Raw genomic sequence first — 45,278 nt, forward strand, 5'->3', positions numbered from 1 at the left:
CCCTAGGCCCTGCTCTGTTTCCTAGAACCTGCTCTGTACCTAAGCCCTGCTCTTCCCCAACTCCTACCTTGTCTGGTGCAACGGCCCCTGGTTAACCGCCGTAAACATCGTGGCGTAGAGGCGTTGTGCATAGCCGTCCGTCATTGCTGAGATGTAGTCAGAAATCACACGTCGACCCGTTTTTCCCTCGGCAACATCTTGTCGCCATTGCGCTCGGGTCGCTTCTGGCAGCAAACGATTCGGGTCAGCATCAAATGCTTCAAACAACTCCATCACCAATTGCTGACCTTTGTATTCAATGACTTGTAGCTCGGGCTTTTGTACCACATATTCACTCACAAACGCTTTGAGTACGCCCAACACATCGTGCATCACGTCGGTCAGTTTGGCATTCCACTGCAACAGTGGATCCTCAAAACGATTCACCCCATCTTGCACAGCAGGCTCAATGGCGATGGACGTCAACAGCGTATTCACCAGTGCTCCAATGGCGTCTTTTCGCTCATGATGCTGACCAAACATTTGCTCACTCAAGTGACCAATATTGGTTTCAAGCCAAGGATCGCCGCATTCGGCGAGTTTACTGGCAACCGCCTCTTGCCATTGGTCACGCTGAACAATGCCCATGACAATGGCATCTTCCAAATCATGAACGCCATAAGCAATATCGTCTGCAAGTTCCATAATGGAACAATCAAGTGACTTATATTCACTGCGACCATGGTGGTTATCCGTCGGCTCACGTCTCAGCGAAGTAAACAGTTCCGCGTCATTGTCTGATAACGCGCCAAGCACCCAGTCAAAGCGCTCAGCATCATCTTGATAGATGCCTTTTGCAGGATGCCACTGCGCCGCCCTTAGATGGCGAAACGCATTTACATCTTCAGGTAATTGATGACGTCGGGTGTGCTTAAGCAAAGTAGGGTATTTCAATAAGCCCAGCAGCGTTCGACGCGCCAAGTTCATCCCATCATGCTCGGTATAAGGCTCTAGCAAAGAGACAATTCGAAACGTTTGTGCATTTCCCTCGAAACCATCGTCATTGCGCATCATGTAATTAAGCGCGATTTCCCCACCATGACCATAAGGCGGATGACCAATGTCATGTGCCAAACACAAACTTTCCATCAAACTGGTCGACGGAAGCAAAGGTCTAAAGTCTGGTTGCTTCTCTTTCAGTTGAGCAACAATCCCAGTACCGATTTGAGACACTTCAAGGGAGTGCGTTAACCGCGTACGATAAAAATCGCTGTGTTCCGCGCCCAGAACCTGTGTTTTGGCTTGAAGTCGTCTAAACGCGGCAGAATGCAGAATACGCGCACGGTCGCGCTGAAACACCGTACGTTTGTCATTTCGGCGTTGTTTGTTCTCTTGAGCTAATCGCGCTTCCCACGCTGGAGAAACATCAAATTTATTCATCACTGATCTCATCAAGCGTTAAGCCGAAACTCACGGCAAACGTCGACATAAAATACGCCGTGGCTTCACTGCCCCTTTCTTCCATGGTCGTTTCGAGACGACGTTTCGCCTGTTCAAACTCATGATTTCCTGCTGACAGTTCTTCCAAGCATTTCAAATACGCGCAAATAGCGTCGGCCTGTTTGACGATTTTGTAGTCGTCGGCATCAATTGCTTCACTATCAATCAAAGGGCGGTAATCGTCACGAAACTCCTCCGGCAGTAAAGAGATCAACTTGTCTTCGGCGATACGCTCAATCTTTTTATATTCATCCGCGATGGCTGGATTGAAATATTTGATGGGGGTCGGTAAATCGCCCGTAAAGACTTCACTGCAATCGTGAAACATCGCAAGCAGCGCAACGCGTTCTGGGGAATGATTCCCCCCAAATTTCTTGTTGTCTATCAACGCAAGTGCGTGAGCAACGAACGCGACTTGAAGGCTGTGCTCGGAGATATTTTCATTGAACACATTTCGCATTAACGGCCAGCGATAGATAAGTTTCATTCTGGCGAGATGGGCAAAGAAGTGGCTATGTTTCTGGCTCATGGCATCCTTGGCTTAGCTTAGTTGATTGAGTTGGCCTAATTGAAACGTAAAGTCTCTATCCATTCTGTTGTGCTACTGCGCTTTTCTCAAGCTTTTCGCACAAAAAACCTGCCGATGGCAATAACCGGACAACGCAAACCAAGAAGAACAGCAAAGACAAGTAAGAAGAAAGAAGAAAGAAGAAAGAAGAAAGCGAAGAATAAAATAGATAGGGAGAGCGTGCTCCCCAACACACAGCCTTGTCGTAAGTTAAAGCGTGATGCGATCGCGATTCTTTTCTACGATAGCATTACCAATACCTTTGACTCCTGACAGTGAATCAATGGTATCAAACGCGCCATTTTCATTGCGAAAATCAACGATAGCCTGAGCTTTCGCTTTACCAATACCTTCCAGATACTTATCAAGCTCTTCGACTTCTGCCGTATTGATGTTCACTTCGACAGGAGTTCCTTGCGCACCATCTTGCGCCGACACTGCAGGGCTAGCCAGTAACGTTACGGCCAGCACCAGCGTTGATAATAGTGTTTTTAACATGTCCGATTCCTCAATGTGAATAGATAAATGATCAAGATGATTTGAACAAAATCCACTCCAGCATAAGGGTCACTCACATTAGCTCCATTTCCATGCACAAAAAAACGACGGGGAGCTAAAAGCTCCCCGTCGACGTAACTTGTCAATTACAGTGCAACTGCAATCACTTCAAAATATCCGTGATTATTGCTCTGCTGTATTTAATGAATAAGTTACTTCCGTGTTTGCTTTCAGCTCAGAGATCAGCGCAGTAAGATCCGCGTTAGCGGTTGAACGCGCTACGCGATCTGCCATTTGGCTCTCAAGGCTAATGCTCTCAGTCTCTGGGTCTTTGACACCATCCAAAGCCACGATCAACACATCGCCATTCACTGAACGCGTTAAACCATACTCGCTAGTCTCTGCAGCAGGTGCTGGCAGAGTAAAGACTAACTCAACCACTTCACGCTCAGGGGACATACGAGCAAGCTCTGACACGTCGCTGAATGCATAACCAGACGCATTCACACCGGCATCGTTGCCATCATTCAATTCTGACAACAAAGTGTCCGCCAATGCACTAGCCGCTTTCTCGCCTTCTTGGCGTTTCAGCAGCGCAGTCACTTGCGTTTCCACTTCTTCGAATGGCAACACAGTTTCAGGACGAACATCATCAACACGCACTACGATGACGTGCTCAGGTGCAATCTCAATAATGTCTGAGTTCAAACCGTCTTCACGCACTTCAGGGCTTTGCAATGCTTGTACAACGCTAGGGTTGGCTAGCGAACCCGAAAGCTCGTTCAATGCGACAAAATCTGTTTTCGTTACTTCAGCGTTTGATGATGCGGCCGCTTCATCAAGGTTGTCAGGCATTTCGAACGCTTTCTCAGCCAGCTCGTTTGACAGCGCATAGAATTTCTCTGCTGCATGCTGCTGCTTCAATCGCGCAATGATCTCATCACGAACCTCAGCAAAAGGCTTAGCGTCAGACGGCTTCACTTCATCCAGTTTAATGATGTGGAAACCAAAATCAGATTGCACAACGTCAGTAACATCACCGGTGTTAACCAAAGCAAACGCAGCTTCTTCAAACGCAGGGTCCATTACGCCTTTATCAAACCAATCAAGTTGACCGCCTTGCTCTGCACTGAAAGTATCATCAGAGCGAGTTTTAGCCAGTTCAGCAAAATCAGCACCCGCATTCAGTTCAGCAAGAACTTCCTGTGCTTTTTCTTTCGCCGCGCTGTCATCACCTTGGATCATAATGTGGCTAACTTTGCGTTGCTCAGACGTGCCGTAAGACGCAATGTTCGCCTCGTAGTACGTTTTTGCTTCTTCATCAGTGATATCAGCAACATCAGCCACGCCAGCACCCGTCAGTTCCACGTAAGACAGTTTGAACTGCTCAGGGCGAACGAATTGACTTGGGTTTTGCTCGTAGTAAGCCGTTTTCTGCTCTGCTGTGATGTCTGCTTTATCAGCAAAATCCACTAACGGAAGTGTCAAAGTACGAACAGTACGTGTTTGACCTTCAAGCTTGTACAAGGCTTCCAGTTCGTCTTCCAACGCAAACTCACTGCTTAGCAGTGCATTTACCAATTGCTCTCGAACCATGTCTTGACGAACGTATTCTGCAAACTGATCTGGGCTTAGGCCATTGCGACGCAGTGCCGATAGGTACAGATCGTTATTGAACACACCGTTGCTTGAAAAAGCCTGCATGTCACGGATTGATTGCTTAATCTGCACGTCACTCACGCGAAGACCCAATCTGTCTGCTTCTTGGTCAAGAAGCGATTGGTCCACCATGCGGTCAAGAACACTGCGACGGAATTGAGCCAGATAGGAAGGGTCACTCAACAATGTTGAGAAGAATTCTCCAGCTTGTGATTGCATTTGTGCACGCTCATTTTGATAAGCTTGCTCAAATTGGCTGCGGCTAATTTCTAGATCACCCACTTTAGCCGCTGGAGCCTCAGTACCACCAGCAAGGTAGCCACCGACACCCGCAAAGGCAAAGGAAAAGATAATAAGGCTTAAGATGATCTTAACCGCGATGCTGTTTACGCCTTCGCGTAGTCGCTCCATCATAACGTGCCGCCACTCCTGCTAAATTGAAACGTTCGTCTTAAAAATAAAACTCAGTAATTAAAAACTAAAAAAGCGCATCCCGAGATGCGCCTTTACACTCTGATTGAGCCCGATTATACGCTGATGTCTCAGACATTACAGCCTTTAACTAGGCTCTCTGCGACAAAGAGCAATCGTAAAACTAAGAATTAGTTAACCGCGTCTTTCAGAGCTTTACCCGCTTTAAAGCCAGGTACTTTTGCTGCTGGAATATCAATTTCCGCACCAGTTTGTGGGTTACGACCAGTACGTGCTGAACGCTCACGAACAGAGAACGTACCAAAACCCACTAGAGCCACTTGGTCACCATCTTTCAGGCTGCCTGATACTGCGTCAATCAGAGCATCTAGTGCGCGACCCGCTGATGCTTTAGATAGATCTGCATCTTCTGCGATTTTATCAATTAACTGCGACTTGTTCACTTTTTCATCCCCTTTAACAAACGAACCACAAATCCCATTTTTTGCGGTGGCGAATAATTAGTCATCGCCTTAGTTATCAAAACAAGGCTGTAAAACGCTGTAGCTGTTATGTATTAAGGGCTTGCAGCGTTTCTCTTAACTTAGCCCTCAAAAAAAAGACTGACAAGCCTTTTACTGACTGTCAGCCTTTTACGTTGCTTATTTTTGCTACGCGTCACTCTTTTTCGCGGTTACAAGCTCGATTCCTAGCGGGTTGTCCTGCAATGCGAGGGTCAGAACATCATCGATCCAGCGCACAGCATGGATATCGAGGTCTGCTTTCACGTTATCAGGAATCTCTTCCAGATCACGTTCATTCTCTTTTGGAATGATAACCGTTTTAATTCCACCACGGTGAGCGGCAAGAAGTTTTTCCTTCAAGCCACCGATCGGAAGTACTTCACCACGCAAGGTGATTTCACCGGTCATTGCCACATCAGAACGAACAGGGTTACCCGTTAGGCTAGATACAAGTGCCGTACACATCGCGATACCCGCACTTGGGCCATCTTTCGGTGTTGCACCTTCTGGTACGTGAACGTGAATATCGCGTTTTTCGTAGAAGTCGTTATTAATACCCAACTTCTCCGCACGCGTACGCACCACCGTCATCGCCGCTTGGATAGACTCTTGCATCACATCGCCCAGCGAGCCGGTTTGCGACAGCTTACCTTTGCCCGGCATAGATTCGGTTTCAATGGTCAGCAAATCGCCGCCTACCGAAGTCCAAGCAAGACCCGTTACCTGACCAACGCGATTGCTTTCATCCGCTTTACCGAAATCAAAACGTTGCACGCCCAAGTAATCTTTCAGGTTGTCTTGATCGATAGTGATAGATTTCAATTCGTTGTTCAGCAGAATTTCTTTCACTGCTTTACGGCACAGTTTCGAAATCTCACGTTCGAGGCTACGCACACCCGCTTCACGCGTGTAGTAACGAATAATGCCAATGATCGCCGAGTCTTCAATCTTGATTTCGCTAGGCTTAAGGCCATTGCGCTGTACTTGCTTATCCAACAAGTGCTGCTTAGCAATGTTTAGCTTCTCATCTTCGGTATAGCCCGACAGACGAATCACTTCCATACGGTCAAGCAACGGACCTGGGATATTCATCGAGTTCGACGTTGCGACAAACATAACGTCTGACAAGTCATAGTCGACTTCCAGATAATGGTCGTTGAACGCGTTGTTTTGCTCAGGGTCCAGAACCTCCAGCAACGCCGACGACGGATCGCCTCGCATGTCTGAAGACATCTTGTCGATTTCATCCAACAGGAACAATGGGTTTTTCACGCCCACTTTTGCCATTTTTTGGATAAGTTTACCCGGCAATGAACCAATATAGGTACGGCGGTGACCACGAATTTCCGCTTCATCACGCACGCCACCAAGTGCCATACGCGTGTACTTGCGGCCTGTCGCTTTCGCAATTGACTGACCCAATGAGGTTTTACCCACACCAGGAGGGCCAACCAAACACAGGATTGGGCCTTTCAGCTTATTAATACGGTTTTGTACTGCGAGGTATTCTAGGATGCGTTCTTTTACGCGCTCCAGGCCATAATGGTCCGAGTTAAGGATCTCTTCGGCCTTCGCCAAATCCTTTTTCACTTTCGAACGCTTCGACCATGGTACGCTCACCATCCAATCGATATAGCTGCGAACAACCGTCGCTTCTGCCGACATAGGAGACATCATCTTGAGCTTTTGCAGCTCTTGTTCTGTCTTCTCTTTGGCTTCCTGAGGCATTTTAGATTCTTCAATCTTCAGCTTCAGGCTTTCAAATTCATCAGGGGCATCATCCAGCTCACCCAGTTCTTTCTGGATAGCCTTCATTTGCTCATTGAGGTAGTACTCGCGTTGGCTCTTTTCCATCTGCTTTTTAACGCGGCTTCGAATTCGTTTCTCAACCTGAAGCAGATCGATTTCTGATTCCATCATGGTCATCAAAAACTCAAGACGCTCAGAGATATCAACGATTTCGAGAACTTGCTGCTTATCATGCAACTTCAACGGCATGTGCGCAGCAATGGTATCCGCTAAGCGAGCAGCTTCTTCAATACCATTTAGCGAGGTCAGTACTTCCGGTGGGATCTTCTTATTAAGCTTAATAAAGCCTTCAAACTGGCCGATGGCAGTGCGCACCAGCACTTCTTGCTCACGCTCATCCATTTCTGGGGTTTCAGTGTACTGAGCATCAGCAATAAAGAAGTCATCTTCACGGAATTTTTTAATTTCTGCACGCTGTAGGCCTTCCACCAGCACTTTGACTGTGCCATCAGGAAGTTTTAGCAACTGCAGGATTGACGCGACCGTACCAACTTCATACAGATCAGCAATAGAGGGGTCGTCAGTTGCCGCATCTTTCTGCGCAACCAATAGAATCTGCTTATCATTGTCCATCGCTGCTTCAAGGCAACGAATTGATTTATCCCTTCCCACAAATAGTGGAATAACCATATGAGGATAAACAACCACGTCACGCAAAGGCAGGACCGGAATCTCAATGCGCTCGGAACGCTCCAAGTTCATATTTTTCTCTCTTCCGTTTTAGATACTAATGAGTATATGGGGATAGTTTGTCAGGATTCAACGGCATACCAAGCAGAATGTAAAAAAGGGAGCGAACGCTCCCTTTTTTTTTATAATTTGTTGGTTAAATACGCAATTTAACCGCACGCTATGTAGGCGTTACTCCGCACCAGCTGCTTGATTTTCAGCCGCTTCGTAAATCAACAAAGGTTCAGATTCCCCTTTGATAACCGATTCGTCGATCACCACTTTAGAAACGTCTTTGCTCGATGGCAAATCGTACATGGTATCTAGTAATACAGCTTCTACGATTGAACGCAAACCACGAGCACCCGTTTTACGATCCATTGCCTTTTGAGCAATCGCCGTTAACGCGTCGTCACGGAATTCAAGTTCAACACCATCAAGCTCTAGCAACGCAGCATACTGTTTCGTCAGTGCGTTCTTCGGCTCACGTAGAATTTGTACCAGCGCGTCTTGATCGAGCTCGGTAAGTGTTGCCGTGACAGGCAAACGACCGATGAACTCAGGGATCAAACCGTATTTCACCAGATCTTCTGGTTCCACTTTGCTGAACAAATCGCTAAGCGTCGCTTTTTGGTCTTTAGAACGTACTTCCGCTCCGAAACCAATACCGCTGCCTTTTGCTACACGTTGATCAACCACTTTATCGAGACCGGCAAATGCGCCACCACAAATGAACAAGATCTTAGAGGTATCAACCTGCAAGAACTCTTGTTGTGGGTGCTTACGACCACCTTGCGGTGGAACAGAAGCAATGGTGCCTTCAACCAGTTTCAACAACGCCTGCTGCACACCTTCACCCGACACATCACGCGTGATTGAAGGGTTATCAGACTTGCGAGAGATCTTATCGATTTCATCGATATAAACAATTCCGCGCTCAGCTTTGGCGACGTCATAATCACACTTCTGAAGCAGCTTCTGGATAATGTTCTCGACATCTTCACCCACATAACCGGCTTCGGTTAGCGTGGTTGCGTCTGCCATAGTGAACGGAACATCCAGAAAACGCGCCAGCGTTTCTGCAAGCAAGGTCTTACCGCTACCCGTTGGACCAATCAACAAGATGTTACTCTTGCCTAGCTCAACGCCTTCTGACGTTGTATCACCGTTTCTCAGACGCTTGTAGTGGTTATAAACCGCTACTGAGAGCACTTTCTTCGCTCTGTCTTGACCGATGACATAATCATCAAGGTGAGATCGGATTTCCTGTGGTGTCGGAAGCTCGCTGCTGTCGCGCTTCGGCATGACCTCTTTTATTTCTTCACGAATGATGTCGTTACATAGGTCAACACACTCATCGCAGATATAAACAGAAGGTCCAGCAATTAACTTGCGCACTTCATGCTGGCTTTTGCCGCAGAAAGAGCAGTACAGCAGTTTGCCGCTGCCACCGTCTTTTCGCTTGTCTGTCATTCGCTAACCTCTTTAGGCTTTCGCCCATGTTTGCCATGATCTGAGTCTATAACAACTCGGAGGAAATTTCCGACAGCCGCAAGACTCAATTCCAAAATAGTAGGGCATAAAAACCCTAACTATCTCAGAACTAAAAAATTAATCGCGCTTATTTAATATTGCATCAACCAAGCCGTAGTCCATCGCATCTTGCGATGCCATGAAGTTGTCACGATCTGTATCGCGCTCAATCACTTCTAATGGTTGACCGGTATGCTCAGCAAGCAAGCTATTAAGCTTGTTCTTGATGGTCAAAATTTCTTGCGCATGGATTTGGATGTCCGACGCTTGGCCTTGGAAGCCGCCCAGCGGTTGGTGGATCATCACACGTGAGTTTGGCAGGCAATAGCGTTTACCTTTTTCGCCACCAGCAAGCAAGAATGCGCCCATTGAACATGCTTGGCCCATACACACTGTGCTCACGTTAGGTTTAATGTACTGCATAGTGTCATAAATAGACATACCTGCAGTGACAGAGCCACCTGGTGAGTTGATGTATAGGAAGATATCTTTTTCTGGGTTTTCTGACTCGAGAAACAGCAACTGCGCAACAACCAGATTCGCCATATGATCTTCAACCTGACCGGTCAAAAAGATCACGCGCTCTTTCAGCAAGCGGGAATAGATGTCGTAAGAACGTTCACCGCGGGAGGTTTGTTCCACCACCATTGGCACTAACGCATCCATGATAGAAGGCATTCCGTTTTTTTCTTGAAAGCTCATAGTGTTATTTCCCTAAAATAAATGGCCCGGATGAATAAACTTCATTCGGACCATTGTTATCAGAAGAGTGAATTCTAAGTCAAATGTCCACTCAACAATTCTAGCACTTATGCTTGAACTGGGTTCATTAGCTCAGAGAAGCTTTGTGCTTTTTCAGAAACTTGTGCTTTAGCTAGCAATGCGTCGATAGCTTGTTCTTCAAGAGCAACATTACGCATGTTCTCCATTAGACGCTGATCTTTCGCGTAGTAAGAAACCACTTCTGATGGATCTTCGTAAGCTGAAGCCATTTCTTCGATCATTGCTTTCACACGATCTTCGTCTGCTTTCAGCTCTTCTGCTTTGATCACTTCGCCAAGAAGTAGACCAACAACAACGCGACGTTTCGCTTGCTCTTCGAACAGCTCACGTGGAAGTTCAGGTGCGTTTTCAGCGTTGCCACCGAAACGTTGAACTGCTTGTTGACGCAGTACATTGATTTCTTGATCAATCAGTGAAGCTGGAACGTCGATATCGTTGTTTTCAACAAGACCGTCGATCACTTGCTCTTTAATGCGGTTTTTAACAGCTTGCTTCAGTTCGCGTTCCATGTTTTTACGAACTTCTGCTTTCAGGCCATCAACGCCACCATCTTCAACGCCGAAACGTGCAACGAACTCTTCAGTCAGTTCTGGCAGCTCTTGCGCTTCAACTTTGTGTAGTTTGATTTCAAACTTCGCTGCTTTACCTTTCAGGTTTTCAGCGTGGTAATCTTCTGGGAAGCTCACTTCGATAGTGAATTCTTCGCCAGCGTTCTTACCAACGATACCGTCTTCAAAACCAGGGATCATACGGTTTTGACCCATAACTAGCGCAAAGCCTTCTGCTTTGCCGCCTTCGAACTCTTCACCGTCGATAGAACCGATGAAGTCGATAGTTACGCGGCTGTCAGCTTGTGCAGCTGCTTCAACGTCAGCCCAAGAAGCTTGTTGCTTACGCAGGGTCTCGATCATTTCAGCAACGTCATCTTCGTTAACGTCAGCTTGTGGCTTAACCACTTCAACTTTGTCCAGATCTTTCAGCGCGATTTCTGGGTAAACTTCAAAAGAAGCTTTAAATACCAAATCTTTGCCTTCTTCAGTATCAACTGGAGTGAAAGTTGGTGCGCCCGCTGGGTTGATTTTTTCTTTGATAATAGCTTCGATGAAATGACGCTGCATCACTTCACCCATTACGTCGTTACGTACTGCTGAGCCGTACATACGAGAAACCATTTTCAAAGGCACTTTACCTTTGCGGAAACCATCGAAACGACGATTTTTAGCAATGTTGCGTAGTTCAGCAGTCACTGCATCTTCGATGTTTGCTGCTGGAACAGTGATAGTCAGGTGGCGCTGCAGGCCTTCTGTGGTTTCAACGGTAACTTGCATTGTATATTTAACCTCAAAACTTACTCAGGTTTGCTGAGTGATGTTGCCCGGCACCTGCCGGTAGCATCCTTTCGTGCTACAGCGATTCATTCGCCATAGCGCCTGTGAATCTGGATACAAAGCGAGAAAACGCTCGTATCAAATAACCCCAAAATACGAGGCGTGATTTTTAAGACGCGCCATTATAGCGGCACCGCCCTGTCGAGTCGAGACAGGCTAGGTCCATCGTCGTGTTTCTGTGAGATTGGGGCGAGAAAATGGATTTCAAGGGGGAAAGTGCAAAAAATCAAAGGGCGAAGGGGCGAAGAGCGAAGGTTCTAGGTCCTAGGTCCTAGGGAATGATGCTAAGCAGAATCTGGAGTCAAACGGGAGTATTTAAAACTATCAAGACCTAAAGAAACCTAATGCATTAGCAAAACAAAGGCAAAAACCTGAAGCTAGGGCTTTTGGCTTGTGGCTTTTCCTAGGATCTAGGACCTGCTCTTCCTAGGCCCTGCTCTTCCTAAGATCTACTCTTCCCTGAAACATTCGATTCGGGAACTGACGTTTAACTATTTGAGAGAGTGAGCGAACAAAGGAACTGGGGGGGGGAGAAAAGAAAATGGCGCGCCCTACAGGATTCGAACCTGTGACCCACGACTTAGAAGGTCGTTGCTCTATCCAGCTGAGCTAAGGGCGCGCATGATTCACACAAGCGTGTAAATGCAAGGCCGGATTATAAGGGTCATAGTCACTGCGTCAACGCTTTTCCTCACGGTTTGGTGTCAAATGCCTAAGAAACAAGCATTGTTAGCCTTATTGACTCATTCTCAGCATCCATACTTCGTCAACTCGTGATCAACTTCTAATCAAAAAAAGGCCTTATCGGAAACCTCGAAAACCTCACCGCAAACAAGATAAAACTTTCACGATTTCACGATGAAATCATTTCATTGTCGATCCACTTGTGGTTTTTCAGGCTAACAACGATAGTTCGCGCCTGTTTTGAACATCAAATTATCTTATCAAGAAGTGAAGGAGTAAGAGGTAGTGACCGAGTTTTGGGATATCGCGCCGTTGATACCCAAACAACCTGAAGATGCAGGATTCAGCGAGCTTTACTGACGTTATGATCAAGGCGTCCCTTTGCTGATGTAGTGAGCTCCATCAAAAAGGGACAACACCGAGCATGGTGTCAGTAAACTCGCCCGAAGGGAGGCCCTCAGAGCGTCCACTTCATCGTTAAATTCCTGTGATATAGACTGACTATTCCTACAAAAATTTGCCTTGAATTGAACACTCTGATGGCCTCTGAAATCGAGCATCTCCAGGTTGTTTGGGTATAATTATTTCGATAAATAAATTTGCTCGTGATAAGAAATTTATCTCACTTTACGTTTGTCGCTGGCGAAATAATAATCACGACGAATCTCACAAATACCTAGAGACCTGCTCATTCTGAGCAGGTTTTTTTACTTTCTGTCATTACGTTAGAGAAAAAAGCATTGCAACAGACCCTAGACATTCGGACTGATGGCAACAGCCCACTCGTGCCTGTTATTAGCCTAAGCCTATTTGCCGTTGCATCAGGATTCCTGATGAGCCTAATTCCACTCGCGTTGGAAGCACGAGGCATGTCTGTCAATCTCGCCTCTTGGCTCGCCAGCGTCTTTTACGCAGGTCTGTTAGGTGGTGCGTTGATCAGTGCGCGTATTGTCGGAAAGATTGGCCACCGCACCGCCTTAGTCGGTTTTTTGATCGCTATCGTGTTAACCGTGGCAACCATGGCACTTGTTGCGTCACCAAGCATGTGGCTTGCTTCCCGTTTCATTGCAGGTGTTGCGGTTGCTGGTGTATTCGTGGTTATCGAATCATGGCTACTGATGGCAGACACAGAAAAAGCACGTGCTAAGCGTCTTGGCTTATACATGGCGTCACTTTACGGTGGTTCAGCACTAGGACAGCTAGGTATTGGCTTTTTCGGTACAGAAGGTGCAATGCCACTGATCGTGGTCGCAGGCCTGTTTTCTGCTGCTATGTTGCCGCCTTTGGTTTACAAGAAAGGCCAACCTCGCATTACAGAGCACTCAAGCATCCATTTCAGCGAGATGCGCAACTTGCCATCTGCCGCGTATATCGGGTGCATCGTGTCGGGTTTGATCTTGGGATCTATTTACGGCTTGCTACCCCTAGATCTTGAGCGTCAATACAGCCACAACCAAGTGGGTATGCTAATGGCCGTCGTGATTTTAGGCGGCATGGCAGTGCAGCCTTTGGTGAGTTGGTTAAACTCGCGCGTCGAGAAAGCCCTATTAATGGCGATGTTCTGCTTAGTTGGCTTACTCGCTATTGCGATGATTGAGATAGCCACCGTAGATGCGGGGTTGATGTCAGGATTGTTCCTACTCGGCGCAGCTGCTTTTGCACTCTACCCTGTCGCGATCACCTTGGCGTGTCGTAAAGTATGTGAGTCCAAAATCGTGGCAGCCGCAGAATTGATGCTACTCAGTTATAGCGTTGGTTCCGTCATTGGTCCTGTTGTCGCAGGTAAAGCGATGAACGCCGATCATGGCTTGATGTTCTATTTCGCTATCTGTTTCGCTGCAACCTTGATTTACATGCTGGTGTCGACCAAACGCAACCGTCGTCGTGGTGCTGATGGTGTTGATGATGTGATGCCAGTAGATTTGTAATGAGGTTTTAAGATCCTAGGTTCTAGCTCCTAGGTCCTAGAGATCAATACTCAGCGTCGGATTGATGCTTGGTAAATCGAAGAAGAAAGCAGGTCGGCACTCGTCGGCCTGTTTTTTTTATGTTATCTGTCCACTAAAACATATAGCCATAAGACATACAGCCATCACCTAGATTTTACCGACTGGCTGTCGATATAGTTTTGACATATATTCACGTTTTTGAGCTCCCCCTCCTTTCCTTCCATGCTTAACATACTCTTTTCCCACCACATTCATTAATTCGCCAAGAGAATCAAGAAACCGCACTTCACCCCCTAAAACATCAAAAGCATCACTTCTAAGACAGAAAAAACCACACATGCCAGCATAGCTGGTCACTAAAAAATACAGAAAGCTGGATTTCGTCAAACAAATGACAAATTAGGCTCGTTCGTTCAAGAAACCCCACAACCTTAGAAAAATAAACGCTATATAACAGACAGTTATTTTTTAATTGAGCAAACTATCATTAGAGTTTTGTACATCTTCGTCTCACTTCCTATGCTCAACTTATCAGCCTCAAATTTGAGAACTGAGTCACAGCGTTGGAGGTGTTCGAATGTTCCAAACTATACGCACTGTTTCCATATTCTTGTTTTCTTTCGTACTCCTGCAAGGGTGTTTTCTCGTCAATGGCCCACTAGAGTATGCCGATGCTAACTATACTGACGAAACCAACGCACCGTCAGTGAACTACCTGCCAATTGGTATTCCCTTTTTACTGGGTGGGCACGGTTCGAGCGTCCCCATCACCGCCGAACTCAGCCTCACCGCTAAACATATCGCGCAGCTCGATTACAGCTCAGTGGTTGCTTACCATCCTGACTGTGACATCGCCATCATCAAAGAAGACAACACGGGAAAAAATGTCGCCCCGCTCGGCACGATTCAAACCAACGAGGCAACCACAACCGTGGGCATGGGTTTAACGGGGAAAGTGCTTATTGGACAGGGCAAATACTATATTGACGTTAACTTTGTCGACAGTTCCCTGTTTGCAACGTGTCCCGCCAGTATTACCGACGCGCCAGTGCAATCAGGCATGAGTGGTGGTGGCGTGTTTAATGAAGAAGGACAACTCGTCGGGATCATCTCCGGTATTTCGGGATCAGGGTTTAAGCTACTTGATGGTACCGACCTCGGTAACGAACGTACGTCCGTGTTTGTGTCGACGTTACATGTAAAACCTTGGCTGGAAGAGGCCATTGCCACCTATTACGGTGCGCCGAGAGAGATGCTCACCGCAAACCTCAATGTCGCTTCCGAGCCGGATACATCACTTGAATCGCTAACACCCCAAGCATCTGGCACATCTCGAACAAAGTGATCACCGCGCAAACGTTTGCGCTATAGCCATAACGCCGTTTTTTTGTCAAAATACGCACTCTTTTCTGCCGACCGTATCTTTGCCAAAGGAAAATCATGGCCGCCCAAATTATTGATGGAAAAATCATCTCTCAAACAGTTCGACAAGAAGTAGCAGCACGTGTTGAAGCGCGAAAAGCTGCGGGTCTAAGAGCACCCGGTTTAGCGGTCGTTCTTGTGGGTGATGATGCCGCCTCTCAAGTCTATGTAGGTAGCAAACGCCGCGTTTGTGAAGAAGTTGGGTTTGTGTCTAAATCTTACGATCTGCCATCAACCACCAGCGAAGCGGATCTATTGGCCTTGATTGACACACTCAATGCAGACAGCGAAATCGACGGCATTTTGGTTCAGTTGCCACTTCCAGCGCAAATGGACGCGACGAACGTTTTAGAACGCATTCACCCAGAAAAAGATGTGGATGGCTTCCACCCTTACAATGTGGGTCGTTTGTGTCAGCGAATTCCCAAGCTTCGTTCATGTACGCCGAAAGGGATCATCACCTTACTTGATCGCTACAACATTCAGCTTCGCGGTATGCACGCCGTCGTGGTTGGCGCGTCTAACATTGTCGGCCGCCCAATGACCATGGAACTGCTGTTGGCAGGCTGTACCACCACCACCTGCCATCGCTTCACCAAAGATCTTGAAGGTCACATTCGTCAGGCTGACCTCGTCGTGGTTGCTGTCGGTAAACCGAATTTCATTCCTGGTGATTGGATCAAGCCTGGCGCTGTAGTTATTGATGTGGGTATTAACAGACTAGAGAACGGCAAACTGGTGGGTGACGTGGAATACGATGTTGCGAGAGAACATGCCAGCCACATCACGCCAGTACCGGGCGGCGTTGGCCCAATGACCGTCGCGACATTGATTGAAAACACCCTGTTAGCGTGTGAGCAGTTTCATTCGTAAGCCAGCTCAATACATCGCATAACCTCTCCATATATCGAAAAGCACGGCGCTCCTCGTGCCGTGCTTTCTCTCCCATGGCATAGTCTTAGGCATATAGAAGAAAACCACGAGCACTCCCTGTTCAGCGCTGTTATTTCATTCTACTCGGCAACCTCAACCGCACTTTGTAGCACTTATATCCAATCAACCTGAAGATGCTCCCCTTCTACACCTTCGACATCAAAATTTTCAAAAACTCAAAGCCTTTGAAGTCAATTTATTGACTACTCAGTCCCACATTTGAACCTAATGACTACAAATTGAGACGGCGTTTGGGCATTATTTTGCGCATTAGAGTGGGATACCAAATGAAACCACCAGAATAAAACCACCAAACGACGTCAGAACTCACTAAAAGGCCTGACTCCATTAGCAAGACTGTTGGAGCTAACATGTTAACCCCACTCGTGATGGTATTTGGACTGTCGTTTTTATCTCTCTACCTTCTTCGACTCTTAGCCTTCCGTATTGGCTTACTCGATACACCCTCTGAAAGAAAACACCACGCAGGTGCCGTGCCATTAGTGGGCGGGCTCTCGCTATATGTTTGCCTAATCACCTATTTCTTGTTCTATCATCACCTCGATACGGTTGAGACGATCTATATTCTGTCCATTAGCTTATTAGCGCTTGTGGGCGCTCTCGATGATAAGTTTGATGTGAGTTACAAAGTCCGGTTTTTCATCCAAATCATGTTAGCCCTGCTGATGATATCAACCGTCAAGGTCGAACTTTCTTATCTAGGAAACATGTTTGGACTCGGCGAAATCCATTTAGGCATTCTTAGCTACCCCATCACTTTATTGGCTGTCATTGGTGCAATAAACGCCTTCAACATGGTGGATGGTATTGATGGTTTGCTAGGTGGGTTATCCATAGTGACATTCTCAGCGCTTGGCTACCTATTTGGCACATCCGGTGCGACTGATTTGATGTTGTTGTGTCTCATTGTGATCGTGGCACTTGTGCCTTATATCATCATGAATTTGGGACTGATTGGAAAGACAAGAAAAATCTTTATGGGGGACGCGGGGTCCATGTTGATTGGCTTTACCGCCGTATGGTTACTGATCAAAGCAACCCAACCCAACTTTGAGCCGGTGATGCGTCCAGTGACAGCACTCTGGATCATCGCGCTGCCACTCATGGATATGGCTGCCATTATGATACGAAGAGTGAAACGTGGCGACTCTCCATTTAAACCTGACCGCGAGCATTTACATCATATTTGCCAACGCGCAGGCCTTAATGCAAATCAAACCCTTACGGCAATTTGTACCGTCGCGCTGTCGATGACCGGCATTGGATTGATTGGCGAAAATTTAGACGTGCCAGAGCTCGCCATGTTTGGGCTGTTTATTGTCATGTTTTGCGCCTATTATTTGGCACTTGCTCACGTTTGGCGTTTGCTGACAATGATTCGACGACTCTTCAAAAAAGACAAAGTATTTGAAACAGAAGCTAAGTCCTAATTGTTCACATAACTCGCTTGAGTGATCTGGCGCTACGCTAGTCAGCGCCAAACAAATCTCGCGTATACACCTTGTCTGCAACATCACTTATCGCTTCTTCCATCCGATTTGATACGATAAGTTCTGCACGATCTTTAAATGCATCGAGATCCGTCAGCACTTCAGAGTTAAACAGCGTGTTCTCTTTATAGGCAGGCTCATACACAATCACTTCTATTCCCTTCGCTTTAATACGCTTCATTACTCCTAGAATGGAAGACGCACGAAAATTGTCAGAGCCCGTTTTCATGATCAAACGATAAATGCCCACCACTTTCGGCTTACGCTTCAAGATAGCTTCGGCAATGAAGTCTTTTCGTGTGCGGTTAGCTTCTACGATCGCACCGATAATATTGTTGGGAACGGAAGTGTAATTGGCCAATAGTTGCTTGGTATCTTTCGGCAGACAGTATCCACCATAACCAAAAGAAGGATTATTGTAATGGCTTCCAATCCGAGGGTCTAAACACACCCCTTCAATGATCTCGCGAGAGTCCAACCCCAAAGCTTCGGCATAAGAATCAAGCTCATTGAAGTAAGCAACACGCATGGCAAGGTAGGTATTCGAAAACAACTTAACCGCTTCGGCTTCGCTGGAATGAGTAAATAGAACGGGGATATTCTCGTCTTCTGCACCTTCTAACAACAGGTTTGCAAACAACTCCGCAAACTCTGTTTGCCCACCGATAATGATCCGAGAAGGATGCAGGTTGTCATACAACGCTCGCCCCTCACGCAAAAACTCCGGTGAAAAAAGCAGGTTTTCTGTCTGATAGTGGGTTTTGGCGGTTTCCGTAAAACCCACAGGTACTGTCGATTTCACCACAATGACAGCATGCGGATTCACCGACACCACGTCTTGAATAACCGCCTCAACCGAAGCTGTATTAAAAAAATTAGTGACGGGATCGTAGTCTGTCGGTGTTGCCACAATCACAATGTCAGCCCACGCATAGGCTTCGCGACTGTCCAATGTTGCGTAAAAACGTAACTCTTTTTTCGTTAGAAAGTTTTCAATGTCTTTATCAACAATCGGCGACACACCATTGTTAAGCATGTCGACTTTCTCTTTAACAATATCAACGGCAACCACATGATTATGCTGTGCAAGGAGCATGGCGTTCGAAAGGCCAACATAACCCGTTCCTGCTACCGCTATCTTCATTCAACGCTCCATGCTCTGCAAAAAAAGTGCAGAAACGACAAAATGAACGCACCTAGGATGAGCTCATTTGCATATCCATCACACCATTAATCTTAAATATAGAACATGACGTTTTTCTGATGTTTATTTTGAGGTTTGATGATGTTGTCGTAGCGAAGAAACGAGGAGAAAAAGCGGAAAAACTGAAAGGACAGCGAGGATATTCACAGTCGCATCACTCATGCTGCCATCGCGCCCTTGAACCCAATAGGTTTGGGCTAACTCAGAGCCAATACCAAGTGCAATGAGTAAACACCACACGAAACGTCTTTTCCCTGAATCAAGGGTATAAACAAGCCAACTGCTTAGATGGAAAAGCGCGAAATGAAATAACCAGTCACCATGACCGAAGAAAAAATGGCTGCTTTCGATATTAATGGCTGAAAGCCCGACGCCCGTGAAGAGAGAACCCACACCGATGAACGAGATACACAGTGCGGACATATATAGGGCGAGAAATAACGGCGATTGTTTCAACGAGTCAGATTCCTTAGAAACGGGAGTAGAGACTAGGTTCTAGGGAGGAGCAGGTTCTAGATCCTAGGGAAAGCGAGCTCTAGATCCTAGGAAGGAGCAGGTCCTAGGTCCTAGGGAAGAGCGGGGGCAAAAGCGAGAGCTCGTCACTTACAGCCTTTCGCTCTTTCTGCTTTTCCTAGCACCTAGGACCTTCTTTTCCTAGGACCTTCCTTTCCCCTAGGACCTTGCTCTTCCTAGGACCTTGCTCTTCCTAGGACCTTGCTCTTCCTAGGACCTTGCTCTTCCTAGGACCTGCTCTTCCTAGGACCTTGCTCTTACTTATCAGGATAACCATTCGGGTTGTTTGACTGCCAACGCCAAGTATCCGTTACCATGTCATCAAGCGTATGGGTGGCTTTCCAATCCAGTTCAGTTTGCGCTTTGATTGGGTCAGCCCAGCACTCAGCGATATCGCCCGCGCGACGTGGCGCCACTTGATAGGCAATCTCTTTGCCACTGGCTTGGCTAAAGGCCGCAACCATTTCCAATACGCTCTTACCGTCGCCAGTCCCCAAGTTGTAAATATGCAGCCCTGGCTTAGGCCCGACTTTATCTAGCGCCGCTAAATGGCCATTTGCCAAATCAACAACGTGAATATAATCACGCACACCGCTGCCATCCGGCGTTGGGTAGTCATCACCAAATACCGACAAAAACTCGCGGCGACCAACAGCCACTTGTGAAATAAACGGCATCAGGTTATTCGGAATACCTTGTGGGTCTTCCCCCATCTCACCAGACTTGTGTGAGCCTACAGGGTTGAAGTAACGAAGCAGCGTAATGCTCCAATCAGGGTTTGCTTTGTGGAAATCTGTTAAACACTCTTCCACCATCAGTTTGCTGCGGCCATAAGGGTTAGTGGCAGAAGTTGGGAAATCTTCGCGAATAGGCACAGAAGCCGGGTCGCCGTAAACGGTGGCCGAAGAACTAAAGATGATGGATTTTACGCCCGCATCACGCATGGCATCCACCAGCACCAGTGTGCCGTTCACGTTGTTGTCGTAGTATTCCAGTGGCTTTTCTACCGACTCACCCACCGCTTTCAAACCCGCAAAGTGGATGACTGCTTTGATGTTGTTTTCTTTTTCAAAAACAGAAGCAAGAAAAGCTTTGTCTCGAATATCACCTTGATAGAAGTTAGGTCGCTTACCCGTGAGCTTTTCTATACGATCAAGCACAGCCAACTTACTGTTGTGCAGGTTATCCACCAATATCGGATTAAACCCTGCTTCAATCATTTGTACGCAGGTATGGCTACCAATATAACCAACACCACCAGTAACGAGTACGTTCATACTTGAAGTTAAATCCTTATTATTTTGTGTTTATAGGCGCTTTTTAAAGGCAGTAATGCTAGCGCATATTTATTACCATTATACTCAAATAATCGCTAGGTGCCGTTTGTTGTTCAGCTTATTTGCCGCCTGATTTGTTTTCTAAATCACGATAACGGCCAAATTCCAATCAAGATAAAACCCCAAAAAGCCCATACTTTTCAGCCATATGCTTTGGAATGGCTATTTCCGATCAAGTTAACACTTCAGATTTCTCATATACGAACACCATCGCAAATATAGCCACGCAAATACACCGCACCTTTATCTTTCCACAATAGAAATTAAAAATATCGCCGCCATCAATATGGAGAACGATTCAATGAAGAAAACCACCCTCTGCTTAGCACTCTTGCTAGCCGGATGTGGCGGTGATGGAAGCAGCCCTACCAATACCAATTCTGGTGGCGGAGATAGCTCTACCAACACAGTGTCAGCCGATCAAGTATTTGAACAGGCAACCATCGTCACAGATCCCTCAACGGGTATTAGCTACCAAGAAGTCAGTGTCAAAGCAAACGAAACCTTGGTAATCAAAACCACAAATGATAAGCCATTCACCATCGCGAGAAGCACTGATGCTCCGCAGCGACTGGTTGTTCAAGGCAATTTAACGATTTCAGCAAAATAAGGATGTAATGATGAAAAAGTTCATGATAACTGCGCTCGCACTAGTATGTTCGTCAGCAGCCATAGCGGCAACGGATCATGCGGTTTTGAATGTAGAAGGTGAAATTCAAATCAATGGCAAAACTGTTATTGATAAAGATGGCAACTGGACTGGCAAACTAACAAGTAACGTGATTAATATCGAAGAATATGCTGACGCGATCTCGGTCACTCGCGTCGTGCTCAAAAAGAAAAATGACGATAGCAATGAATATCATTTAGTTTATAACCCCTCTACCGGTGTTGCTACCAAAGAAGAGAGCTTAATTAACAATGACGTTTTTTGGAGTATGGAATGGTTTGATAGAACGAATGTTTCTAATAAAGTAAAAACAACAACGAAAAATTGGAATGAAGACACACAAAGTCATCAAACCTGTACGAACACTGTCGCCAATACATTTGCTGCAACCACGTCCTATGCGCCAGTCGCACTTGGTTCACTCAGTGCTCGTGGAGATGTTTATACGTCGGAAACGCTAAGCAACGACTGTGATGCAGATACCATCGGAACAACAACCCAAAACTACCTCTCTATGGCAATGATTGTCACTGCGCAAGCAAGCTATACCTTTGGTCAAGAAACGCTGGAAGACTGCATTTACGTCAGCCAAATCAATAGCTGGCGTGATACTGTCCAGCCGCGAGTCTACTGTAAAGGCGTTGGTCTTGTGGCTTTTGATGATTTCGAGCTAAAAACTATCATCAAATAAATGCCAATGAGTTTTAGTGCTTAACTCAAAACAAAAAACAAAAAGGCGATGGTTTCGCATCGCCTTTTTTGGTGGTCATGTCTTTGCTAGACAGCTTATGTCACTACGCTGCTTCTTCCATTAGCGGCGCTTTACCCATCCACTGGCGAATTTTCGACGTGATACGAAAAATGTGGCTAATCGTGGCAAAGTAAACCGCAAACAACACCATGAAGGCTACAAACATCGCGGTTTCATTGGCCTGATACAGCTCACCCCATATACCAATACCAGCAAACGATGCAGCCAGTAAGCAAATCACCAGTAGCGTCATACGCGATGACAAACCAATACGTTGGCAGATGTGGTGCAAGTGCTCACGATCAGGTCTAAACGGTGAATGCCCTTTACGAACACGGCGCACCATAATGGTTGCCATGTCCATCAGCGGTAAGGCAATAAACCAAAGCGCTGTAACAGGGTTAATGGTTGTTGAGTGGTCAGGCTGAGAACCACGGATCAGTAACCACACCACGGTAAAGCCGATCAACATACTGCCTGCATCGCCCATAAAGATTTTAAAACGCAGCCCCAACGGAATCCCGAGGTTAAGCAAAACGTAAGGGACAATAGCAGCAATAAACATGGCGCAGTTCAACGCAAGATCAACATCGCCCTGAAGCCAAAACATGATACCCAAAGCACCAAATGACACCGACGCCAAGCCACCAAGTAACCCATCGATGCCATCAACCATGTTAAAGGCATTAATCGCACCAATCACCGCAATAATGGTCACCGCGTAGCTCACCCAGCCCGGCAAATGTACGGGGACATTACCCGCAATATTCCCTAAGCTTTCTAAGCTTAAATTGGCCAGCATGATCATGGAAAGCGAAATAGCGCCTTGCACAAACAAACGCACTTTAAAGCTGATATCAAACTTATCATCCAGCACGCCGATACCAATCAATACCGCACCACAAGCCAGATAAAGCCAATCGCTTTGCGTCATATCGATAAACAAAAGGGAGGACAGTAAAATCGAACAGTAAATAGAGACGCCCCCGACCAGCGGAATCGCACCTTTATGGTGTTTACGCTCGTTAGGTTTATCAACAAGATTAATTTTTTTAGCGACCTTTCGGAAAACAAAAAGCAGCACAAAAGACAACAGAAATGTTGTTGTGATAGCCAAAGACATAGTGGGTTCTTATTTTGGTTATAGAGACAGGTTACGTGTTATGGGTTACGGATTACGGATTACGGATTACGGATTACGGATTATGGATTACGGATTACGGATTATGGATTACGGATTATGGATTATGGATTATGGATTACGGGTTATGGATTACGGGTTATGGATTACGGATTACGGATTACGGATTACGGATTATGGATTACGGATTACGGATTACGGATTACGGATTACGGATTATGGATTACGGATTACGGATTACGGATTACGGATTATGGATTATGGATTACGGATTACGGATTTTCCCAAGGTCACACTGATTTTCAAGCTTTTCCCTGTAATCGGTATTCCTTGCTCTTCCCGTATTCAAGCTCTTTTCTGTATTCGAGCTCTTCCCCGTAATCTGTATTCCTTGCTCTTCCCGTATTCAAGCTCTTTTCTGTATTCGAGCTTTTCCCCGTAATCCGTATTCGAGCTCTTCCCCGTATTCCTAGCTCTTACCCCTTATAAACATTCTCAAAACAGTAATTTGTCGCCTCAATAAACCCTTCGACGCTGCCGCAATCAAAACGCTTACCTTTAAACTTATAGGCCAACACACAACCGCCTTTGGCTTGTTGTAGCAAAGCATCGGTGATTTGGATTTCGCCGCCTTTGCCCGGTTCCGTGTTTTCGATAATGTCGAAAATATCTGGGGTTAAAATGTAACGGCCAATAATCGCCAAATTGCTTGGTGCGGTGCCTTGTTCTGGTTTTTCAACCATGTCCGTCACGCGCATTAAGTTATCGGTTAATGTCTCACCGGCAATCACACCGTATTTGTGGGTTTCATCGGCGGGTACTTCTTCTACTGCAACAATCGAACAGCGGAACTGTTTATACAGCGCCACCATTTGGGCAAGTACGCCTTGATCAGGATTAATGCAAAGATCATCAGCCAGCACAACCGCGAACGGGTTATCCCCCACCAAATCACGACCCGTTAAAATGGCGTGGCCTAAGCCTTTCATTTCACGTTGGCGAATATAGGTGAAGTTTGCTGAATCAATCACACTGCGGATATCATCCAACAAGGCTTCTTTGCTGGTGCCCGATATTTGATGTTCCAATTCATAGTTTTTATCGAAATGGTCCATCAAAGAGTGTTTGCCACGGCCGGTCACAATACACATGTCCGTCATGCCTGCTTGAATGGCTTCGTCAACGCCGTATTCAATTAGCGGTTTATTAACGATAGGCATCATTTCTTTTGGCATGGATTTGGTTGCTGGTAAGAAGCGTGTCCCGTAGCCAGCTGCGGGGAAAAGGCATTTTTTTATCACATCGATTCTCATGATAAGACAAAATATTGAAGTAAGAAAAATCACATGGTTCAAAAAACAAAGAATCTAGAGATAATGTTTCCTTAAACCATTGAAACAATAAGAAATCAAACAGTTGACAGATAGCAAGAATGGTAAATTTTCTACATTCCTTAGAACATACCACTGTTTTCCTATTTCTTTCACTTTATTTGATGAAAGGGTCGTGGTGCCTCTCCTATAATAGGCTAACGTACCATTTACCTTACTTGCCACTTTACATTGCTTTATAATCTTCAACCAAAATGCGTAATCTTCCTTCGGACTATCAACATATTCCAAGCAAGAAAACGAAGACTTTCTAATAACAACTGTCAAACAACCTATATCGCAATATCTTATTAAATCCCCATATTGAATTTTTTCAGGAGAAAATATCAGCCTCTCTATATTATTAATTGAATCAATGAAAACCGCATAATCACTATAAGTGAAATCAAGATCATTTTCTAACATTGAGCCTATTTGTATTTCCAGTTTATTACTAGCCCAGAGGTCATCACTATCAAGAAAAGCAATGTAATCGCCATTAGCATATTTCATACATGTAGCTCTAGCTCCACACGCCCCTTTTTTGAATACATTATCGACCAAACGAATTCTATCATCTTCTATCTTTGATATTATAGACTTAGAATCATCTGTAGAATTGTCATCACAAATTATAAGTTCAAAATTCGAATACGACTGAGAAAGAACACTTTTTATTGATTCGTTTACTGTGAGTGATGAATTATAAGACGGCATAACGATAGAAACTAGCGGGCAGTCATTTAACATAATTCAACCCTTCCTAAACAGAACAGATACAAATCTCAACAATGCTTTCTCTCTTATTATTACTGGGAGTTTTTTAACTATAAATACATTAAAAGCCAATGTGCCTATTATCCATCCAAAAGCCCTTCTGAACATTTTGAGCTTAGTATAGACAAGGGTGCTACTTGAGAAGAAATCAAAGCCTGATTCAATTTCCGGATGAATGCTAGTTAGGACATCTGTAGCTAAGATTTTCCCTCCCCTATCAATCAAGTCACAAGAATAAATAAACTCTTCACCGGATGGCTGGCTTGTTCCAAGACCAAAAAACTCATCAAAAAATAGATCTTTTGCTTTCCCGCTATTATCAATTAGCATATCAATCGAAGAAACCATTCCACATTGAAACTTATTAATAAAAAACGGTTCATTTTTCACATTAATATTTTCACCACCTTTATTAAGATGCCTGAAAACAAACAAATCAGCCTTATAGGAAGAAACAACTTTAGAAATATTTGATAATGCATCTTCCATTATTTCAACATCATCATCCATTATCCATAAATAGCGACTTGTTGATTTTAAGAGAGCCAAATTCCTGCTTCTAGAAAGTCCTTTAACTCCATCCATGGCGACATAGACGACATTTTCACCGAAGTTATCGCCAATGTAATTTTCATAATTTTTATCATTTGTAATCTGATGAACCACAATATATTTCATGGAATCAATGATTCTTATTTTTAATAATCCATCATTAAGAGTGGAAACCAAAACCTGAACATCAAGAGAACTATCTTCCATTCGTCAATAATCCTATTAGATCAAAAAAACTTAAAATAAGAAAGTCACCATCAGAATAAGTAACATATTTTTGCGCGCTTAAAGATAGAAGATTTGGTAAGGACAACAAAATAATCAGTTTAAGAATTATAATAGTGACGGAAAGAAAATTTATTTTTGATTTCAACAAAATCACGCACGTAGCCGGTATAAAGAACATGGCCGGGAACCATATAAACCTATATGTGAATGTTGAATTAAAAAGCATAGGGAACGAAAAACATAGCAGAAAAAATAAAACCCTTAAATATATCCGATTACCATCAACACCCCCTCGAATAGCCTTAAATTTTAAGTAAACGAGAACATTAACGAGAAGAACAAAAGTACCAAAGGTGATAGAGATAATATCGAAACCAGAATTAGTATAGGCTTTCAATGAAACAATAGCCCTATCTAATATTGGAACACCAAAAGTAAAACTAGGACCAAAAGCTAATATTAAAAACACAACACCAGGCATCATAATAAATAATTTATCATACTTACCATTGGAAAATAATGTAGTAAATAGAATTAACCCAGCTATGGGTATGGATGCATTGTGAATTATAATCGAAATAAATATAAAAAAATAAGCTATATATCGACGGTCATACACTATAAAGCATATAGCGGCATATAACATTGATACGGCAAGTGCATTTTCGAAAGAGTAAAAAACGGAAAATGGTACTGTTGATAAGATTGAAAATGCTAGTACAAACTTAAACCTTTGATTAAAATCAACATCATAAACCTTCCTAATTATTCCAATGCTAGATAAAAAAACATTAGTTACCAATAGCGATACTGAAACAGCTCCATATAGATTCAAGTTTAATGCGTAGTCTCTTATCAAGGAAAAAAATCCAGCTTGATAAAGCTTAAATCTCTGATAAGAATGAATAAAGTCCATATTCTTACCAATTTCATAGTAGTCGTAGTATCTTGAAATGTCACCAACAGGATGACCATTATCATCAAATGCCAAATGCAATGAAAAAATTAGAAAAATCGCACAGAAAATAGAAACATGCAAAGAATACTTGTTTGATATAAGTAATGATATGAAAAGTAAAATAATAACCGTTACTATAGGAAAAAATGAAACCATTATTATTGAAATAAACAGTAACACTTTCATTTGAGTAGCTTGATTTGAAACAGTAAACATTATATATAGTCACACACTATCAATGTAGATGATTTCATCAATATCTTTTTCTACAAGCTCAATTATACTTTGAGTCACAGCGTCAAGGCTTTTAGAAAATCCGTTGGAATTAAATATAACTTTTTCGACCCGTTTGTTTTTAGAGAGATTAATGAAGACAGAACTAGGGAAGCCAATAATTTTTACTCTCTCATACTCACCCAGCATGCTGATTATTTTGTCTTCCGCAGTTATAGACGAATCAAACATGATGAAACTGTCATTTAACCTATAGTGATTAATATTTCTAGGATGAGGAATGTAATAACAATCACTTCCTATCATATGCTTGGTAATTATAGATATCAATTTTTCCGGAGTGTTTAGAAGTTCATCAAAGTTAGACCCAATAAGAACCACGGGGACTATATTTTTTATTCTTTCAACTTCACAAGTTTCTAACTGATTCTCTTTAAAATTTAAAACTTTCACTCTAGAAGGTGAAACTATATTTGGTAATTCCCGTGTCGAATAATGAGCTAAAACTCTTTCTTTAATAGATTTTAGATTATATTTATTCCCTAACGTCTGATAAATTATCTTTTTTAAAAGACTTTGGCGATCAATGTAAAACATTGAATTTTGAACAAAATTTGCTGACCCATCATCAAATGTTAACAACTCAGCAGCCTCATTAAGAGATAGTACTAACTGAATTGCTAGATTATCAATACTAGATACAATCACCCTATCATAGCCTACCATTTTTTTAACAGTAGACACTGCGATCATGTCTCTGAACAAAAAAATGTAATCACTTGTTTTAAAGTCAAATGAATTTTCAGCATTTTCTCTTAATTGTATTGATTCATAGCTGTCTTCATAACGACCTGTGTCATATATACTAAGAATGTCATAATTGAATACTTCAAGTTCTTTTAGAACCAGAACCGCCAACTTACATTGGTATGTGGTTTTACATATTAATAATGTTTTCATGTCTTTAGGTAAAATGCCTTTTCTATTTTAACATTACCAAAAGAACCATACTTTTTAATTTCTATACTTTGATCAACTAATGAACAATAATCGGCAGCGGTAGAGAATAGCGTTACAATTTTTCCAGGCCTATTTTCGGAAAGAAGTAATAATTCAACAGGTATTTCGCCTGGAATAACTTCACCAAGATCAGAGTAATCACTTGACTCTCTAGGATGAGGTTTCAAGTAAGTCAATCCCTCTTTTAGCATTATTTCCCGGTATATAGAAAGCTTTTCCGGCTCCGACAAAATACCATCCTCACTTAAAGGTTGAGTAAGAAGAATACCAAAACCTTTTGTTTCTCCCATATCTGGCATGGGTATTGAGCAAATAGACATAGCTTTTTCCAAAGATAATTTAATATCAATTTTATTTTCATTTAATTTGCAATTATTGGGTTTAGTTAAATATAACTTCATAACCTTATATCCCTTACCGTATGGTGCGGGATTGTCACCCAAAACATAGGACCAAATCTTCTTGATAATATTTTTATTATTGATACTATAGTTGGCAGCTCCATCCTCAAAAACTATTTTATTTTTATTTCTATACATGAAATAGAATGCACCATGATCAGTTCCATATATCACACCCGCCCTTCGTATATGACCACTTAGCATTTTTAGTGTGTCATCATACACTCCAATCCTATATAAAACCCTATCCTTAACTTTTATTTTATATGAATTAGCAATAACCACATAATTAAATAGATTATTTAGTTTGATACATTTTGCAGTATTCTCGCTTATTACTATCAAGCATGTCCTCACGACATTACTTTCGGTATTCGCAAGAAAATGAGACAAGTTTATTATGGAACTGGCAAAACATACAGAGTCGATTTCTTTTTCACAACTAAGATTGTATTTTAATATCCCCATACCTATATACCTTGGAAATTACAAGCATTGATAAAATAACTGATGAGATTATTGATGCTATTGGTATATATTTCATACCAATATTTGAAAAAACCCAAACCAAAATCAAATATACTAGCGTTGAAACTATATTAAGCTTTGCAATAACTTTTGTCATACCATGATAGAATAAATAGTTGACCACAACTAAATATGGTACACTGAGAAAAACAGAGAAGGTGAACATAGAAAAGTAATACGATGAAGCTGCAAAACCCTCCCCGAAAGCATATTCAAAAAATGAACTCGGAACTAACATGCTTATCAAAAAAATAAAAATTGAAATCGGATAAAACACCATTGAATATTTAACAAGCATGTGACTTTCCAAAGTTCCATTTTTTATCTTCTCATATACATGAGGTACTAATGCCTTATTTATGCTTAATATCAAAACACCAAAAATAGACGCTAACTGAGCACCTAAAGCATAAAACCCTAATTCTATCGATGAAAATGCCCCATTAATTACAACTCTATCAAAATTACCTTTAAGAACAAACGATATATTGTGGATAAGCAAGGGGAGTCCAAATGAAAATGAATAAATCAAGAAAGGTTTGAATAATCTAAAAAGTCTTCTTTTGTTTTGATTGAAGCCAAAAAGAAAATAACATACTAAACTAGAGATCCAATATGCAACAAAGATAGCATAGAGCCTTTCATTGACTGAGACTTCTTTTAATTCAAAAAAAATCAGAGTTAAAGAAAAGGCCAAAATAGCATTAAGCATCTGGATTGATATAAATCCTTTGGCATTTTTACTGAAGTTTAACTTAGATGCAGTGATAGTAAATATTGATTGATTGAATGCTAATAATGTAGCTATAGTTAAAGATTCATCACTACCATATAAATATGTAACAAGAAAAAGAGAGACGAAAATCATGCTGGATGCAACTATGCTAATAGTTATTATCTCATTCCCATTTCTTTTTCCATATCTATAATAGTATCTTACGCATGCGCTATCTAAACTGAACAAGGTAAAACAAAGAATAAGTGCAGCCCATGATATAGATATAGATAACTCTCCATACTTTTCCACACCTAGCTTATTTGTAAGATAAGGAATAGTTAGCAGAGGAATCACTTTTGCCAGGACACTTCCAAGTGAGTAGATAATTGCATCATTCCTAGCTGACATTTTACGTCTCTTTATAAAACATGGAGAGAGTTACACCCTCTCCTTTATCAAAATTAATACTGATTCTTATAGAGGAAGGTCACTAAATATTTTTTGTTTACTTGTTTCCCAAGCCCCACCTTCAATAATTGTTTCTATAAATTTCTCATCGCTATTACCTGAGCCGAATTCAACGAAAGGCTTGAATTCTCTTCCACTTGATATAGTAATGGCCGTTAAAATATCATCTGTTATTTCTTCAGTATTAATAATTGATTTCGCAGATGAGCGATTGTTCTGCCGGGTACCAAGATCTATTGTAGGTAAACCATAAAAAGGGGCCTCTCTTACTCCTGCACTGGAGTTTCCTATCATGTATTTTGCATTTTTTAACATTACTAAGAAACATTCAAACCGAATGCTTGGGAAAACTTTAAAATTGCTATTGCCTTCCAATCTTTTAAATTCATTAATTATTACATCTGAACCATCGTCGTTGTTAGGATATACTACAATAAAATTTTCGTTTGACATTAACAATGCATCGACAACATTTTTAATTTTCTGACCCAAATTTTCCAAATCTGTTGTTACAGGATGATACATAAAGATTGCAAAGTCTTTAAAATCAAACTCATATTTCTCTTTTACATTATCTAATGTTGGAAGTTCTGGAGATAGCATAATATCTAGATCAGGAGACCCTATAACAAATATACTATCTTCACGCTCACCTAACTGTATTAATCGCTTCCTAGCTCTTTCATTACACACATAATGAATATGGGACAATTTAGAAACCGAATGCCGAATCAATTCATCAATGGTTCCGGAGACTTCACCTCCCTCTATGTGAGAAACCAAAATATTATTTAGAGAACCAACAATAGCTCCAGCCAAGGCCTCTACTCGGTCCCCATGAATAACAATCATATCCGGACGTAGTTCTTTTATGTAGTCTGACAATCCAGAAACAGTCTTTGACAGAACTATATCCATACTGTCCCCACTACTTTGATTGATATACTTATATATATTTTTAAAGCCTGCTTTATCAACCTCAATAGACGTCATGCCATATTTTGACATCATATGCATACCAGTCACAAAAACATATGCATCTAATCCATTTGTTTTTTCGACTTTACTTATAAGACTTTTTAATTTCCCAAAATCAGCACGTGTACCTGTTAAAAATAGAATTTTCTTATTCATGTTAGCCAACATACTCTTTCTTTAGCTGAGAATCAGAGTCAATATCTACCAATGCAACTTTTCCAATCAGTGATTGATAGTCTTCTGCTAGAAAATCTCCAGTCCCAGGACGTTTTACCCATAGATTGTCTCTAGTAAACATTTCACCTGCCTTAATAGGTTCTATCGTCACAACACTGGCATACGCGAAATCTATTGTTACCTGCTCTTCTTTTGCTGCTTCTTTTTTCCCACCACGCATCTTTGCCATACGTTTTGATTGAGTCACAAGTTCTAAGCACTCTTTCGCATCCATAGAACAGCAAATATCGGGGCCAGGGCGATCCTTGCTATCAGTAAAGTGCCTCTCCAGTACTGACGCACCTAAAGCTACAGCACCAAGACAAGCGAGATTATCAATACTGTGGTCAGATAATCCCACTACAGCATCAGGGAATGCTTGTTGAAGTTCTTCCATCGCTCCAAAACGAATCAGGTTGTCTGGTGTTGGATACAAATTTGTCGTATGAAGCAAACAAAATGGCGTACCATTTCTTCTGAAAATTTCCACAGCTTTGGAAACGGATGTAATATCATTCATTCCAGTACTTAGAATTACAGGTTTTCCAAAACCAGCAATAAGTTCTAGAAGTGGGTAGTTATTACATTCACCCGATCCAATTTTATAAGCTGGCACATTCATTCTTTCTAAACGAAGCGCCGCCGCACGAGAAAAAGGCGTACTAATAAAAATTGCACCTTTAGATTCAACATAGTTTTTGAGCTTTGTTTCATCTTCTTCGTTTAAAGAACAGCGCTCCATGATCTCATAGATTGAAACATCAGCATTCCCAGGTATAACCTTCTTAGCTTCACCACTCATTTCATCTTCAACTACATGAGTTTGATGCTTAATAATTTCCGCGCCACCTTCAATTGCTGCATCTACCATCTGGAAAGCTACTTCAAGAGAACCTTCATGATTGATCCCTATTTCAGCAATAACTAATGGGTCATAATCTAAACCCACTTTACGGTCTGCGATTTCAAAAACTGGATTATTCATAACGTTCCTTAATGATTCTTTCTGCTTTAATGAGGTCTTCTTGAGTGTCAATATCAGACGATTCATCTTCTGACATTACATATGGATACACGTCTTCTCTTGGAATTTGACCTGTGGCCATGAATTGTTTGGTATCGAAAACATATATCGCACCATTGGGTTGAAAAGCTCTAGGTAAGTCTTGTCTTCTCGAATAAGGCGCATCTTTATCATAAAGCCCCTCTATCGATCCGTTTTCTTTTTCTACATATGCTTTTACGGGACTATGTGTTGGCTCAAAAACGCTTATGACTGCTGATGCGTTTTTCTCGCAACAAAAGTCAATTGATTCTTTGATATGCTTGTTCGAACGAAGTGGTGACGTAGGTTGAAGCAAAATAGTAAGTTTCGGCGTTATGTCTTTTGACGATAACCATTGTATAGCATGTTTTATGACTGGTTCGCTCGATGTAGTATCTTGCGCTAACTCTGTCGGACGCGGAATAACATTCGCTCCATACTCACGACTAACTGATGCAATCTCCTCATCATCAGTGGTTACAAAAACATCATCAACATTGGGAGAAGTTTTTGCAGCTTCAATTGTCCAAGCAATAAGAGGCTTACCAGCTAGTGGGAGAACATTTTTTCTTGGTAGTCCCTTTGAACCACCACGGGCAGTTATAATAGCTATATTCATTATTTGAACGCTTATAAAGTGATTTAATTCAGGCTTTAAACTCTGAATATTTGATGGTGATGAGACAAAACAAAAGGCACTAATAAGTGCCTTAATGTTCTGTTTTTAAAATAATTTATTATGATTTTTTGTTGCAAGCCAACAGGCTTTGCTGTTGTTTTAGTCTTCGCGCTTAAACGCATGCTGAATAAGCACAATACCCATACCCAGCATTCCGCCTAGCAGTGTTGCCAACACACAAATCGACGCACGTTTGGGTTCCGCTTTCATTTCAGGAACAACTGGTCTGTCAATCACCTTAAATACAAATTCATCTTGCACTTCGGCCAGCATCAAGCTCTTCGTTTGTTCTTCAATCAGTGAATAGAAAGTGCTCTGCATATCCGCAATAGCCGTTTTCTGGAGTTGTGATTCTAGGTAGACAAGGTTTTGTGTGGTTTCTTTAATGGTGCGTCCACGCATCACCTTGTTAATGTCTTCAATCAACCAGTCTGTCCATTGTTTGGCTACATAGGGCGAATAATGCTTAATTGATAATGTATAGAATCCACTAGTTTTATCGGAACCTATTGATAAAGTATTTTTTACAAATACATCATACATTTCTTGCTGTGATGGCATTGCGCCTCTAAGCCCTTGAGGTTTACGCAACCATGTTTGGGTTTCTGTGTTGTAGATCTCTTCATTAAGGATCAGTTGGTTATTTCCTAAGTCCCACCCTTTTGCTGCCATCAACGGCACCATTAGTTCGTGTTTTTCAATAAAGGCATTAACAAACTGGCGTGATTTCATCACTTCTGCTGCTAGGTCAGTTTGTGATGCTTCACCGCCACCCAAACTTACACCAGCAAGTGATGCCAACCCACCAAACTGTGCCGCCATTTTTGACAGGCCACCACCGCTGGTTTCTGCCGGCGCTAATAGCGCATCAGCTTTGTAGATGTTTGGTAGGCTTTTTGCGTAAAGCACACCGGCTACGGCAAACAAGAATGTGGTCGCGATGATGATCCATTTGCCTTTCCAGATGGCGGAGAACAATTCGCGGAGGTCGATTTCGTCCGAGGCAGCCACCGGAGGTTGAAATTGGGCGTCGGTTGGATACTTCGCCGAAAGTTGATTATTTTCCATGGTTTTTTTAGGTCCTAGGATCCTAGGTCCTAGATCCTAGGAAAAGAGCTAGGAGCAGGACAAGAATCAGATTATTAATTCGTGAGTTTTTGCTTTGAGGATCTAGGCCCTAGGACCTAGGATCCTTATCGCTTTTGTATTCAGGGTTCGGTTCGCATACTGAACCTTTTCTACGCTTTATCAGTGCGGCGAGCATTGCTGAGATTTCTTTGGTTTCTTTAATTAGGGCAAGGCCTTTTTGTTTTTCGAGAAAGCCTGCTTCTATACCAATGTATATTTGGGTTATTGCTTCTCCTGCTGAGCCTTTTGCAATGTATAAGAACCTTGCTGACTCTTTGGCAGTTTCCCGCTCTTCCCCTTCAGCAATGTTTGAAGCGATTGAAAGTGCGCTTCTCGTAAGCTGGTCTTTAAACCCGAAGTTCTTGCATCGATCCATTTCTTTATAGATCTCGCAAGACAATCGACAACTGCGTTTCCAAACTTCTAATTTTTCGAAATCTAGTTGGCGCATATGCTTCCCCTCCTTGGGTTGAGCGAGGTTCTAGGGAAATCAGGTCCTAGGGATAGAGCAAGGTCCTAGGTCCTAGAAAGAGCAGAGCACTTGCCTTTGCTCTTAGGCCCTATTTTTTCCCTAGGACCTAGGATCCTTGTTCTTCACCTAGGCCCTTGCTTTTACCCTAGGACCTAGGATCCTTGTTCTTCAACTAGGCCCTTGCTTTTCCCTATTTAAGCGCATTAACCGCTACACCTGTTTGGTACAGGATTTGGGTTGCGGCTGTCCATACGCTGAGGGCATCGCGGTAGTCGGTGTCTAGCGGCACAATAATGGTGTCGCCGGCTTTTAGATCTTCGCCTTGGTTACCAAACCAGTAGCCGCTGTTCGGTTTAAATACTGAACCGTCTGCACGAACCACAAAGATGCGGTCTTCGTCGGCTTGCTTTTTCATGCCGCCGGCTTTGTTGATGTAATCGTCTACGTCCAGTTTGTTATCACGCAAGTAGGTAATCGCCACTTGCACTTCACCCATCACCGATACGGTATTGCGGTAAGTTGGTACAAACAGGAAGTCGCCGTCTTCTAGCATGAAATCTGCAGAGCGATTTCCGTCGATCACTTCATTAAGCTGCACAACCATGCGGCCCAATGCTTTGCTCTTGCTTGCTTCTTCTACAAACGCCAAGGTTTTGTCTGGGTCCGAAATCATCGAGCCCATGTTGCGGTCAACGTGGAAAGTTTTCTTGGCGGTTTCTTTGCGAATGTCTGCTGCGTAATCTTGAAGCAGTTTCTCTTCTTGTAGGCGTAATGCTTCACGAGTAAAAATCGCGCCTTGTGGATTGGCGTATTCGGTTAGGCCACCCGCACGTATGATTAAATCTTCCAGCGTGTCGCCTTTGCTCACCGCATAAGTACCGGGGAAGCGCACTTCACCTTTTAGGGTAATCGTGTTTTGCTCTTTCACACCTGGTTGTTGCAACACGTTTAAGCGATCTCGCGGTGCAATGGTGTTGTTTTCAGTTACGTCACCCAACACGGCATTGCCAATGTTAAGCTGTGTAATGTTCACCGATGCCCGTTGGCTGTTTGCGTTAACCACGGTTCTTGCCAATTCCGCATTCAGAGTGTAAGCCTCGGCGGTTAACCCGCCCGCTGCCACCACCAAATCTTTTACGGTGTTTTTATCTGTAATTGGGTAACGTCCTGGGTTTTTCACTTCACCCACCACTTCAGCAATCAATGCTGGTGAACCGTAAACCGATTGCTGTTGAAGTTGCAGTAGCACTGGTGCCAGCAAAACATTACGCGTTGAGCGTTTAATTTTGGCAATTTGCTCAGCCGTCACTTCTTTACCTTGGTAAATCAACTTAGCTTGCTGGGTTGTTAGTTGTTCATCGCCATCAATCGCTTTTTGCTGCGCATTCTGTTCAGCAATAGCTTGCGCTTTTGCTTCTTCTAGTGTCTTAGCAGTTTCTTGCTTCTCATCCAACGCATTCAATTGATTGCCATCAAATCGGTTAAACACCAACACACGGTCGCGTGATTGCAGCTTGATGTTGTCTTTGCTTGCTGGGTTCAAAATGGCGTTCGCTAAGCTGAACTGAAGTACGCGAATATCGCGTTGTGGGTTGATTTCGCGCACCACCAAGGCATAGGTTAAATCAGCGGTTGAATTGAACGCAGAATCCACCGAGGTGAATAGGTCACTAATACGTGTATCGCGTTTCCACTGTACGTATCCCGCGTGAAGCACGTCGCCTTCTAGGCTAACAAAGTCTTTGAGTTCATTGCTGCGTTTAACAATTTCAATCTCATCGCCATTTTTTACACGCTTCGCTAGCTCTTTCCCTTGGGTTAAATCTAACGTTAGTACATCGCGCATGCCTTCGGCGGCAGCGCGTTTCACCAACACGTGTTCACCAAACGCGTTGGCTGTCATGCCGCCCGCCATTTGCAGTAAATCTGCATAGGTTTCCCCGCGTTTTACTTCATAGATAGCTTCACGGTTCACTTCACCTTGAATAGACACGGTGTTTTCTATCGTGCCAATAAATACGGTATCACCCGCTTGTAAGCGCACATCGTTTTGTGTGTCGCCTTTCAAAAGCAGGTCATACATATCCAATGAACGAATAACTTGACCGTTGCGTTTCAATTGCACATTACGCAGCGCACCAGATTCACTAAAACCGCCGCTGTAATACACAGCCTGAGAAATAGTGGTGAGCGCACTCACTGAGTAAGCCCCTGGTTTGAATGCATCACCCATTACAAAAATTTGCATGCTGCGCATTTCACCCATGGAAATGTCACTGCGCACACCAATCATCTGCTCTTTGACACGCTGAGTTAGCGATTCTCGTACTTCAGTAAAATTCATGCCCGCGACTTGCACTGGCCCCAGCGATGGGAAGTTCACCACACCTTCTCGGCTAACACGCAAACGGTGTGTATTGTTTTCTTTACCAAACAATTGAACGACGATTTCATCACCCGGCCCAATTTGATAATCCGCCGGAACTGGCACATCACTCAATGGTGCAAAGGTTGTTGGAGAGCCCGCAAAAAGAGACAAACCAAATCGAGCTAGCGTTTCTTCTTCAACCTTGGTGTTTACTTGGGGTTGCATTGGGTTTTCTGCACCCAATGCCGCACGGGGTTCCATCACGTTAGGCGTTTGGTAGCTTTCGGTTGTTGCGCCGCCTGTGGGCATTGAAATGCCATATTGTTTTGCGAGGGCTTGCTGCTGGTCGGCAGGTAAGCTCTGAAACATTTGCATTTGGGCGGCCGTTGGCGCTTGGGCCAGCACCGCCGATGAAAACAGTGAAGCAACCAGCGCAGCACTTACACACGCCAGTTTATTAATACGAAAATTCATGGTGATAACTCGTTACGTCAATTCGGAAAAACGGGGGAAATTAGAATCGGTATTGAAAGCCAAGATTAACGGCGTTCAAGTTGGTGTTTTCACCGCTCTGTGCATTCACAAATTCGAAGGTTAACGCAGTGTCGCGACTCAGCGCGTAATGCGTGCCAAGGCCAAAGCTGATCCCACTGTGGCTGGTTGAGTGAGAGGCGTTGTAATCAATGTCTGTTGCAGAAACACCGACTAAGGCATACATGGCAATTTGGTCACTGACGGGAATATTGCCTTTCACATAGGCAGAAGCAAGGCTATTGATTGAGACGCCATCCGTGCGTTGTAGTGACGTGCCATATCGTGCTTCTAGCGCAACATAGTCATTAAAGAAGTAGCCCACCTGGGCTTGCAATAACAAAGGGGAGGCTTCTGACACACCCGCCTGCGTTGACGTAACGTACTCCGTGTTTGAGTAACCTAACAACGCCCCTGCATATACATCCGCCAACGCACTTGGCGCTGACAATGCCGCCAACAAGGCAAGAGTTAAAATAGAGGGGGTTTTGTTCATAGGTACTTCCTTAATGCTGGCAAGTATTTTTGCCGTGCTGTTGTGTATTCATAGGGTTGCGAGTGGGGCGATATGTCTTTTTGTCGCGATATTGTCGTGTGTTCTTCTTACGGCCATTACAGCGATCTGCTCTTTTTTTGAGCAGCATATAAAGTTTTAGGCACGCTACCGCCCTTAGGTGACGTCCCCAATATCCGCAGCGTGATGCACTGTTGCTTTCAATTGCGAGCAAAAAAAGACAATCGCTCACATTATGAGACTAATGACTCTAAAATGGATTGAACACTCAAAAAGCGGCAAGAGTGTATCATCAATAATGCATACATACATGTGCAATTGGCCCAAATTTCTCGTGATTTTTGACGAAGAATAAGTCGCCACGGCGAGGTTGATTAGTTATTACTCAACACTTGTAATATATCGAGATAATAATATTTATTGGGTTTTCAGAATGTTGTGCAATAAGACAGATACATTTCGCTGCGCCGAGATATTCGAGCCTTCCACTTTCAAATTTATGAGGTAAACACCGTGAGTTGTCCGATGTTCAAAGTTTGACCTTGGTCGAGTAGTTCCACCTCGCCTTGGTGACAAATGGTCAACCTAACCTGAGGGTTAGGCTCGTTAACGTAGTACTCACACGCCGCCGTGCTTGCCCCAATTATTCGACTATATACAACCACTTGCCCATTCAATACTCCTGAATGCACAAACACCAAATGGTCATTCGATGGCGATACTTGAACGCGCTCTTCTATCCCGTTGCTCCACAGGATCACACCGTTAGATTGAATTTTGGGGCTGACTGTCGCGCATGCCGAAGCGAACAGCAGAAAGGCAATAACAGATGTTGCTTGAAGGTGTCTCACAAATTGGCTCGATGTTGTTGTTACAATAATGGGCATGATGGTACTAACAACCAACATAACTCTCAATAACAACATTATGTCTTATATATAATCCAATAATTGTTATAAATATTTACAATTAATCTGCCACCTGTAATCCGTACATTTTTGTTTACTTACATGAGCTATGCGTTTAGCATTCAATACTCCTGTCTATTTAATAAGACGGGTTTTTATTGTAAATGGAGTTCTACATGAAAAAATCAGTAATTGCTGCACTTGCAGCGATGATGATGGCAGCAGCACCAGCAATGGCTGCTGAAGAAGCAGGTTCTACTGGCGGTTCTGCTGGCGGTGCGGGTGCTTCTTCTGCTGCTGTTGGTGGCGTGAGTGCAACTGCTGTTGCTATCGGCGCTGCTGTTGTTGCTGTTGCCGTTGTTGCGGTTGACTCATCTGACAACGACACTGCAACCACGACTTCTACTTCTGTAACCACCCAAGGTTAATTAGTCAGTTGTGCAAAATAAAACCGAACAGTGCGAACTGTTCGGTTTTCTTTGTTTATGGGTAACAACTTATTTAAAACTGAACCCAGCACCGCATTCGCAGGTAAGCTGGCCACGATGTAGTAGTAAAATGAAAGAGTTAAAAACCATTCTTCAGGTTGCCATGTCTGTGGTCGTGATCACCACGCTCAGCGGATGCAGCCAAAAGTTTCAAGATGTGAAAGACACCATGTCCCTTGCTGTGTTTGGCCATGAAGACATTGAACTGAACGCAAACCAAATCAATGACCTTCCCTACGCCAGCCTTTACGCAAAAGTAGAAGGCAGCGGACAAGCCTTTTTGGTGCTGGGGTATGCCAACGCCTCGTTTTCAAACCTGCCTGACGGCATTGATAACCACCAGTTAAAATGGCTTTCTGCCAACAAAGAAATGCTTGTGACTGAACATGGTCGCATTACCAAAACGGTGAACTTGCTGAGTGGCAACCTAGAGGCCAGTTATTCGCATCAAGCTGACCCAGTGGCACTTGGCTTATTGAAAAATTCCACGCCGCGCGTTTGGAAGCGAAAAGTAGATTGGAGCCCGGGTTATCACACGGGTTATTTGCTCGAATCACGCTTTGAGCTACAAGGTGAAAACACCTTGATGATTAACGAGAAGCCTGTTGAGACGCTCCACTTTATTGAATATGTGTCTGCCCCTGATCTCGACATTCAATTTACTAACCATTTCTGGCTTCAGCCCCTTTCTGGTCACGTAGTGGCAAGCACACAAACGCCTGCACCAGGCTTGCCAAAAATCGACATAACCTTGCTGAAACCTTTCGCAGTGGGAGCGAAATAAAATGCCATTTGTTATTAGGTTAACTCACTCTGCTAACGCATTATTTCCTTCTCGCTTGTTACAAATGGTACTGCTGACTTTCAGCACGACAGCGCTATTGTTTTCAACCGTTATCAATGCGTCTGAACTGGCTTCCACTCCGCCAAAAGAGCAAACGCAAACCCGTGTAACGGTGATTAACGCAACGAAAGATACTCGCCATTTTTCTGTTACTTTTGATGGCAGCCCGCGCGCTTCTCAGGTGATATCACAAGGTGCATTGCTCGCACGGCAACACGCTGCCAATATTCAAGGCCATAATAGTGACCCTATTTTCTGGCAAGGTGCCGGGCTATTTTCTGATTCAGACAATAACGACGTAGAAAATTTGCGTACACAGGTACTTGAAGCGCTTTCATTACTGGAAACAGAATGGCGTGATGACCACGCTGCGTTAAACGCGGTTGAATCCTTGGTGGCGTTTTTGTCTGAATCCACGTTTAAGCAGCGTGTGGCTATTGCGGTCGATGAAGATGTGTATTTAGCAGGGGGGCGTATTAACCCTCTTTTGGCGGGAGATTTAACGCTATTACTGCCATCAAGGCCTAAGAATGTGTGGGTGCTTGGCGCGGTAAAACAAACTGCAGATCTGGATTTCTCCCCACTAAAGCTCGCAGGCGATTACGCGGATGTTGCTGACACGCTCGATATGTTTGGAACAAGCGAAGTGGACGTGATTCAGCCTGATGGCCATCAGGAAACGCATAAGGTGGCGTATTGGAATGAAGTACCAAGGAACCTTGCCCCTGGCGCATTGATTTATGTTCCCTTTAGTGGCCTTCCCTCTGAGCTTTCATCGCTCAACCATCTGATCCCTACCCTTCTTCAACACCGAGTGATGTAGTCATGCGCAGCCGTATTTTCCAATTATCTTCTTTGTCGTTGGCACTGCTTCACGCTCTGCCAGCTGTCGCGAATGACCAAAATTTTACTGCATTTAAACCCACGCAAAGCGATTTTGGCGGTGTGGGCCTCATGCAAATGCCGACAGGCCGTGTTGCACCAGAAGGTGAGTTTTCTGTGGGTGCAACCCTAAACGGGGACTACCGCCACTACCACAGTTCATTGCAACTTATGCCATGGCTGGAAGCGACCATTCGTTACACTCAGGTGCCTGATTTATATTACAGCAGTGATGAAAGTTTTAGTGGCGACACCTATTACACCGACAAAGGCATCGACGTTAAACTTCGCCTTTGGGAAGAAACCTATTGGCTGCCGGAAACCTCTATCGGTATTCGTGATATGGGCGGCACTGGTTTGTTTGATGGTGAGTTTATTGCTGCCAGCAAGCACATCGGCCCGTTCGATTTTACTGCGGGTATTGCTTGGGGTTACATGGGTAACCGCGCCAACTTAAAAGGTGACACGTCACTGGGCGCTGACTGCGGGCGAGATACTTCTGTTAAAGGCAAAGGCGGAAGCTTTGATTACAGCCGTTGGTTTACGGGCTGTATGTCAGTGTTTGGTGGAGTGGAATATCAAACACCTTGGGCACCTTTAAGCTTAAAAGCAGAATACGATGCTAATAACTACAAGAGCGATTTTGTGGTTACACGTTCTGATAAAGAAATGCCACAAGATTCCCCGTTCAACGTAGGGGCTGTTTATCGCTTCGGCGATTGGGGCGACATTCGTGCCAGTTATGAACGCGGCAATACGTGGACACTTGGCTTCACGCTGAAAACTAACTTTAACTCTCTTTCACAAAGCTGGGTAGACACGCCAACCCCCGCCAATGCACCACAGCCGCATAAAGACGCGGCGGACATTGATTGGGAGCGCGTTGCCAACGATTTGGACAACATTGCCGGTTATGGTAATACCAAAATCTATGCTGATAATGAGTCAGTCACCGTTGTCGGTTCACAAGGCAAATACCGCGATCGCGAATTGGCCCATGAAAAAGGTGCGATGATTCTTGCGAACTCGGGAACATCCGCGACCCAATTCAACCTTGTTGAGCAACAAGCCAACCAATCAACAACGCAAACCACGATTGATGCTACTGCGTATCGTAAAGTCGCCAATCAAGAATATGTGGGCGCAAGCGTCTCAGACGCCACCACCTTGGTTAACCCAAGTTCACCACGTGGCATGTTACAAACCGACACCAGTAAACCTTGGTCGGTAAGCTTCTCCCCTAACCTTCAACAATCGATTGGTGGTTCGGAAGATTTCTACCTCTTCAATATTGGTGTGAGTGGCGGTGCTAGCTATTGGCTGACCGACAACATTGAGTTTGGTGGCAGTGTTTACGTTAACCTTTACGATAACTACGACAAATTCAAATACGATGTGCCGCCTGATGGCACTGATTTGAAACGTGTTCGCACCTTGGTTCGCCAATACATTTCAGACAACCCAGTTCGCGTGAGTAACCTTCAGTTAACGGCCTTTGATAAGTTCGGTGACAGCGTTTATGTGCAAGGTTACGGCGGTTACCTTGAAACAATGTTTGCTGGGGTCGGTGGTGAAGTGCTTTATCGCCCACTTAAGAGCAACTGGGCGTTTGGGATGGACGTAAACTATGTCGCGCAGCGTGACCCGAACACAGAGTTTGGGATTTTCACGGAAGAGCGCCATTACGACCCAACAACTGGTCGTTACTACAATGTTCAAACCGGCACGCCAACCGGCCACTTCACGACCTACTACCGCCCTGAATGGAGCTGGTTTGATGACTTGTTGATAAAAGCCAGCGTGGGCCAATATTTGGCGGAAGATAAGGGCGTGACGCTAGACGTGTCGAAGCAATTCGACAGCGGTGTGATCGCCGGTGCTTACATGGCGAAAACGAACCTTTCTGCCGAAGAGTTTGGGGAAGGGAGCTTTAACAAAGGCTTCTATATTTCGATTCCGTTTGACATTTTCACCGTGAAACCAAGTGCAAGCAGAGCGGTCATTGGCTGGACGCCACTTTCTCGTGATGGCGGTCAAATGCTGGGTCGTAAGTACAGTTTGTACAGCATGACGAATGGACGTTATCCAGGTTCGGAGTTTACGAATAGGGATTAGGGGTGAAGAAAGGGCCTAGGGTAAGAGCCTAGGTCCTAGGGTGAAGAAAGGGCCTAGAACTGGTATACGATATGGGGCTCTGCTCATTTTCGTCTACGGATTACGGGTTACGGATTACGGATTACGGATTACGGATTACGGATTACGGATTACGGATTACGGATTACGGATTTTTTCATATATTCCAATCAGTTCAAGCTTTTCCCGTATTCCCGTATTCCCGTATTTCCGCACTTACGCTTCATAGCTCTCCTCTAGGATCCTAGGACCTTGCTCTTATCCTAGGACCTTGCTCTTTTGCCATCACCAACCTCTCCGCCAAACCTCGCTTTTCTATCTCTTTTGCCAGCGCTTCTTGCGCTTCGGCATCCCCGTGAACAATTCTGATTTCTTTGGACTTTGTTGCTATGCCTTCAATGAACGCAAGGAGATCTTCTCTGTCTGCATGGGCGGAGTAACCCGACATGGTGTGGATGTGCGCGTTGATGTCGATGTTTTCTCCATCAATGTTGACGTGTTTGTCGCCGCGCTGAATATTACGCCCGAGGGTTCCCCGAGCTTGGTAGCCGGCAAGAATCACATCAGTGCGTTTATCGGGTAGCAAAGCTTTGAGGTAGTTGAGTACGCGTCCGCCGTTGCACATGCCGCTGGCGGCTATCACGATCGCAGGTTCTCCCGTTTGTTTTAGGCGGTTCACCAAGCCAATATGATCACTATGGGTGTTGATGGTGATGCATTGATCAAAAGCGAGTGGGTGTCGCCCTGAATCGAGCGTGGTTTTGGCTTCTTGGCCCCATAAGGTTTTGAACGCTCGGTATTGTTCTGTCACTTTCGCTGCCATGGGAGAATCGAGAATAACGGGAATGGTTGACCAAACACGCTTTTCATCTTCGTTAAGCGATTTAGCAATCAGGTTTTCTATATCAAATAGCAGCTCTTGTGTTCGCCCAACGCTAAAGGCCGGAATAATAACCGCACCACCGTCAAGCAGCGACCGATTGATTAACGTCTTTAAGCGTTCGGCTCGCGATGCAATCGATTCGTGCGTTTTGTCTCCGTAAGTACTTTCAATGACAAGTACATCAGCTCGCTCTGGTGATTTGGGATCGGGCAGTAACGGGGTGTTGTTTGGCCCTAGGTCGCCGGAGAACACCAAAACCTGTTGATCTGGTAATTTCACTTCAATGTAAGATGAACCAAGAATATGCCCCGCCGGTTGAAAGCGAATATCGGCGATTGTCCCGAACGCGTTAGCGACGCTCGACCAAACGCCATACTCTATTGGCTGTGTGAGGGAACGGATCAGGTTCAAAATGCGCTTTCGCTGCCTCGCCTTCATTCCTAACTGCAAGCGAAGCCCATCATCAAGCATCATCGGCATGAGGTTGGCTGTGGCTTCAGTACAATATATAGGTGCGCG

Annotated in this window: 39 protein-coding genes and 1 tRNA gene; 10 read left to right on the plus strand and 30 right to left on the minus strand. The window is 44.0% G+C overall.

The features are described from left to right. Positions 1-63: 63 nt before the first annotated feature. From LRP50_RS23090 to LRP50_RS23135, 10 genes are all read right to left on the minus strand, one after another. Positions 64-1,419 (minus strand): anti-phage deoxyguanosine triphosphatase, encoded by a 1,356-nt coding sequence (locus tag LRP50_RS23090; RefSeq protein WP_274166776.1) that lies wholly within the window; start codon positions 1,417-1,419, stop codon positions 64-66. Further along, on the minus strand, positions 1,412-2,008 hold the full coding sequence (yfbR, locus tag LRP50_RS23095; RefSeq protein ID WP_274166777.1) for a 5'-deoxynucleotidase: 597 nt from the start codon (positions 2,006-2,008) through the stop codon (positions 1,412-1,414). Before yfbR ends, LRP50_RS23090 begins: the two co-directional genes overlap by 8 nt. A gap of 249 nt (positions 2,009-2,257) precedes the next feature. Next, positions 2,258-2,545 (minus strand): ComEA family DNA-binding protein, encoded by a 288-nt coding sequence (locus LRP50_RS23100; protein ID WP_274166778.1) that lies wholly within the window; start codon positions 2,543-2,545, stop codon positions 2,258-2,260. Between the two features lie 183 nt (positions 2,546-2,728). Next, positions 2,729-4,618 (minus strand): peptidylprolyl isomerase, encoded by a 1,890-nt coding sequence (gene ppiD / locus LRP50_RS23105; RefSeq protein WP_274166779.1) that lies wholly within the window; start codon positions 4,616-4,618, stop codon positions 2,729-2,731. A 188-nt stretch (positions 4,619-4,806) separates the two neighbouring features. Then, the gene (gene hupB / locus LRP50_RS23110; protein WP_028024906.1) at positions 4,807-5,079 is read right to left on the minus strand and encodes a nucleoid-associated protein HU-beta; all 273 of its coding nucleotides are present in this window, start codon (positions 5,077-5,079) and stop codon (positions 4,807-4,809) included. A 207-nt stretch (positions 5,080-5,286) separates the two neighbouring features. Then, positions 5,287-7,650: an endopeptidase La gene (gene lon / locus LRP50_RS23115; RefSeq protein ID WP_274166780.1), complete on the minus strand. Its 2,364-nt coding sequence runs from the start codon at positions 7,648-7,650 to the stop codon at positions 5,287-5,289. Between the two features lie 159 nt (positions 7,651-7,809). Then, a complete protein-coding gene (clpX, locus tag LRP50_RS23120; RefSeq protein ID WP_274166781.1) occupies positions 7,810-9,090 on the minus strand; it encodes an ATP-dependent protease ATP-binding subunit ClpX in 1,281 nt (426 codons plus the stop codon). A 138-nt stretch (positions 9,091-9,228) separates the two neighbouring features. Next, positions 9,229-9,852: an ATP-dependent Clp endopeptidase proteolytic subunit ClpP gene (gene clpP, locus LRP50_RS23125; RefSeq protein WP_274166782.1), complete on the minus strand. Its 624-nt coding sequence runs from the start codon at positions 9,850-9,852 to the stop codon at positions 9,229-9,231. A gap of 107 nt (positions 9,853-9,959) precedes the next feature. After that, a complete protein-coding gene (gene tig, locus LRP50_RS23130) occupies positions 9,960-11,261 on the minus strand; it encodes a trigger factor (protein WP_274166783.1) in 1,302 nt (433 codons plus the stop codon). A 602-nt stretch (positions 11,262-11,863) separates the two neighbouring features. Beyond that, positions 11,864-11,940 (minus strand) — tRNA-Arg (locus tag LRP50_RS23135). 805 nt (positions 11,941-12,745) lie between these two features. Here LRP50_RS23135 and LRP50_RS23140 point away from each other — a divergent pair. The 4 genes from LRP50_RS23140 to wecA (LRP50_RS23155) all read left to right on the plus strand — a co-directional run bounded on the left by LRP50_RS23140 (position 12,746) and on the right by wecA (LRP50_RS23155) (position 17,760). Beyond that, a complete protein-coding gene (locus LRP50_RS23140) occupies positions 12,746-13,933 on the plus strand; it encodes an MFS transporter (protein ID WP_274166784.1) in 1,188 nt (395 codons plus the stop codon). Positions 13,934-14,531: 598 nt separating this feature from the next. Further along, entirely contained in the window at positions 14,532-15,299 is a 768-nt protein-coding gene (locus tag LRP50_RS23145) for a trypsin-like peptidase domain-containing protein (RefSeq protein ID WP_274166785.1), read from the plus strand. Between the two features lie 95 nt (positions 15,300-15,394). Next, complete coding sequence (folD, locus tag LRP50_RS23150) at positions 15,395-16,249, plus strand: bifunctional methylenetetrahydrofolate dehydrogenase/methenyltetrahydrofolate cyclohydrolase FolD (protein WP_274166786.1); 855 nt, start codon at positions 15,395-15,397, stop codon at positions 16,247-16,249. A 431-nt stretch (positions 16,250-16,680) separates the two neighbouring features. Continuing rightward, positions 16,681-17,760 carry a UDP-N-acetylglucosamine--undecaprenyl-phosphate N-acetylglucosaminephosphotransferase gene (gene wecA, locus LRP50_RS23155; protein WP_274166787.1) on the plus strand — a complete coding sequence of 360 codons (1,080 nt, stop codon included), beginning with the start codon at positions 16,681-16,683 and terminating at the stop codon, positions 17,758-17,760. Positions 17,761-17,797: 37 nt separating this feature from the next. Here wecA (LRP50_RS23155) and LRP50_RS23160 read toward each other — a convergent pair whose 3' ends face one another. The 3 genes from LRP50_RS23160 to galE all read right to left on the minus strand — a co-directional run bounded on the left by LRP50_RS23160 (position 17,798) and on the right by galE (position 20,814). After that, positions 17,798-18,964 (minus strand): nucleotide sugar dehydrogenase, encoded by a 1,167-nt coding sequence (locus LRP50_RS23160; protein WP_274166788.1) that lies wholly within the window; start codon positions 18,962-18,964, stop codon positions 17,798-17,800. Between the two features lie 123 nt (positions 18,965-19,087). Then, positions 19,088-19,480: a hypothetical protein gene (locus LRP50_RS23165; RefSeq protein ID WP_274166789.1), complete on the minus strand. Its 393-nt coding sequence runs from the start codon at positions 19,478-19,480 to the stop codon at positions 19,088-19,090. 314 nt (positions 19,481-19,794) lie between these two features. Continuing rightward, positions 19,795-20,814: a UDP-glucose 4-epimerase GalE gene (gene galE / locus LRP50_RS23170; RefSeq protein ID WP_274166790.1), complete on the minus strand. Its 1,020-nt coding sequence runs from the start codon at positions 20,812-20,814 to the stop codon at positions 19,795-19,797. 361 nt (positions 20,815-21,175) lie between these two features. Here galE and LRP50_RS23175 point away from each other — a divergent pair, with 361 nt between their 5' ends. Continuing rightward, complete coding sequence (locus tag LRP50_RS23175) at positions 21,176-21,484, plus strand: hypothetical protein (RefSeq protein ID WP_274166791.1); 309 nt, start codon at positions 21,176-21,178, stop codon at positions 21,482-21,484. Between the two features lie 10 nt (positions 21,485-21,494). Continuing rightward, on the plus strand, positions 21,495-22,235 hold the full coding sequence (locus LRP50_RS23180; RefSeq protein ID WP_274166792.1) for a hypothetical protein: 741 nt from the start codon (positions 21,495-21,497) through the stop codon (positions 22,233-22,235). A gap of 103 nt (positions 22,236-22,338) precedes the next feature. On the opposite strand, the gene wecA (LRP50_RS23185) is transcribed toward LRP50_RS23180, so the two are convergent. From wecA (LRP50_RS23185) to LRP50_RS23260, 16 genes are all read right to left on the minus strand, one after another. Next, complete coding sequence (gene wecA / locus LRP50_RS23185) at positions 22,339-23,418, minus strand: UDP-N-acetylglucosamine--undecaprenyl-phosphate N-acetylglucosaminephosphotransferase (protein ID WP_274166793.1); 1,080 nt, start codon at positions 23,416-23,418, stop codon at positions 22,339-22,341. Positions 23,419-23,912: 494 nt separating this feature from the next. Then, on the minus strand, positions 23,913-24,737 hold the full coding sequence (gene galU, locus LRP50_RS23190; protein ID WP_274166794.1) for a UTP--glucose-1-phosphate uridylyltransferase GalU: 825 nt from the start codon (positions 24,735-24,737) through the stop codon (positions 23,913-23,915). Positions 24,738-24,803: 66 nt separating this feature from the next. Further along, entirely contained in the window at positions 24,804-25,556 is a 753-nt protein-coding gene (locus LRP50_RS23195) for a glycosyltransferase family 2 protein (protein WP_274166795.1), read from the minus strand. 3 nt (positions 25,557-25,559) lie between these two features. After that, a complete protein-coding gene (locus LRP50_RS23200; RefSeq protein WP_274166796.1) occupies positions 25,560-26,342 on the minus strand; it encodes a glycosyltransferase family 2 protein in 783 nt (260 codons plus the stop codon). Then, entirely contained in the window at positions 26,332-27,537 is a 1,206-nt protein-coding gene (locus tag LRP50_RS23205) for a hypothetical protein (protein WP_274166797.1), read from the minus strand. Before LRP50_RS23205 ends, LRP50_RS23200 begins: the two co-directional genes overlap by 11 nt. A 9-nt stretch (positions 27,538-27,546) precedes the next feature. Further along, entirely contained in the window at positions 27,547-28,515 is a 969-nt protein-coding gene (locus LRP50_RS23210) for a glycosyltransferase family 52 (protein ID WP_274166798.1), read from the minus strand. Next, complete coding sequence (locus tag LRP50_RS23215) at positions 28,512-29,444, minus strand: glycosyltransferase family 52 (protein ID WP_274166799.1); 933 nt, start codon at positions 29,442-29,444, stop codon at positions 28,512-28,514. Before LRP50_RS23215 ends, LRP50_RS23210 begins: the two co-directional genes overlap by 4 nt. Next, on the minus strand, positions 29,419-30,630 hold the full coding sequence (locus LRP50_RS23220; RefSeq protein ID WP_274166800.1) for an oligosaccharide flippase family protein: 1,212 nt from the start codon (positions 30,628-30,630) through the stop codon (positions 29,419-29,421). The genes LRP50_RS23215 and LRP50_RS23220 overlap by 26 nt, the downstream gene beginning before the upstream one ends. 66 nt (positions 30,631-30,696) lie before the next feature. After that, positions 30,697-31,824, minus strand: a complete 1,128-nt coding sequence (neuC, locus tag LRP50_RS23225) for a UDP-N-acetylglucosamine 2-epimerase (RefSeq protein ID WP_274166801.1) — start codon at positions 31,822-31,824, stop codon at positions 30,697-30,699. Between the two features lies 1 nt (position 31,825). Further along, entirely contained in the window at positions 31,826-32,869 is a 1,044-nt protein-coding gene (locus LRP50_RS23230) for an N-acetylneuraminate synthase family protein (RefSeq protein WP_274166802.1), read from the minus strand. Next, positions 32,862-33,548: an acylneuraminate cytidylyltransferase family protein gene (locus LRP50_RS23235; RefSeq protein ID WP_274166803.1), complete on the minus strand. Its 687-nt coding sequence runs from the start codon at positions 33,546-33,548 to the stop codon at positions 32,862-32,864. Before LRP50_RS23235 ends, LRP50_RS23230 begins: the two co-directional genes overlap by 8 nt. 159 nt (positions 33,549-33,707) lie before the next feature. Then, on the minus strand, positions 33,708-34,676 hold the full coding sequence (locus LRP50_RS23240; protein ID WP_274166804.1) for a Wzz/FepE/Etk N-terminal domain-containing protein: 969 nt from the start codon (positions 34,674-34,676) through the stop codon (positions 33,708-33,710). A 109-nt stretch (positions 34,677-34,785) separates the two neighbouring features. Next, a complete protein-coding gene (locus LRP50_RS23245) occupies positions 34,786-35,187 on the minus strand; it encodes a four helix bundle protein (protein ID WP_274166805.1) in 402 nt (133 codons plus the stop codon). Positions 35,188-35,398: 211 nt separating this feature from the next. After that, positions 35,399-38,050 (minus strand): SLBB domain-containing protein, encoded by a 2,652-nt coding sequence (locus LRP50_RS23250; protein ID WP_274166806.1) that lies wholly within the window; start codon positions 38,048-38,050, stop codon positions 35,399-35,401. Between the two features lie 40 nt (positions 38,051-38,090). Next, on the minus strand, positions 38,091-38,603 hold the full coding sequence (locus LRP50_RS23255) for an outer membrane beta-barrel protein (protein WP_274166807.1): 513 nt from the start codon (positions 38,601-38,603) through the stop codon (positions 38,091-38,093). 515 nt (positions 38,604-39,118) lie between these two features. Next, positions 39,119-39,529, minus strand: coding sequence for a hypothetical protein (locus LRP50_RS23260; protein WP_274166808.1), 411 nt, complete (start codon positions 39,527-39,529; stop codon positions 39,119-39,121). A gap of 176 nt (positions 39,530-39,705) precedes the next feature. Here LRP50_RS23260 and LRP50_RS23265 point away from each other — a divergent pair, with 176 nt between their 5' ends. From LRP50_RS23265 to LRP50_RS23280, 4 genes are all read left to right on the plus strand, one after another. Beyond that, positions 39,706-39,957, plus strand: coding sequence for a hypothetical protein (locus LRP50_RS23265; RefSeq protein WP_274166809.1), 252 nt, complete (start codon positions 39,706-39,708; stop codon positions 39,955-39,957). 130 nt (positions 39,958-40,087) lie between these two features. Then, positions 40,088-40,801, plus strand: a complete 714-nt coding sequence (locus LRP50_RS23270) for a YjbF family lipoprotein (RefSeq protein ID WP_274166810.1) — start codon at positions 40,088-40,090, stop codon at positions 40,799-40,801. Between the two features lies 1 nt (position 40,802). Next, a complete protein-coding gene (locus LRP50_RS23275; RefSeq protein ID WP_274166811.1) occupies positions 40,803-41,684 on the plus strand; it encodes a capsule biosynthesis GfcC family protein in 882 nt (293 codons plus the stop codon). Between the two features lie 2 nt (positions 41,685-41,686). Continuing rightward, on the plus strand, positions 41,687-43,858 hold the full coding sequence (locus tag LRP50_RS23280; RefSeq protein ID WP_274166812.1) for a YjbH domain-containing protein: 2,172 nt from the start codon (positions 41,687-41,689) through the stop codon (positions 43,856-43,858). Positions 43,859-44,120: 262 nt separating this feature from the next. On the opposite strand, the gene LRP50_RS23285 is transcribed toward LRP50_RS23280, so the two are convergent. Further along, the coding region (locus LRP50_RS23285) for an MBL fold metallo-hydrolase (protein ID WP_274166813.1) at positions 44,121-45,278 on the minus strand (1,158 nt) is incomplete at its 5' end.

The sequence above is a fragment of the Enterovibrio gelatinilyticus genome, assembly GCF_028683095.1.
Taxonomy (GTDB): Bacteria; Pseudomonadota; Gammaproteobacteria; order Enterobacterales; family Vibrionaceae; genus Enterovibrio; species Enterovibrio gelatinilyticus.

What these genes read in the sequence shown, in the direction of transcription:
- neuC (WP_274166801.1), bottom strand. Translation starts at nt 31,824, where the DNA reads ATGAATAAGAAAATTCTATTTTTAACAGGTACACGTGCTGATTTTGGG.
- LRP50_RS23235 (WP_274166803.1), bottom strand. Translation starts at nt 33,548, where the DNA reads ATGAATATAGCTATTATAACTGCCCGTGGTGGTTCAAAGGGACTACCA.
- LRP50_RS23210 (WP_274166798.1), bottom strand. Translation starts at nt 28,515, where the DNA reads ATGAAAACATTATTAATATGTAAAACCACATACCAATGTAAGTTGGCG.
- wecA (WP_274166787.1), top strand. Translation starts at nt 16,681, where the DNA reads ATGTTAACCCCACTCGTGATGGTATTTGGACTGTCGTTTTTATCTCTC.
- LRP50_RS23250 (WP_274166806.1), bottom strand. Translation starts at nt 38,050, where the DNA reads ATGAATTTTCGTATTAATAAACTGGCGTGTGTAAGTGCTGCGCTGGTT.
- LRP50_RS23240 (WP_274166804.1), bottom strand. Translation starts at nt 34,676, where the DNA reads ATGGAAAATAATCAACTTTCGGCGAAGTATCCAACCGACGCCCAATTT.
- LRP50_RS23090 (WP_274166776.1), bottom strand. Translation starts at nt 1,419, where the DNA reads ATGAATAAATTTGATGTTTCTCCAGCGTGGGAAGCGCGATTAGCTCAA.
- LRP50_RS23160 (WP_274166788.1), bottom strand. Translation starts at nt 18,964, where the DNA reads ATGAAGATAGCGGTAGCAGGAACGGGTTATGTTGGCCTTTCGAACGCC.
- clpX (WP_274166781.1), bottom strand. Translation starts at nt 9,090, where the DNA reads ATGACAGACAAGCGAAAAGACGGTGGCAGCGGCAAACTGCTGTACTGC.
- LRP50_RS23200 (WP_274166796.1), bottom strand. Translation starts at nt 26,342, where the DNA reads ATGGAAGATAGTTCTCTTGATGTTCAGGTTTTGGTTTCCACTCTTAAT.
- clpP (WP_274166782.1), bottom strand. Translation starts at nt 9,852, where the DNA reads ATGAGCTTTCAAGAAAAAAACGGAATGCCTTCTATCATGGATGCGTTA.
- LRP50_RS23255 (WP_274166807.1), bottom strand. Translation starts at nt 38,603, where the DNA reads ATGAACAAAACCCCCTCTATTTTAACTCTTGCCTTGTTGGCGGCATTG.
- LRP50_RS23215 (WP_274166799.1), bottom strand. Translation starts at nt 29,444, where the DNA reads ATGGGGATATTAAAATACAATCTTAGTTGTGAAAAAGAAATCGACTCT.
- wecA (WP_274166793.1), bottom strand. Translation starts at nt 23,418, where the DNA reads ATGTCTTTGGCTATCACAACAACATTTCTGTTGTCTTTTGTGCTGCTT.
- yfbR (WP_274166777.1), bottom strand. Translation starts at nt 2,008, where the DNA reads ATGAGCCAGAAACATAGCCACTTCTTTGCCCATCTCGCCAGAATGAAA.
- tig (WP_274166783.1), bottom strand. Translation starts at nt 11,261, where the DNA reads ATGCAAGTTACCGTTGAAACCACAGAAGGCCTGCAGCGCCACCTGACT.
- LRP50_RS23175 (WP_274166791.1), top strand. Translation starts at nt 21,176, where the DNA reads ATGAAGAAAACCACCCTCTGCTTAGCACTCTTGCTAGCCGGATGTGGC.
- ppiD (WP_274166779.1), bottom strand. Translation starts at nt 4,618, where the DNA reads ATGATGGAGCGACTACGCGAAGGCGTAAACAGCATCGCGGTTAAGATC.
- LRP50_RS23220 (WP_274166800.1), bottom strand. Translation starts at nt 30,630, where the DNA reads ATGTCAGCTAGGAATGATGCAATTATCTACTCACTTGGAAGTGTCCTG.
- LRP50_RS23265 (WP_274166809.1), top strand. Translation starts at nt 39,706, where the DNA reads ATGAAAAAATCAGTAATTGCTGCACTTGCAGCGATGATGATGGCAGCA.
- galE (WP_274166790.1), bottom strand. Translation starts at nt 20,814, where the DNA reads ATGAACGTACTCGTTACTGGTGGTGTTGGTTATATTGGTAGCCATACC.
- LRP50_RS23195 (WP_274166795.1), bottom strand. Translation starts at nt 25,556, where the DNA reads ATGTTAAATGACTGCCCGCTAGTTTCTATCGTTATGCCGTCTTATAAT.
- LRP50_RS23180 (WP_274166792.1), top strand. Translation starts at nt 21,495, where the DNA reads ATGAAAAAGTTCATGATAACTGCGCTCGCACTAGTATGTTCGTCAGCA.
- LRP50_RS23145 (WP_274166785.1), top strand. Translation starts at nt 14,532, where the DNA reads ATGTTCCAAACTATACGCACTGTTTCCATATTCTTGTTTTCTTTCGTA.
- LRP50_RS23270 (WP_274166810.1), top strand. Translation starts at nt 40,088, where the DNA reads ATGAAAGAGTTAAAAACCATTCTTCAGGTTGCCATGTCTGTGGTCGTG.
- LRP50_RS23205 (WP_274166797.1), bottom strand. Translation starts at nt 27,537, where the DNA reads ATGTTTACTGTTTCAAATCAAGCTACTCAAATGAAAGTGTTACTGTTT.
- LRP50_RS23275 (WP_274166811.1), top strand. Translation starts at nt 40,803, where the DNA reads ATGCCATTTGTTATTAGGTTAACTCACTCTGCTAACGCATTATTTCCT.
- LRP50_RS23260 (WP_274166808.1), bottom strand. Translation starts at nt 39,529, where the DNA reads ATGTTGGTTGTTAGTACCATCATGCCCATTATTGTAACAACAACATCG.
- LRP50_RS23230 (WP_274166802.1), bottom strand. Translation starts at nt 32,869, where the DNA reads ATGAATAATCCAGTTTTTGAAATCGCAGACCGTAAAGTGGGTTTAGAT.
- LRP50_RS23280 (WP_274166812.1), top strand. Translation starts at nt 41,687, where the DNA reads ATGCGCAGCCGTATTTTCCAATTATCTTCTTTGTCGTTGGCACTGCTT.
- LRP50_RS23245 (WP_274166805.1), bottom strand. Translation starts at nt 35,187, where the DNA reads ATGCGCCAACTAGATTTCGAAAAATTAGAAGTTTGGAAACGCAGTTGT.
- lon (WP_274166780.1), bottom strand. Translation starts at nt 7,650, where the DNA reads ATGAACTTGGAGCGTTCCGAGCGCATTGAGATTCCGGTCCTGCCTTTG.
- LRP50_RS23100 (WP_274166778.1), bottom strand. Translation starts at nt 2,545, where the DNA reads ATGTTAAAAACACTATTATCAACGCTGGTGCTGGCCGTAACGTTACTG.
- folD (WP_274166786.1), top strand. Translation starts at nt 15,395, where the DNA reads ATGGCCGCCCAAATTATTGATGGAAAAATCATCTCTCAAACAGTTCGA.